48 protein-coding genes (2 of these 48 cut by a window edge) are annotated in these 57,671 nt (G+C 42.9%); 6 read left to right on the forward strand and 42 right to left on the reverse strand.

From position 1 onward, the window contains the following. Positions 1–11: the end of an RNHCP domain-containing protein gene (locus tag ACIPK1_RS02375; RefSeq protein ID WP_301388234.1), read on the forward strand. Its footprint begins 307 nt before the window's first position; 11 of the gene's 318 nt are visible here — the last part of the coding sequence; its start codon lies off the left edge, out of view; the stop codon is at positions 9–11. 209 nt (positions 12–220) lie between these two features. Here the strand turns inward: ACIPK1_RS02375 and ACIPK1_RS02380 are convergent, their stop codons facing one another. The 20 genes from ACIPK1_RS02380 to ACIPK1_RS02475 form a co-directional block, all read right to left on the reverse strand. After that, a complete protein-coding gene (locus ACIPK1_RS02380; protein WP_005234100.1) occupies positions 221–1,990 on the reverse strand; it encodes an ABC transporter ATP-binding protein in 1,770 nt (589 codons plus the stop codon). Positions 1,991–1,992: 2 nt separating this feature from the next. Further along, entirely contained in the window at positions 1,993–3,702 is a 1,710-nt protein-coding gene (locus tag ACIPK1_RS02385; protein WP_005234099.1) for an ABC transporter ATP-binding protein, read from the reverse strand. A 244-nt stretch (positions 3,703–3,946) separates the two neighbouring features. After that, on the reverse strand, positions 3,947–4,333 hold the full coding sequence (locus tag ACIPK1_RS02390; RefSeq protein ID WP_034872119.1) for an MmcQ/YjbR family DNA-binding protein: 387 nt from the start codon (positions 4,331–4,333) through the stop codon (positions 3,947–3,949). Between the two features lie 287 nt (positions 4,334–4,620). Further along, positions 4,621–5,238: a LysM peptidoglycan-binding domain-containing protein gene (locus tag ACIPK1_RS02395; protein ID WP_034878363.1), complete on the reverse strand. Its 618-nt coding sequence runs from the start codon at positions 5,236–5,238 to the stop codon at positions 4,621–4,623. A 328-nt stretch (positions 5,239–5,566) separates the two neighbouring features. Continuing rightward, positions 5,567–6,850: a uracil-xanthine permease family protein gene (locus ACIPK1_RS02400; protein WP_016612741.1), complete on the reverse strand. Its 1,284-nt coding sequence runs from the start codon at positions 6,848–6,850 to the stop codon at positions 5,567–5,569. A 49-nt stretch (positions 6,851–6,899) separates the two neighbouring features. Next, positions 6,900–8,255 carry a guanine deaminase gene (guaD, locus tag ACIPK1_RS02405; protein WP_005234095.1) on the reverse strand — a complete coding sequence of 452 codons (1,356 nt, stop codon included), beginning with the start codon at positions 8,253–8,255 and terminating at the stop codon, positions 6,900–6,902. A gap of 218 nt (positions 8,256–8,473) precedes the next feature. Continuing rightward, positions 8,474–9,814 (reverse strand): hypothetical protein, encoded by a 1,341-nt coding sequence (locus ACIPK1_RS02410; RefSeq protein WP_005234094.1) that lies wholly within the window; start codon positions 9,812–9,814, stop codon positions 8,474–8,476. 156 nt (positions 9,815–9,970) lie between these two features. After that, positions 9,971–10,312, reverse strand: a complete 342-nt coding sequence (locus tag ACIPK1_RS02415) for a PTS lactose/cellobiose transporter subunit IIA (RefSeq protein WP_005234093.1) — start codon at positions 10,310–10,312, stop codon at positions 9,971–9,973. A gap of 1 nt (position 10,313) precedes the next feature. Next, positions 10,314–10,613, reverse strand: a complete 300-nt coding sequence (locus ACIPK1_RS02420) for a PTS sugar transporter subunit IIB (protein WP_008380633.1) — start codon at positions 10,611–10,613, stop codon at positions 10,314–10,316. A gap of 28 nt (positions 10,614–10,641) precedes the next feature. Next, positions 10,642–11,907, reverse strand: coding sequence for a PTS sugar transporter subunit IIC (locus ACIPK1_RS02425; protein WP_008380631.1), 1,266 nt, complete (start codon positions 11,905–11,907; stop codon positions 10,642–10,644). A 15-nt stretch (positions 11,908–11,922) separates the two neighbouring features. Beyond that, positions 11,923–12,708: a tyrosine-protein phosphatase gene (locus ACIPK1_RS02430; protein WP_008380628.1), complete on the reverse strand. Its 786-nt coding sequence runs from the start codon at positions 12,706–12,708 to the stop codon at positions 11,923–11,925. A gap of 3 nt (positions 12,709–12,711) precedes the next feature. Next, positions 12,712–14,592: a BglG family transcription antiterminator gene (locus ACIPK1_RS02435; RefSeq protein ID WP_008380626.1), complete on the reverse strand. Its 1,881-nt coding sequence runs from the start codon at positions 14,590–14,592 to the stop codon at positions 12,712–12,714. A gap of 244 nt (positions 14,593–14,836) precedes the next feature. Continuing rightward, positions 14,837–15,862: a LacI family DNA-binding transcriptional regulator gene (locus ACIPK1_RS02440; RefSeq protein WP_301388227.1), complete on the reverse strand. Its 1,026-nt coding sequence runs from the start codon at positions 15,860–15,862 to the stop codon at positions 14,837–14,839. Positions 15,863–15,865: 3 nt separating this feature from the next. Continuing rightward, positions 15,866–17,992 carry a glycoside hydrolase family 65 protein gene (locus ACIPK1_RS02445; protein ID WP_400449846.1) on the reverse strand — a complete coding sequence of 709 codons (2,127 nt, stop codon included), beginning with the start codon at positions 17,990–17,992 and terminating at the stop codon, positions 15,866–15,868. After that, entirely contained in the window at positions 17,979–18,815 is an 837-nt protein-coding gene (locus ACIPK1_RS02450; RefSeq protein ID WP_016612747.1) for a carbohydrate ABC transporter permease, read from the reverse strand. Before ACIPK1_RS02450 ends, ACIPK1_RS02445 begins: the two co-directional genes overlap by 14 nt. A gap of 5 nt (positions 18,816–18,820) precedes the next feature. After that, positions 18,821–19,729 (reverse strand): carbohydrate ABC transporter permease, encoded by a 909-nt coding sequence (locus ACIPK1_RS02455; RefSeq protein ID WP_008380619.1) that lies wholly within the window; start codon positions 19,727–19,729, stop codon positions 18,821–18,823. Positions 19,730–19,791: 62 nt separating this feature from the next. Further along, positions 19,792–21,069 (reverse strand): extracellular solute-binding protein, encoded by a 1,278-nt coding sequence (locus ACIPK1_RS02460; protein WP_301388222.1) that lies wholly within the window; start codon positions 21,067–21,069, stop codon positions 19,792–19,794. 11 nt (positions 21,070–21,080) lie between these two features. Further along, on the reverse strand, positions 21,081–23,408 hold the full coding sequence (locus ACIPK1_RS02465; protein WP_301388220.1) for a glycoside hydrolase family 65 protein: 2,328 nt from the start codon (positions 23,406–23,408) through the stop codon (positions 21,081–21,083). Between the two features lie 50 nt (positions 23,409–23,458). Beyond that, the gene (locus tag ACIPK1_RS02470) at positions 23,459–23,752 is read right to left on the reverse strand and encodes a hypothetical protein (protein WP_301388218.1); all 294 of its coding nucleotides are present in this window, start codon (positions 23,750–23,752) and stop codon (positions 23,459–23,461) included. Continuing rightward, on the reverse strand, positions 23,730–24,143 hold the full coding sequence (locus ACIPK1_RS02475) for an RDD family protein (RefSeq protein ID WP_400449851.1): 414 nt from the start codon (positions 24,141–24,143) through the stop codon (positions 23,730–23,732). The genes ACIPK1_RS02470 and ACIPK1_RS02475 overlap by 23 nt, the downstream gene beginning before the upstream one ends. 229 nt (positions 24,144–24,372) lie before the next feature. On the opposite strand from ACIPK1_RS02475, the gene ACIPK1_RS02480 reads away from it, so the two are divergent. After that, on the forward strand, positions 24,373–25,587 hold the full coding sequence (locus ACIPK1_RS02480) for an amidohydrolase family protein (RefSeq protein ID WP_301388214.1): 1,215 nt from the start codon (positions 24,373–24,375) through the stop codon (positions 25,585–25,587). Positions 25,588–25,678: 91 nt separating this feature from the next. On the opposite strand, the gene rbsK is transcribed toward ACIPK1_RS02480, so the two are convergent. The 11 genes from rbsK to ACIPK1_RS02535 form a co-directional block, all read right to left on the reverse strand. Then, the gene (gene rbsK / locus ACIPK1_RS02485; RefSeq protein ID WP_081487936.1) at positions 25,679–26,608 is read right to left on the reverse strand and encodes a ribokinase; all 930 of its coding nucleotides are present in this window, start codon (positions 26,606–26,608) and stop codon (positions 25,679–25,681) included. Positions 26,609–26,612: 4 nt separating this feature from the next. Continuing rightward, positions 26,613–27,107, reverse strand: coding sequence for a GNAT family N-acetyltransferase (locus ACIPK1_RS02490; protein WP_086297989.1), 495 nt, complete (start codon positions 27,105–27,107; stop codon positions 26,613–26,615). Positions 27,108–27,111: 4 nt separating this feature from the next. Beyond that, positions 27,112–28,482 (reverse strand): C4-dicarboxylate transporter DcuC, encoded by a 1,371-nt coding sequence (gene dcuC / locus ACIPK1_RS02495; RefSeq protein ID WP_400449853.1) that lies wholly within the window; start codon positions 28,480–28,482, stop codon positions 27,112–27,114. 12 nt (positions 28,483–28,494) lie between these two features. Next, positions 28,495–29,415: a ribonucleoside hydrolase RihC gene (gene rihC / locus ACIPK1_RS02500; RefSeq protein ID WP_301388211.1), complete on the reverse strand. Its 921-nt coding sequence runs from the start codon at positions 29,413–29,415 to the stop codon at positions 28,495–28,497. A gap of 140 nt (positions 29,416–29,555) precedes the next feature. Beyond that, positions 29,556–30,569, reverse strand: a complete 1,014-nt coding sequence (locus ACIPK1_RS02505) for a LacI family DNA-binding transcriptional regulator (protein ID WP_008380606.1) — start codon at positions 30,567–30,569, stop codon at positions 29,556–29,558. A 151-nt stretch (positions 30,570–30,720) separates the two neighbouring features. Beyond that, entirely contained in the window at positions 30,721–31,530 is an 810-nt protein-coding gene (locus tag ACIPK1_RS02510) for an alpha/beta hydrolase (protein ID WP_008380605.1), read from the reverse strand. A gap of 10 nt (positions 31,531–31,540) precedes the next feature. Next, the gene (locus ACIPK1_RS02515; RefSeq protein WP_086372346.1) at positions 31,541–33,007 is read right to left on the reverse strand and encodes an alpha-L-fucosidase; all 1,467 of its coding nucleotides are present in this window, start codon (positions 33,005–33,007) and stop codon (positions 31,541–31,543) included. Continuing rightward, the gene (locus ACIPK1_RS02520) at positions 33,004–33,660 is read right to left on the reverse strand and encodes an SGNH/GDSL hydrolase family protein (protein WP_005234072.1); all 657 of its coding nucleotides are present in this window, start codon (positions 33,658–33,660) and stop codon (positions 33,004–33,006) included. The genes ACIPK1_RS02515 and ACIPK1_RS02520 overlap by 4 nt, the downstream gene beginning before the upstream one ends. A gap of 138 nt (positions 33,661–33,798) precedes the next feature. Next, a complete protein-coding gene (locus ACIPK1_RS02525) occupies positions 33,799–35,547 on the reverse strand; it encodes an ABC transporter substrate-binding protein (protein ID WP_005234070.1) in 1,749 nt (582 codons plus the stop codon). Positions 35,548–35,568: 21 nt separating this feature from the next. Next, entirely contained in the window at positions 35,569–36,501 is a 933-nt protein-coding gene (locus tag ACIPK1_RS02530; protein ID WP_005234069.1) for a carbohydrate ABC transporter permease, read from the reverse strand. Between the two features lie 15 nt (positions 36,502–36,516). After that, positions 36,517–37,458 (reverse strand): sugar ABC transporter permease, encoded by a 942-nt coding sequence (locus ACIPK1_RS02535; protein WP_005228459.1) that lies wholly within the window; start codon positions 37,456–37,458, stop codon positions 36,517–36,519. Positions 37,459–37,692: 234 nt separating this feature from the next. On the opposite strand from ACIPK1_RS02535, the gene ACIPK1_RS02540 reads away from it, so the two are divergent. Together ACIPK1_RS02540 and ACIPK1_RS02545 are read left to right on the forward strand one after the other, a co-directional pair. After that, positions 37,693–38,298, forward strand: coding sequence for a YesL family protein (locus ACIPK1_RS02540; protein WP_005234068.1), 606 nt, complete (start codon positions 37,693–37,695; stop codon positions 38,296–38,298). Further along, positions 38,295–40,091 carry a sensor histidine kinase gene (locus ACIPK1_RS02545; protein WP_400449859.1) on the forward strand — a complete coding sequence of 599 codons (1,797 nt, stop codon included), beginning with the start codon at positions 38,295–38,297 and terminating at the stop codon, positions 40,089–40,091. Before ACIPK1_RS02540 ends, ACIPK1_RS02545 begins: the two co-directional genes overlap by 4 nt. Positions 40,092–40,148: 57 nt before the next feature. Here the strand turns inward: ACIPK1_RS02545 and ACIPK1_RS02550 are convergent, their stop codons facing one another. The 7 genes from ACIPK1_RS02550 to xylB form a co-directional block, all read right to left on the reverse strand. Further along, positions 40,149–41,612, reverse strand: coding sequence for a glycoside hydrolase family 43 protein (locus ACIPK1_RS02550; protein ID WP_301388205.1), 1,464 nt, complete (start codon positions 41,610–41,612; stop codon positions 40,149–40,151). Beyond that, on the reverse strand, positions 41,613–43,883 hold the full coding sequence (gene yicI, locus ACIPK1_RS02555) for an alpha-xylosidase (protein ID WP_016612766.1): 2,271 nt from the start codon (positions 43,881–43,883) through the stop codon (positions 41,613–41,615). It lies immediately after the preceding gene. Next, the gene (locus tag ACIPK1_RS02560; RefSeq protein ID WP_400449860.1) at positions 43,880–44,779 is read right to left on the reverse strand and encodes an ROK family protein; all 900 of its coding nucleotides are present in this window, start codon (positions 44,777–44,779) and stop codon (positions 43,880–43,882) included. Before ACIPK1_RS02560 ends, yicI begins: the two co-directional genes overlap by 4 nt. Before the next feature lie 137 nt (positions 44,780–44,916). Next, positions 44,917–46,326, reverse strand: a complete 1,410-nt coding sequence (locus ACIPK1_RS02565) for a response regulator (protein WP_301388201.1) — start codon at positions 46,324–46,326, stop codon at positions 44,917–44,919. Between the two features lie 36 nt (positions 46,327–46,362). After that, a complete protein-coding gene (locus ACIPK1_RS02570) occupies positions 46,363–47,829 on the reverse strand; it encodes a glycoside hydrolase family 1 protein (protein ID WP_008380598.1) in 1,467 nt (488 codons plus the stop codon). A 141-nt stretch (positions 47,830–47,970) separates the two neighbouring features. Next, on the reverse strand, positions 47,971–49,278 hold the full coding sequence (gene xylA / locus ACIPK1_RS02575; RefSeq protein ID WP_400449862.1) for a xylose isomerase: 1,308 nt from the start codon (positions 49,276–49,278) through the stop codon (positions 47,971–47,973). A 117-nt stretch (positions 49,279–49,395) separates the two neighbouring features. Continuing rightward, positions 49,396–50,892, reverse strand: coding sequence for a xylulokinase (xylB, locus tag ACIPK1_RS02580; protein WP_400449864.1), 1,497 nt, complete (start codon positions 50,890–50,892; stop codon positions 49,396–49,398). A 250-nt stretch (positions 50,893–51,142) separates the two neighbouring features. Here xylB and ACIPK1_RS02585 point away from each other — a divergent pair, with 250 nt between their 5' ends. Continuing rightward, entirely contained in the window at positions 51,143–52,321 is a 1,179-nt protein-coding gene (locus ACIPK1_RS02585; protein WP_005234059.1) for an ROK family transcriptional regulator, read from the forward strand. A gap of 55 nt (positions 52,322–52,376) precedes the next feature. Here ACIPK1_RS02585 and ACIPK1_RS02590 read toward each other — a convergent pair whose 3' ends face one another. From ACIPK1_RS02590 to ACIPK1_RS02605, 4 genes are all read right to left on the reverse strand, one after another. After that, a complete protein-coding gene (locus ACIPK1_RS02590; RefSeq protein WP_196043967.1) occupies positions 52,377–53,210 on the reverse strand; it encodes a carbohydrate ABC transporter permease in 834 nt (277 codons plus the stop codon). Further along, positions 53,211–54,122 (reverse strand): carbohydrate ABC transporter permease, encoded by a 912-nt coding sequence (locus ACIPK1_RS02595; protein WP_015510298.1) that lies wholly within the window; start codon positions 54,120–54,122, stop codon positions 53,211–53,213. It lies immediately after the preceding gene. A gap of 129 nt (positions 54,123–54,251) precedes the next feature. After that, positions 54,252–55,577: an ABC transporter substrate-binding protein gene (locus ACIPK1_RS02600; protein WP_087664632.1), complete on the reverse strand. Its 1,326-nt coding sequence runs from the start codon at positions 55,575–55,577 to the stop codon at positions 54,252–54,254. Further along, positions 55,574–57,190, reverse strand: a complete 1,617-nt coding sequence (locus tag ACIPK1_RS02605; protein ID WP_087664631.1) for a glycoside hydrolase family 43 protein — start codon at positions 57,188–57,190, stop codon at positions 55,574–55,576. Before ACIPK1_RS02605 ends, ACIPK1_RS02600 begins: the two co-directional genes overlap by 4 nt. A 265-nt stretch (positions 57,191–57,455) precedes the next feature. On the opposite strand from ACIPK1_RS02605, the gene ACIPK1_RS02610 reads away from it, so the two are divergent. Continuing rightward, positions 57,456–57,671, forward strand: the 5' end (the start) of a protein-coding gene (locus ACIPK1_RS02610; protein WP_400449867.1) for a helix-turn-helix domain-containing protein. It continues 576 nt past the right edge of the window; 216 of the gene's 792 nt are visible here — the first part of the coding sequence; it begins with the start codon at positions 57,456–57,458; its stop codon lies beyond the right edge, outside the window.

A 57,671-nucleotide genomic window follows, 5' to 3' on the forward strand; every position in this document is an offset into this window, starting at 1 on the left:
CGTATCACTAAAAAACCAAAGAAGACCATGCTTAAGGCTGATCTTTTTTGTTTATCAGATCAACGGATCTCTTATACCACTAACTGCTCATAGACATTGTCGTCATAAGAAGCGCTTGCTTTAACCTAAAAAAAAAACAGCCCGCTGTTTCGTCGATTAGTTGACGAAATTTCGGGCTGTCCTGCTAGTGTCTTCTTGATGATTTTACGTTGGTTTGCGCTTATTCAAAAACGAATTGATTGTGATACAGTTCCGCATAAAAGCCGTCAGCCGCCACCAATTGATGGTGATTGCCTTCTTCAATGACTTCGCCGTCCTTCAAGACAACGATGCGATCGGCATTCAAAATTGTCTTCAAGCGATGGGCGATCACAAAACTGGTTCGTCCTTTGATTGCTTCATCCATTGCTCGTTGAATTTTCGCTTCGGTCACGGTATCGACATTACTGGTGGCTTCATCCAAAATCAACAATTCTGGATTGGTCAGAATCGTTCGGGCAATACTCATCAATTGTTTTTGACCAGTACTGAAAAGGTTGTTCTCTTCGGTGATCTCCGTGTCATAGCCTTTTTCCAACGTCATAACAAACTCATGGATATTGGCTTGTTTCGCTGCTGCAATGACTTCTGCTTCGGTCGCTTCTGGTTTCCCAAAAGCAATGTTTTCACGAATCGTCCCTGAGAACAGCACGGATTCTTGCAAAACGATTCCCACTTGAGAACGCAGCAGATCCAAGTCTAGCTCCCGGATGTCGATGCCGTCAAAGGTCACAGAACCACCATTCACATCATAGAAGCGATTCAACAAGTTCATGATGGTCGTTTTTCCTGAACCAGTCGGTCCGACCAATGCGACCATTTCGCCTTTGTTGACCGTGATCGACACATCTTTTAGGACCAATTTTTGACTGTCATACCCAAAGTCCACATGATTCAAAGCAACCGCCTCTTTGATGCCCTTCACTTTGATCCCGTCTTTTGGTTTGACCTCATCAGGTTCATCAAACATTTCATTGATTCTGCGCGCACCGGTGATCGCCAACTGAATCATGCTGTAACCAGAAGAGATCTGCATCAATGGTTGGTAATACTGCTGCGAATACTGGACAAAGGTCACAACTAATCCTAAAGCAACGGAACGTTCTAAGTCACCGTTCAATGCTAACCAGCCACCAAAGAAAATCACGATTGCCGTGTTCAACAAGGACATCCCTTGCATCAAGGGGAAAAGCAGCCCAGAGTAGACTTGCCCTTTGTAGGTAGCTTCCCGGACTTGTTGGTTGTGGACCAGAAAACCATCGATGGTTTCTTCTTGCAGTCCATTGGTGATGATGATTCGTTGACCACTGATTTTTTCATCGATATAGCCGTTTAATTTTCCGACTTCATCTTGCTGCAGATCGACATATTTGCGGGCTTTTTGGATCACGATCACCGCGATCAACACCGCAATCGGGGTAGAAGCAATCGTTGCCCATGCCAATTCAACGTTTTGACGGAACATCATGATCAAGATCCCCACCATTAAGACTACATTGGTCAGCACTTGCAACAATGCTTGGTTCAGACTGTTTTGGATGTTATCCAAGTCACTGGTGAAACGGCTCAAAATATCACCGTCTTGATGAGAATCAAAGAATTTGATCGTCAATTTTTCCAGTTTATTAAATAAACCGATCCGCATTCTGTTGGTTGATTTCCCCACCACTTGCGTGAACAAGATACTATAGACAAAATTGGCTGCACTGGCTAAGACATAAAAAATCAACAGTTTCCAAATGATCGATAGAAAAGCCGATTTATCATCGACCCCTTGCATCAAACCGCCAACATAATTCGCCAATTCCTGGAACGCTTCTCCGATAAAGACTGGCGCTTGTACTTGCAAATACGTTGCCAGAATCACCGTCACAAAAATGAATAGAAACGACCACTTGTATTGTTTTAAGTAATGGTAGAAAAATTTACTCGCTTTGAACAAATCTGTCATGGTTACTCCTCTCCTTTCTGTGTTGCGAAGATTTCTTGATAGATGGCATTGTTATTGGCTAAAAATTCATGGCTTCCTTCACCAACCAAACGTCCATTATCTAAAACGAAGATGCGGTCGGCTTTCACAACAGAGGCAATCTTTTGCGCGATAATGATTGTTGTCGTGTCTTTTAATTGTTTTTCAAACGCTTCGCGAACCAATTTTTCCGAACGAGCATCTAATGCACTCGTACTATCATCCAAAATCAAAATTTTCGGTTCACCGATCACGCCTCGAGAAATCGATAAGCGTTGCTTTTGTCCTCCAGAAAAATTGCTGCTGCGCTCGGAGACCGGCGCTTCAAAACCCGCTGTCAATTTTTGAATAAATTCGCTGGCTTGAGCGATTTCTGTTGCGCGAGACATCTCAGACTCTGAGGCATCTTTTTTCCCTTGCCGTAAGTTTTGGGCAATCGTTCCTGAAAAGAGGATCGCTTTTTGCAAGACAAAAGCGACCGTTTTACGCAAGCTTTGTTCATTGACTTCTTTCAAGTCAACACCGCCAACCCGCACGACACCTTCTGTTGGGTCAAACAAACGGGGAATCAGTTGCGCCAGTGTTGATTTGCCGGCACCAGTCGCTCCTACGATCCCAATCATTTCGCCAGGTTTGATGGTAAAACTGATAGCCGTTAGGGCATTTTTTTCATCCCCAGGGTAACGGAAGCTGACGTTTTCAAAAGCGACACTTCCAGACAATTCTTGTTCTGGGACATCTTGGTATTGCAGATCCGGTTCGGTATCTAGAATCTCTTTGATCCGTTTTAGCGAAACTGCAGCCCGTGAAGTCATCATCATCATCATGCCGCCGATAATGATCGCCATCATAATTTGCATCAAATAATTCATGAATGAGGCAATTCCCCCAATCAAAGTTGGGTCATCTTTCGCTAGATCACTGACAAAGAAAATCGCGCCGACCACTGCTAAGTTGGCCGCCAGCATAAAGGAGGGGATCATTACAGAGAACAGGGTTCCTACAATAATATTATGCTTCGTTAACGTTTCACTGACTTTAGAAAAGCCTTGCAGTTGGTTGTCTTCTTGAACAAAAGATTTCACCACACGAATCCCCATCAAATTTTCTTTGGCAATCCCATTGATTTTGTCGATCAAGTTCTGGATGATCATAAAGTGTTTGCCCATCCGTGTAAAGGATAGTGCCGTAATCACTAGGACAGCGATAATCAGTAAGACGATGATCCACCACAGTTGCGGCATGGTTGTCATCGCCAAAATGAAGGCACCGATAAATAAGAACGGGATCCGAAACAACGATTGTAGCGAGATCATCACTAAGTTTTGAATTTGCGTGATGTCATTGGTCAAGCGCACCACAAGATTTCCCGCTGAGAAGGTTTCGATATTTCCAAATGAGAATGTCTGGATTTTCCGAAACATCTCTTCCCGAATATCGGCACTAACGCCTTGCGCCACTTTCGCAGAAAAAACCGTGTTGATGATCCCTGCAACAAGGCCTAGCAATGCTAGCCCAATCAACTGCACACCAATTTTTTTCATTTCATCATTGTTTTCGGTAATAATTGATTCTAGCACTTGCTGCAAGAGCTTTGGCTGCCATAATGCAGCAACGACCATTAAAATGACCGATAATAAGGCAATGCTGGTTGCCGCTTTGTACTTTTTGACATGGCGTAAGACCAGATCCATATACGTACCACTCCTTTGTGTTTAGCAGAAAAGACTGCCAAAAAATTTCGGTTGCACAACAATTTACCATGGATCACGACTAGAAACAAGCGAACAAATAAAACAAAAAGAGCTTTCATGAAAGCTCTTTGAAAATATTGCATAAATGTTGGCGAAAATAACGAATAATAAAGGGATTATGATGATCCTCAAGAGGGTCTTCCTTATTTTCTGGCGCTAAATCTTTGACTTACGATTCGCTGTTTTACAGCTCACTTTTTTGTTTTTTTGTCAGTTTTTGTTTGACTAGATCGTAGGAAACCAAAATCATTTGTTCGATGTTTTCTTCCATCAAGGCATCAGATGCCAACTTGATGGTATTCCAATGGGTCTTATTGGCATAATACCCCGGAATGATGACGTCAGGAAATTGCTCTCGCAGCGTTTCGTTGACCTCGGGCAGATTTTTCAAAGTCAAAAATGCTGTTTCTTCTGCTTGCGGACTCATGATCCCAAACTGTTTTCCTACTAAATCAAAGTAGATTGCATCCCAATCTTCGCGGTAATAGACTTTGGCTCCCGGCAAGCCTTCCCCAAATGCTTGAAATCGCTGCATTTTTTGTGCAATTTTTTCTTCAATCGATGTACTCATTGTGTTTCCCTCACTTTCTACTATCAAAACCGTCATTTTCTGTCTCAATTTTGACAGATTGAATCGCTTTCTGCTCTATTTCCTACTATTATACATGGTTGCCGTGTAAAAAGGGATTTTTTATCAATGGCATGTTGCCTGAAAATGACTCTTGAGAGTTGCATGCGGCGTTACATTCATTCATCTCTCTCAGAAGATACAAAAAAACCCTTATCAGCGAGTAAGATGTACTCGCCAATAAGGGCAATTGATTACTAGATGTCATGGACAAGATTCATTTTAGAATCTTAGTACCAACCATTTGCTTCCCAGAATGCTTTGGCAGCAGACCAAGAACCATAACGTGATGCAACATATTCATCGGCAACCTTTTCTTGGTTAGCAGCTGAATAGTCACCATTTAAGTAAGAGTTGGTTAATTGGTAACGGCCGTAGTATTGTCCGTTTGTCGCTGTGTAAGAACCACCAGATTCTTTGTTTGCGATCCATTCTTTTGCTGAAGCTTCTGAGCCGCTAGCTGAAGAGCTGTAGCTTGAGCTGCTTTGTGTGCTTGCAGCAGCAGATTGTGTGTTGCTTGATTGTGAAGCTGCTGGTTCACTTGGTTGTTGTACACTTGCTGCAGCAGTCGTGTTTGCAGATTCTGTATAAGTGGCAGTGCCATCTGTAGGGATGATCAATGCTTCCCCAACAAAAATCAAGTTTTTATCAGCAATCTCGTTTGCTTCAACGATCGCACTGATCGTATCATCAGAGCTATAACCGTAAAAGTTAGTAGCGATTGTTGATAATGTATCACCAGATTGAACAGTGTATTGTTCGTCTGCAAAGGCGTCTTTCCCACCTAAGAAAAGGCCGAAACCGGCAAGGACAGCTGTACTAAGTAAAACAGTTTTTAAAGACTTCATATAATTAAATCTCCTTCTTTGAAACTCATTTTGCGTCATTTGAGATGACTCAAGCGCATAAACAAGTCTAACACCGAAGAATATTTCATAGGTAAAGAAATCATTACAGATGATTACGAAAACGACAGTTACCTTACGTTTCGTAAGAATTGAAAAAGACTATCATATCAAGCTTTTCTCTGCTGTAATTTTTAACATTACAGTTATTTTGTTTTCAGGTAAACCAGTTAACCTTAGAAAACCTTTCCTATATTACAAAAAACCCTCTTTTTACACAGACTTGTAACAAAAGAAGGAACGAGACAAGGTCTCATTCCCCATTTACTTCCTATTTTTTCTTCACTGGGATCAATTTATTCATGACGATCGCCGCAATAGCGCTTAAAGCAATCGGTGAATCTAATAAATATTGTAAGAATTGAGGCGCAGATTCTTTGATTTCTGCTGGCATAAACAACAAGCCGATGGCAATAATCAACGGTACCCCGATAATATACAACTCACGCTCGGAAAACTCTTCATTCTTAATGACCCGAAAGCCGCTCAACAAAATAATGACACAGACGACCGCGAACACGCCGCCGATGACAGCAGAAGGTACTGCGTGAATCAAGGCTGAAAGTTTTCCCATAAAGGACAATAGGATAAACCAGACGGATGCCATCACAAAGACTTTTTTACTAGCAACCCCAGTGATCGAAATGATCCCTGCATTGGTAGAATAACCAGTCACAGGGGTCGTTCCTACTAAGGCGGCAACCAAGCAGCCTAATCCTTCGCCGATCACGCCTTTATTGATCTGTTCATCCGTAACAGGTTCTTCTGTCACGGAACTGACCGCATACCAAGTACCTGTTGTTTCTGCTAGGAGCACCATATAGATCACTAGCATCGTTAAGATCGCTGAAACATCAAAGTGCAGGCCATAGTTTAGAAATACCAGTTTTGGCAGACTAAAGAAAGAAGCATCCGCCACCGACTGAAAATCAACGCCTCCCATAAAGGAAGCAATCACGGTACCGATAACCAAAGCAATAATGACCGAACTGATTCGGAAGTATTTTCCCATTCCTGGAAAATAATCGCCTAACATGGAAAACAAGATCAAAATCGCCGCAGTAATCGCAGCCAACAACATGTTTTGATTGGCACTTAGTGTTTCAGTGGCAGGATAGATATTGCTAGTAAAGGCCGTTGGCAACAGCGTCAAACCAACGATCATGATGATCGTTCCACTGACGATCGTAGGAATAAAATGACGAACGATATACTTATAGATTCCAGTAAAACCTAGTAAAATGACTGCTGCGGCACCAACAATGCTGGCACCTAACACCGTGTCCATGCCGTTGGCACCAAAATAAATACCGATGATCGCTCCAACGGGTACAAAGGATGGTCCTTGACATACGGGTAATTTCAAGAAAAAGAGGACTTGGATCAAAGAAGCGATCCCTGCTCCTAAAAAGGTCGATTGGATCAAACCTGATGCGTCTGAAGAGGACATCGCCACCGCGGTTGCGATAATAAATGGCGGCACATACACGTCCATTGCCAACACATGCTGTAATCCTAAAAGTACTGCTTGACCAAAGGGAATGTCTTCGTTCATTCCGATCGTTAAATGTTTGTTTTTCGTTGATTCCACTGTCTCATTCTCCTCATTTTTCGTGTACTTTTTTTCCTTGGACCCAGACTTGGCGAATATTTTGCATCGTTGCTAAGTACAGGATTTTTTGTAATCTTGCTTCGGGTGAAGTAAACACACCGAAGTCAGGCAAAGGATTTTCTTTTTGTCGCGTATCGATCACTTGCACATCAAACGCATACCCTTCTTTGATGACACCTACTGGTAATCTCAGTGCCTCACCGCCGCCTTTTGTCGCCAATGAGAACGCATCGATCACGGATATACGAGAATCAGCTACTCCTCGTGTGTTTTGAGGAAGCGTGACATCCACGCCATCTTCTAACATTCTCGAAGACATCACAGCTTGTTTGATGTTGTCATACAAACTCGGTGAAAAACCGCCGGAGATATCCGTTCCTAAACCAATCGTGACCCCTTGTTCTTTCAAGCGCTTGATTGGGATCACGCCATTGGCAAAGTAGGCATTTGAGATGGGACAGTGCGCAACTGCGGCGCCGGTTTCGACAAAACGGGCGCCGTCAGCTGGGCTGATGAAATTGCCATGAGCCATCACTGCTTTTTCTCGCAACAAGCCGAAATCTTGCAGCACTTCGGTATCCGTTTTGCCAAATCGCTCTTGAACAAAGTCATGTTCCCATTGCCCTTCACTGCAGTGGGTCTGAACATGGACATCATATTTTTCAGCCAATGCGCCTAACCCTGCCAAGCCTTCATCGGTACAGCTCGGGACAAATCGCGGAGTAACCACAGGATAAACGCCTTGAGGTGCAGTCTTTGCGATTGCTTGTACTTCTTGAATAAAACGTTCTGTATCCGCTAACGCCTCTTCTGTTGACGCGTCCCGATAAAAAGCAGGATTGGCTTGGGGATCGTCCATAACGACTTTTCCGACTAATCCCCGTTGACCAAGAGTGGCACAAGTCTTCGCCAATTGAAGGCTCGCTTCTAGATGGACCGTTGCAAAATAAAGAACCGTTGTCGTTCCTCTTGCCAATAGCTGTGCCACCAAATCTTGATAGACAGCTTTGGCAAATGCTGGATCGGCATATTTTGCTTCCAGCGGAAACGTGCATTCATCTAACCAAACATTTAACGGTTCATCTAACGCGATTCCTGCTTGCGGCCATTGCGGTGCATGGACATGCAGATCAACAAACCCAGGTAAAAAACACTGGCCTGCAGATAATGCCTGCAGATTCTCTGATGCTTTCGCCAGCTCTGACTCATACCCTTGATCTGTTTTAGCAGTCACTTTTACGATGATCCCTGCGTCATCGACTTGAATCAAAGCTTCTTCTATATATTCTAGTTTTCCATCAGTTGGCGTATGGAAAACATCTCCTTTAAAATAGTGAATGGTTGCCATTTGTTTGATTTCCCCCGTTCTCTAAGACATTGTCAGGAAAAAGCCGTTCATTTAATGTTCCTTTTTCACTAACACGATGTTCTTATTTTAACGCTATTCGAAAATAGTGCAATAAAATTCACTATCATAAAGAAAGATAAAACGATAAATGTTCGGTTTTTATGCGATTTCAAAAAAAAGACACCGTCTAGAAATAAGACAGTGTCAGTTAACGACGCTTATACTTTTGTTTTCTTTAGTTGCCGATAAAATACCACCAGTCCACCTACTAGCAAACAGAGTACTCCTGCAATCGAGCCCCATTTTGCTGGCTCTAAAAAGCTTTGGATCCTTGAGGTCTGATTCGTTGCCGTCGTTCCTGATAGCTGAAACAAGAAAGCCAACGGCTGATGTTCAAAACGAAGAATAACAAATAGGAGTGTCATCAAAAGAAATTGATGTACCAGACTCCCTTTGCTTTGTGTGGCATACTTGGCTAAGCTCTGCTGTTCAATTGCTTCCGGTTTTGCCGCCAAATACTGTTTCGTGAGCCATTGATTCAATCCCGCATTAAAGAAACTAATGACAAATAAACTTATTGGGATCAAAAGATCGCTGCTAAATAGAAGAACACCAACCATCAATCCAAGCAAATACGCCGGTACTAACTGTTTTTCTAGCAAGCGTGCGAGTTTTCCTCCGAGAAACATTGCGCCAAAAAGGCCCAGTGCATAAGGCAAGTAAACGTGAGTACTAAGCGCTTGTGCCCCAAATCGACCGGTAACATAGACCGAGCCGAAAAGAAAAAGAAAGTTACCGATCACTCCCCGAATAAAGGTGAGGATGTTCAAGTGAAGCGGCTGTTTCCACGAGCGGCTGCGTTTCGTTAAAGTGATCAGCAGCAAAGCAAAGAGAAACAAGAAGCCAGTAATCGCCCACTCAAACAGGGCATTCGACTTGATCAGCCTGGCTGATCGCAAGCCAAACAGTAAGAGAAAGAAAAAGAAATACAACAAAAACTGCTTGTTGAATAACTGGTTGCGCTGCATCAACGGTCTTTTTGGGAGGTTGTTGAAGGTTTGACTACTCTTAGCTGCCAGCACAAAGAGTGCAAAATAACTGCCAAATAGGCCAACGCCTTGAAGGTCATCAGGCAACCGTAAGGCAAACAGTAAAACAAAAAGAAAGAACAGCGCCTCCTTCCAATCATTTTTCAGCGGCTGTTCAGTGAGCTTGGCTTTTTGTCGTACCATCAGATCAGCTGGCGGCAGCCAAGAAGCACTGATCCCCAACAAACCAGCAGCTGGCAAGAGTGCCACGCTCCACCAGGTGCTCAAGATACCTACCAATGCGCCGGCGCCGCCGATCAAGACACTTGCTGCTAACAATGATGGTGCAAAAAGCGCCGTAAGCGTCTGTAAGAAAAAGACCCCTGTCATGCGAAAGGTATAAAAGAGCGCAAAGGCTAATGCTGCACTTAGCGACTGCTCTTTGCTCAAAGATAAGAAATAAAGATACGGGATGATCGTGATCGTATTGCTGATGATCAAAAGTGCGGTATGGGATTTTAAAACTTTCATCGTCCGACTCCTTGCCTTGATTTAAAGTTCCATCTTTCTTCTATCCTACACTTTCAAGCAATCCTGTCAACTTGCGTGCCAAATTTAAGCAAAAAGAAACCAAGTGTATTGTCAAAAGACTGACACTTCGTTTCTTTTTCTTATTGCGATTTTCGGCTAGAAGCCAGTAGACTGAATCGTTTGCTTAATTGCCTGAATTTCTTCATACAACCCTTGAAACTCTTTTGCAAGCTCACTCATGATGTCTGCGCTCATCAAAAGATCTTCCGCATGACTTAATAGTAAGGACATCCAAACTTTGTCCCCTTGAGCTTCTTGTTGAACTAACTTCCGATGTGCCAAATGGGCTTCATGATAGTGTTCTTTTCCTTTTTCGATTGCTTGCAGTGCAGCCAGATTCTGGGCTTCTCTTCCTTTTTGAATACTTTCAAAAAAGCAACTTCTTGCCATACCCGCTTGCGAGATAATCTGAAAACAAATTTGTTCTTTTTCTTCCATTCTACTCTCCTATTAGTTCAAGTGCTTGTTCCAATGCTTTTTTTCCATCCATCATGCCATAGGTGCGCATGTCGATACTGGCTGCTGGACAAGCAACTAAGCCTTGGACTTCATTTAATCGGTAAGAAACTTGCGGTCCTAACAGTACGCAATCAGCATCTTTTGCTGCAGTCGTGACCGATTCAATGGAGAACGCATCGATCACCACCGCTTCTCCTTTTTCTTGCGCTGCTTTTTTCATATTATTTACTAAGACGCCAGTAGACATGCCGCCAGCGCAAACTAATACTATTTTTTTCATCATTGTTCCTCCATTTTCTCGTTATTTGTTACTCAACGACTGCCGCTTGAGTTTGCAGATTCTTTTCTTCAGCTAGTGCTGCTTTGTCTTGCAGACGCATAAAAGGGATGTAGATGATGACACATAAGACAAATTGGATCAATTGTGCAATGATCCCTTGCCAGCCATTCACTAAGAAGCCACCGAAAATAATCGGAAATCCAGTTGGGATATTGACTCCATTGTGATAAGGCAAAAAGCCGACAATTGTTAAGAGATATGCTGACAACACGGAAACAGCCGGTGTTACCATCAAGGGAAGCAGCATTCTGATATTCATCACCTGAGGAATCCCAAATTTGATTGGCTCAGAAATACCAAACATGGAAGGGATCAATCCAATTTTACCAACAGCTTTTAGCTGCTCTGATTTGCAACCAAAAATAGCCAGTAAAGCGACTGCAAATGAACGAGCCCCGCGATTGTTCAAAATAAACCCAATCGTAAACAAATGTGGTAATGCTTGGCCGGCACTGTACGCCGCCAGATTATCAAGCCCTGGTTGGTAAAAGACCAACATCAAGATCGGATAAACAGCCAACACTCCGTGAATGCCAAAGAACCAAAGAAATTCGATAAACGCCACAATGATCATACAAGCAAAAATATTCGCTCCTAGCAAGGTCAATGGAGCTTGTACCCAAGTATAGATCATATCTGTCAGCGTGCCGTAAGGAGTTGCCGCCATGCCCACATAAATGATGCCCATAATGGCTGAAACAATAATTGCTGGCACGATCGCTGCAAAGGATTTGTTGACGATCGGCGGTACCGAATCCGGCATTTTGATCATCAAATTCTTCTGTACACATAAAATGTAAATTCTGGCACCCAACAAACCGCCAAACATGGCGACAAACATCCCACCGGAGCCAAGGGTCGACAACTCCATCGTACGGGTTTCTTCTAAAGTCGAAATCGGACTCAAGATCAAAAATGATACCAAACTCATGATACCGGCATTTAGTTGATCCGCATTTAAATGCTCGGCTAATTTATAGCCAACTAGAAAGGCGACATAAACGGAAACGACATCGATCGTCATCGCGTTGACTTGGGTTAATAATGCTTTCAAACCAATTTGTTCCATTATCTGTTGCGTTGCCCCAATGTCGATCGCATTGATCAAGGAAGCAATGGAACTGATCATCATGACGGGCATTAAGCCCATCATTGCATTGGCAATGGCTTTCATATAAATATTGTTTTGTACTTGAACGGCTGCAGCTAGTATTTTATCTTTCAGTGTATTCATAAGGTCCTCCTTCACTTAATCCCGCAAGTATTTATCTTTAAGTAGCTGGATTTTCTGCTGTGAAAAACCCAGTTCTTCTTTTACATATGTTTCAATCCCCCCATGAGCCTCAATCAAATCCAAAGCGGTTTGTAAAAAACACCGATCAGCTTCTTTGAAGTATCGCATTGCTGCCACAAAATCGGGGTTGTTCGTTTCTTCTTGTATCTGCTTGAGACTCTTGGTATTTTTCTCCCTTTTGTACTCGTTGGTCAGCAGGTAATCTTCCATGACCTCTTCATAACTGACACCCAACAGTAACTGAATCAGGGCAACGCCATACCCGGTGCGGTCTTTGCCACCACGACAGTGCTGAACCACTGCACCTTCAGCTTCCAAATGAATGGCCAATACTTCTTTGAAAACGGTCTTGCATTGACTGTTTTCAACAAATTCATAATTTTGCCGAATCATCAATTCTTTTGCAACTTCGGCGGTGATTTTTTCTGCAGAAAGCGCCATTGGTTCCCCTTCTTCTGAAGAAGCTAAAGCAGCAATATCAGCAATTGGCGTCAAATAAAGTATCTGAGCATTCCCAATGGGTTTGTCTTCATTGTCTGCTCTTTCTTGGGCATTGCGGTAGTCAATAATTTTCTCAATTCCCAGAGCTGCTAATTTTTTCTGATCGGCTTCTGTCAATTTGCTCAATTCGTCTGAGCGATATAGTTTTCCAGTCACTACGTATTTGCCCTCTTTGGTCCGATAGCCGCCAAAATCGCGAAAATTATACGCACCTTCTAAGGTTACTTTTTCATTTGTCATACACTACTCCTTTAAATAATTAATGAACGTCATAAAGTCCGTTGTCGCAGCTAGTTTGTTTACTTTATCCAACGAAGAACATTGTTTGATCAAATGATCATTCAGCGGTTTCACTTTTAAGTGATCTTGTTCAGCAATCACTAATAAGAAAACGAGACGAACCGTCTGTTTGTACCAGAACACTGGCTTTTTCAAGTTTGCAACGGCAATCACCGTTTCTGCACCAATCAGCGCATTGGGATGAGGGAAAGCGACTGACGGTAAGAAATCGGTTCCAAAAAAGGCTTCTCGTTCAAAAACCAACGTTTCAAAATTCTCAGGCATTGAATACTGTTCTTTGATTTGTTGGCATAAAAAATGCAACACCGCTTCTTTTGTTTCAAATTCTTGTTCACAGATGAATAACGATTCCTTAAAGTAGTTCAAAAGCACTTCTTCTGTGAAGATAGCGGCCAATGCGGCTTCGATCTTTTTGATCATATCCGGTTGCATAAAATAATCAACATTCATAACAGGAATCGTTCCTTCGTAAGGAAGTGGAATCGAAGAAAAGATAAAATCGAACTCCTGCTCTTCGATCATTTGCAAAAATTCATATGGATTGCATACCGTGACTTTCTTGATATAATTGCGAAAATAAAACTCAAATTTCTCTTTAAGGAAGGTATTGGCCGCTCGGCCGAGGTCATTGACCACTAAAATATACTTGCGCTGTGTTTGCGAATTTTTCTTATTTAAAGCCACATCAAAGTGCATCGCCAAATAGCTGAGTTCATGATCACTGATGGTCTTTTCAAATTGCTTTGCAATGACTTGACCGGCAATGATGGCTAAATCATAAGCGACATTACAGTGTACCTTCACCTCATTCAACAAAGGATTTTTCAGCTCGATCCCCAATTCGATCCGATCGATCAGCGGAGCAAAGTGCAACATCAACATCGTTTGCAGATCCAAGTCTTTGCTGAAATCGATTTGGCGGCTTTCCTTGATCGCTTTTAAAATTTTGCTGACCAATTCTGCTGCTTCATCTGAAACAGTCATCTTTTCATTTCTAGGGACTACTCGTTTGCCAACGATTTGCCCTAAAACATAATTTCGCTCGTATTCGGTAAAATGTACAGCACACTCTTTTTCAATTCTGGCGATGATTCGCTCTCCTAGTAATGTCTGCTCATCATTGGTCCTGCCGCTGATCGGTAGGTTTCGATCTAAGTAGCGGCCGCTTTGCATGCGTAAGACAGCGATCGCTAAATGATTCACCAGATTGTTCAAAATAGCCTCCGACATGGGGTAGGCTTTTTGCGAAAACTCCGACGAAACGATCGCTTTTATCTGCTGGTGAAGAAGCGACGGTGTATCTTCGCTGATTGTGCCCTCTTCTAACTGCTTGATATGGGTTCTTTGCAAATAATTACTAGCCATAAACCGTCTCAAGTCAAATTCGCTACCGCTAAGTTTCATTCCGTAATACGGCTTCGTTTGAATGGAGAGCTGGTAATGGCTTAGTATCCGTCGCAGCTTTTTCAATTCTTGAGATAGCTTACTCTGAGAAATGAATAAGCGTTCGCAAAGCATTTCGGATTTAATATACGTTTCTTCTTGAATAAAGAATTCAATAATTCTAGAAACAAAGTCGTCATTGTGGGACGCTTGTTCTTTCCTTCGCTGAAAAGCTTCTTCGTTCGTTATTTGTAAATACAACCCACTCCCTTTTTTCGCTTGAATCATACAACCGTATCGTTCTTGATGCTGGTTGATTTCTTCTGCATAACGGCGAACGGTTTTTCTGCTAACACCCAACTCGGCAGCAGCCGCTTTACTCGTCATAAAACCGTCATGCTCCGAAAGTGTTCTTAACAACAATAGGCTTAATTTTTCCATCTCTCTCTCCCTCGCTTACTAGTTTAGAGTCAAACCCAAGCAACCTCCATAGGTATATCTTCCCTTTCATTAAGGGAAATTTCTACAAGAAGTTGCTTGCCTTGTGCTTTGCTTCTTATCAAAAAAACGAATGGTCGTGACTTTCACTTTGTTGTTGCCACATATGACCGACCAATTTGTTTGAGTTTTCTTCTCCACAAAAAAAGACATGATCTTCACTCAATGAAGGTCATGTCTTTTTTATTTAGCGAACCTCGCTGATTTTCTCTACCGACTGTCGCACTTTTAATTGATGGGGACTAATTTTTCGATGGCTCGTTTCTGCTTGATTGGTGATGATGTCTGCTAGTAATTCAGCTGCATCATAACCGATTCGTTCCATATCTTGGGCAACGGTTGTTAATTCAGGCGTTACGTAGCTAGCCAAAATAATATCATCGAACCCGATGACCGAAATATCTTCAGGAACCCGCAAGCCCATGTCTTTGATTCCTCGTATCGCTCCGATTGCCATAATATCACTAGCACAGAACAGTGCAGTGATTTCTTGATTGTTTTCTAACAGATTTTTACAAATCAAATAGGCAATTTCTTCTTCATAGTTGGCGTACTGGATATACGACTCATTCACTAACAAGCCATGCGCTGCCAAAGAAGCGCGGTAGCCTTTTTCTCTAAGTTCACTGACATTGGCATCACGACTCCCGTTGATCATGCCAATTTGTCGATGATTATTGGCAATCAAAAAATCCACAGCTTCTTGCGCCGCTTTTTCATTGTCAATCGAAACCAAGCCGATCTTAGGATTGTCGATTTCCATATCAATCAGAACTGTCGGCAAAGAGGTTTGCTGTACTTCCTGGTAGTAAGGATCGGTGGTTTTTAACCCTTGAATCACTACACCAGTGATATTGTGCTCATTGCAGAACTGACTAAACGTCTTTTGCTTTTGTTTCTCAGTACTTGTCCCATAAAAGACAAACTCAAAATCTGACTGATCCGTATAACGATAGACCCCATTCAACACTTCCAAAGGCATCGTTGATTTTCGGTTGAAATTCAACTCATTTAAAATCAAGGCGATGGTTTGTTGTTTCTTGGAAGACAGTGTCCTTGCTGCCATGTTTGGGGAATAGTCTAATTCTTTCGCTATTTTTAAAATTTCTTGCTTGGTTTGCTGGTTGATATCACTATACCCGTTAAAAACTTTGGATACAGTCGCTATTGATACACCGGCTGCCTTTGCCACATCGCGAATCGTTGTTCGCATTTGCTATCTCTCCTTTATCCAAATACCACCATCAGTCTTCGTAGCGAGCAATTGGGTTGTCTCCGCTAACTGACAGTCAATATCGCGATCCTTTAAACTGATTTTAACAGGTTCTCCTTGATAAAAGAGCGTAAATTTTAGTTCTTTTATTTTCTGTGGCAAATGATTCGCTAATCGCAGGCCTTGATCGTAATACAACCCTGCAAAACCGTAAATCAAGCTCAGCCAGCTTCCACCCATATTTGCTGCGTGAATGCCATCGACAACGTTTTTTTGGAGATCCGTTAAATCCATCAAAGCCGTATCCATAAAATAACGATAGGCTTTTTCAGAATCCCCAATTCGACTCGCCATCACGCTAAAAATAGAACGAGACAAGGAGGAATCATGCGTCGTCACTTGTTCGTAATAGTCATAATCTTTTTTTAATTGCTCAAGACTGAAGTCTCCTGTATAGAGCATTTGGGCCAAAACCGTATCGGCTTGCTTACAGACTTGATGTTTGTAGATGACCATTGGATGATAATGCAACAGGAGAGGATACTTTTCAGCAGGTGTAGTTTCAAATGGCCAGACTGCTTGTTCTAAGAATCCATCGTCTTGCTTCGTAATCCCTCGCTGTTCATCGTAACCAAAGTACATTAAGTCGGCTGCTTGCTGCCAAGCACTAATTGTTTCTTGGTATTTACCATACCGCTGTGCTAACTCAATGGCATAATATAGATTATTTTGAACCATTTTATTCGTATAAAAATTATTATTAACAAGGGCACTGTACTCATCAGGTCCAGTCACTCCATTGATGCAAAAGGCAAGTTTGCCCTCTTTTTCTACTAGATCGCCATAGCTCAACCAGAATTTCGCCGTTTCAAAAACAACTTCACTGCCAACCGTTTCGATGAATGCCTGGTCGCCAGTCACTCGTTCATACAATTGGAATGCATAAACGATATCCGCATTGATATGGACTTGGGCAGTTCCCGCTGGATAATAAGCACTCGTCTCATTTCCATCAATTGTTCGCCAGGCAAACAAAGCACCCTCTTGGCTTAGCTCCTGCGCCCGTTGTTTGGCTTGCGGCAAGATCTTCCCGCGATAGGAAAGCAATGCCTTGGCTATTTCAGGGTTCGTGAAAATAAAAAATGGCAACAGATACATTTCCGTATCCCAGAAGTAATGCCCTTCATATCCCTCGCCAGTCAATCCTTTGGCTGCGAAATTTGTTCTGCCGTCTCGCCCCGCACCTTGATTCAAATGAAACAAATTGAACCGAATGCCTTTTTGAAGAACTGGATCTCCTTCGATTTGGATATCACTTGCCGCCCAAAATTGCTGATAACTTTGTTGCTGCTCTTGCAAGAGAACTTCAAAATCGGCTAACTCTTGGTTAAAAGGTGTTTCGTGATTTTGATTATCTTCAAGTAGTTTCATTTGGAAAACCGTCGTAAGCGTTTCCTCTGCTTGTAATTGCTTTTCGCCATTGATCACTCGAATTGCTATACTTCGTTGACTATTTTCAGCAGTCCAAATCGCATAATCCTGATAATCAGCTTTTCGTAAGTGATGTGCTTTACTAGCAACCCGAGGATCATCTGTTTGAACAATTGCTGCTTTTTGTTCTAACGGATGTGTTATGGAAATTGGCTCTGAGAAATTGGTGTTCTTAATTTGATACTGACAGACGTAAAGTTCACTTCGTGTCACAGAGGCAAACGACTGCATCACCAATTCAAAAGTTTTACCTAGTGGCGTTACTACTTTATAGGATTCATCCAACACGCCTTTTTCCAAATCCAAAGTCATTTGTATAGGCTTTACTTGCCATTCTGAAGCACTAGAGTCCTCGTCACCAATCTGTAAACGTACACCTCTTAGATTCGGCAGCTTGATGATCGTCTGATGCTCTTTGGCATAGCCGTATGCCCATTCACCATATTGGATCGTCTCACTATCAAAAAAACCATTAACAAAGGAGCCTGGGTTTCCCTTGTAAAGCTCATTGACTTTTAAGGGGTGACCTGCACGCACGCCAATTTGACCATTGCCAACTGCAAACAATGTTTCTAAGTATTCAGGGGTTTGATGAGAAAGTTCCTGTGCTCTTACTTTAAATGAATCATTTTTCGCCATCCATTCGCACTCCTTGTAAGAAATATTTGTTGAACAGCAAGTAAATGATCACAATGGGAATGATCGTGATCACACTTGCCGCCATCGTCTGATCCCATCGTACACCACCATTTCGACTTTGGAAAGTCTGCAACCCTAGAGTCAAAGTATATTTACTTGGTGTGGTCAAATAGAGCATTGGTTTCATGAATTCATTCCAAAAGCCCATAAAAATAAAGACAGCTTGTGTTGCGATGGATGGTTTTGCTAATGGCATCACGATACGAAAGAATGTTTGAAATCTGCCGAGACCATCGATTGCCGCAGCTTCTTCCACATCTTTTGGAAAAGATAAAAAGAATTGACGCATCATAAAGATATTCCCGATGTTGATCGCAGCTGGTAAAATCAACGCTGAAAAACTATCTAACATTCCTAGATTCATCAAGATTAAGTAATTTGGAATCAACAAAACCTGAGCTGGCACCATCATCAATGCCAAAAATCCATAGTAAATTCGTTCACGCCCCGGAAAATTTAATCTTGCTAAGGCATAACCTGCCATCGTATTTAATAAAATATTGATGGTCGTTCCAATAACGGATATAATCACGGAGTTTAGAAACCAGCGCATAAACAAAGAAGAGCGCCCCAAGACATATCGAAAATTGTCTAAAGTAAACTCATTGGGGATCAAACTCATATCCCCAGAAACAATTTCTCTATAGGGTTTGAAAGATGCAGCAATTGCCCAGACAAAAGGATAAAAGGTCAGTACTGCATAAAGAATCAAGATCGTATAAAGCAAAATCTTTAAAATTTTTGTTTTCTCTTTTCCTCTCACGGACGTTACCCTCTTTCTTTGTTCAATTTTTCTGCTAAAAGTGACGTGATAAAGATAATAATTGCTAAAACGATCGCTAATGCTGCCGCATACCCCATCGTGTTCATTTGTCCAAAGGCGTATTGGTAAATCATTAGTGACAAGGTCAGAGTCGAATTGTTGGGTCCCCCTGATCCGTTCGAGAAGATATACGCCTGGTCAAACATCTGAAAGGTACCAATGATCCCCGTCAGCAGTACATAGGTAGTGATTGGGCGTAGATAAGGAATCGTGATATACCGTAATTTATCCACGGTTGTCGCACCATCGATCTCTGCTGCTTCGTACAAAGAATGAGGCAGATCAACTAAAGAAGCCAAATAGATCGTCATATAATAAGGCACGGTCGACCAGATATTCATTACCATAATCACTTTCAACGCATAGGCCGGTTCTTGTAAAAAATTGATTGGTTCTGAGTAAAATCCTAAATTCATAAATAAGTCATTGACTGGACCGTAAATATTAAAAATAAACATAAAGATGATCGTCAATGCTGAACTAGAAGTTAAAGTTGGCAAAAAATAAACCATCCGAAACAGTTTCTTCCCCTTGATTCCTTTGCTGCTTAAAATATACGCGATAATCAAAGCAAAAATCGTTTGTAACGGAACGACGACCAAGGCAAACGTGGCCGTATTTCTAAGAGCGATTCGCGCTTTTTGATCGGTGAAGATACGTAAATAGTTTTCTATCCCTTTAAAAGAAAATGTATTGGTAAACAAATTGACGTCGTTGAAAGATAGATAAAAAGCAAAGAGAACAGCTAAGACGAAAAAGATTCCTACGACAATGATTGCTGGAGCCAGAAAGAGCCACGCTTGTCGGATTTCTTGCCATTGGCTTTTTGTATAGTTAGTTTTTTTTCGTTCCATCATGTTGTCACCTTTCCCAAAAGAAAAGAGAGAGGAGTTCCTCTCCCTCGTTCAAATTCAGACTAGTTTGCTGTAATATCTGCGTTCGCTTGTTCATCAGCAGCTTCCATTGCTTCTTCAAAGGTCATGTTTCCATTTAAAGCATTCGGTAAAAAGTTTTGATAGGCTTTGTTGATCGTATCTAAAGTGGTGCCCTTTTGCCAAATCGTTGCATAATCCCAAGCCTCTAGGTGAACATTCAAGTCACTGTTTTCTGTGATTTTGGCCGCATCTGCTACATCTTGACGACTAGGTAATGTCCCGGTTCCTTCAACCCATGCTTGCATACCGCTTTGACCAGTAGCGTGTTGAATCCATTTATCTGCCAAGGCACTTTTTTCAGTCCCAACATATTTTCCCCAACCGACAGAAAACATCATTGACCCTTCCGTTCCTTTATACGTTGGCATTTCTTTTACAACAAAAGGAATATCAGGAAATTCTGTCTTAAGTGTCTCATACACCCAGTTTCCTTCATCCATGATCGCAATTTTTCCAGAACCAAAAGCTTCGCCGTTCCAACCTGTTCCGATATCTTGCGGTGTAACAGCTGCTTTCGTATCGACCAACTCTTTTAAAATAGAAAGATTATCAACTACTGCTGGATCAGCCAAATTAGCCGTCCCATCTTCATTGATTGGTTGAGCATTTTCCCGCGTTGCAAAATGATAGTTGCGAGCCATATCTTGGTTATAGCTCATGGCAAAAACATTTCCGTCACCATACGCCTCATTGATTTTTTCTTGGAACGACGGCAGCCACTCAACATACGCTTCAAGTGTGTCTGGCACTTCATCGATCGACACACCCGCTTCTTCAAAAATCGCTGTATTGAAATAGAGTGCTAAAGTTGACATATCTTTGGGAACAGCCTGCAGTTGTCCATCCGAAGTCGTAAAAGCATCGATCAAGCTATCATAAAACTGCTCACTTTCAAAATTAGCCGGATCCAGTTCTGCAAGTGTGCCATTCTCTGAGAACCATGGGAACATATAGGCATCCACGTAAAAGACATCTGGTGCCGTTCTACCAGCCATGTCAGCTTGAATTTGGGTATTATAATCGGTATATACTTTCTTTTCAACTGTTGCACCCGTTGCTTCTTCAAAAGATTGGATCATCTCATCCAACGATTTTTCTTCTGCCTCGTTGCCACCCCAAACACCGATCGTTAACGAATCCCCTGTGAAATCCGTCTGATCTGTCGAACTACTGGTGTCTTCGTTTCCCCCACAAGCTGCCAGCACCACTGCTGCAGACAATAGAAGCCCTGTTCCTACTACTTTTTTCCATCCAGTCATTTTATTTCCCCCTAAAAAGTGATTTTGATTTGTTCTTCAAGCAGATAAACCTTATCAAAAGCGATAAACTCAATCGCTTGCTCCCCATGGTTGGTGACCGTAAAACCTTCCTGTGTGACCTCAATCTTTAATGGCTGTTGGTGCCACATAATACCAAATTCAAGTGCTTCCCAAGCCTTTGGTAAATGTGGTTCGATTCTTAACTGGCCGTCTAAACAACGGACACCACCATAGCCGAAGACCGTCATTTGCCAAATACCGCCGAGTGATGCTGCATGAATCCCTTCATTGGAAGACAGCATATTTTCTCCCATATCAATGTTGATTGCTTGTTGAAACAAATCATAAGAAAGTGCTATTTCCCCTAAATCAGCAGCGAGGATGGCATGTGTCGATAAGGATAAGGAAGAATCATGCAACGTTTTCGGCTCATAGTAATCCCAATTCAACCGTTTCTCTTCTTTTGGAAAAAGGTTCTCAAATAAGAACAAGAGCAAAAGAACATCCGCTTGTTTCGAAACTTGCATCTCGTTGACCTGTTCTAAGTTATACTCATGGAACAGTGTGCCTACTTGCGAATCATTTTTATATTTCGTGAGATCGATCTCTTTTTTCGTCAAATAGGTATCGTCTTGCGGGATGATTCCCGCTTCATTCGGTTGCGGTAAATAAATAGCAGCTACTTTTGCTTGCCATTCTTGATAAGCTTCATTTAATGGTAATTTTTCAGCTAGTTTCGTAAATTGTTCTGGCTGGTTCTTTTTCAACTCTTCATACAATGAAATAGCTAATTGAATGTTCCAGTGCGCAGTATGATTCGTGAAAGCATTATTATCGACATGCTCCTTATATTCATCTGGTCCGACAACGTCTAAAATTTCAAAGCGCTGGTTTTCTTCGGACCACTCTAAACGACTCGCCCAGAAGATCGCTGTATCAAAAATCACTTCATAGCCTTTTTCCCATGCAAATTGTTGATCATTCGTTACATCAATAAATTGTTTGATGCCGTAGGTGACATCGCTGGTAATATGCTGTTCAATAAATCCTGACCAAATTTTCGTTGGTAAGCCCGTAAGGATATCCGCAGCGCCCCAAACTGGCGTAGTCTCACCATCTTCAGGCCAAGCAGCTTCCCACGGAAATTGGGCGCCTTGATAGCCGTTATCAGTAGCTTTTTTATGGGCACCAGCCAAACCTAAATAGCGATAAGTCACTAATTTTTTGGCGATTTCTGGGTGTGTGAAGGTAAAATATGGCAGCATAAAAATCTCTGTATCCCAAAAGGTATGTCCTTTGTACCCTTCCCCAGATAGGCCTTTGGCACCTATGTTCATGCGTTCGTCATGGGCTGGTGTCATCACATGTAGATGATATTTTGCAAAATGAATCGCTAATTGATCTAGTGTGTTCTCTGTCTTGATTTTGATTGGAAAGACGGACCAGACTTCTTTGTCCCATGCCGTTGCTGAAGCTTTTGCTAATTCCTGATAGCCGTTTTTGCGAATCTCTTTCAGCTCTTCAAGGGCAATCTTCTTCAAATCTTGTGGTGTCTTTCCTAAATGCTCTTTATCGATCGTGGTATAAACAGAAGAAAACTTCTCAAGCTTCAACGTCTCATTAGGTGCCAAGGTTTGCCAGTAACGATTGTAGATTTTCCGTCTTCCCATCTCGATCCGCTTCTTGGTTCCATCATAGCAATCTTCTGTTTTTTCTAGATTATGTGCTGTCGAAAGAACAAAGGCGATCTTAGATTGAGTGGTCTTTGGCATCATTTGTAAGAAACGATTTTCTGTTAATGATTTGTCACCTTCAGTAAAATGCTGTGAGCCGCTATTTGTCTTTTGTCCGTCAATACCAGAAATAATTTCCAACGTGACTTCTTTTCCTAAATTTTCGACCAGCACTTGTTGCGCAAACACATGCTTTTGGGCAAAGGAAACACATCGCTTAAAGGTCAGTTCGACATTAATCTGACCATGTTTCCATTGAAAGGAGCGCGTGAGTTCCCCAGTTCTCAAATTTAAGACACGTGAATAGTTTGAATATTTGCCTTTTGATAAATCTAATCGTTCGCCATCAAAAAGGAGCTCCATTCCAATCATATCCGGCACATTAGGAAGCTCAGTCACTTCATTTTCGTCGAATTTATTAAAGGTTCCTGCAACAAAAAGATTACGCGTTTCGCCAACATATTTCTCTTCTGTCACAGAGCGCATCCCCAGATACCCGTTGCCCAAACACATGATGGCTTCTGCTTTGCCTAACCATTTTGTATCAAAGGTCTTTTCCGTAATTTTCCAAGGGTCTTCTTTTAAATACTGCATCGCTGTCTCCATTTTTTCCTCCTACTTCTTCAGAAAACGTTTTAGTTTCTTTCAAAAATTTTTTATTTATAAAAATAGTTATTGGACCGAAACAAAAGTACAATCAAGCCCATGAAATAACTACCAATTACTAGGACAATTGCTGCGTTAAGAAACACCCATCCTACGATCAAGTGGAGTGGCGCATAGTAAGCATAATCTCTAATTATTTTTGCGGCTTGGTATTCGTTTCGCCACTTCCAAGCAATAAGACTAGCACTAGCCCAAGCAAAAATAACTAACAAAAGTAGCGCTTGTGTATTGATCTCCAATAAAGGATTCTCTGTTAACAACTCATCGAAGGAGGTTTCGTTCATACTGATTATTCCCCTGTTTCTTATTGAACCCCACTACACTTAGTCCTAAAATGTCGTGTAACGTTTTTTTCGTACCTAGATAGAGGAAGAAAGAACCAGTGAAAAACAACCAACCGATCATTGGTAAAAAGTAGAGCAATTTTGCTACTTCCCTCATTCCTACAGTTAATAAATTACGTTGATTCGTAAAAACAACGAGTTTCGCAAAATGTTTGCCAATCGTTTTCCCCTCAAAACTACTCAAACAAATCATGTTGTAGACCACAAAGAGAAGTTGTGGCAAGACAATCGTTACTCCAGCAGGTACCATTAGGAGATAGCTAAGCATGGTACTTGGTAAAAAAATGATCATGCAATCAATCAAAAATGCTAGCAATCTTAGTAACAGCATATTTGTCCCCCTTTTTTCGAAAACCTTTTCGTTACATCCACATATTACCAGACATCTTTTCTCTATTCAAGCGTTTTCATAAAAAATAATGTTTATTTTTTCCGATTTCCTAATGGAAAATCGCGTAAATACTAAAACGTTTTAGATTGTCTGTTTTTTTGCAAGCGATTTGGTTGGGAACCAGCTTTACTTGTGATACCATGAAGCAAATACGAAAGAAGGCGATTTCTTGGATTTATGGCTTACAAATGTACAACTTGAGACGAGTTATTTAAAAGAAGGCGATTGGTCTTATGGAACCAAAACAGAAAATACAGCAATCGGGATCAATGATGGAAAAATAGCGGAGATCGTGCCGATGACCGAATGGCAGGCATCAAGCGAAGCGACGATCATTGATGGGGGAAATCAGTTATTGTTGCCAGGATTGATCGAAAAACATTGTCATTTGGACAAAAGTAAATTAGGTACTCCTTGGCGTCCAGTAACGCCGGCAGCTAGCTTGGTGGAACGATTTGAAACTGAGATTCCCCAATTAGATGCCTTGCCGTTATCGATCAAAGAACGCGGACAAGCGCTGATCGATTTAGAACTGCCTCATGGTGCGGTGATGTTCCGCTCACATATTGATATTGAACCAATGACTCAGCTGCGTTATTTTGATGCGATTACCGAATTAGTTGCCGAACAACCTTTTGGCTCGGAGTTGGTCTTATTCCCACAACATGGCTTATTGCGCTCAAATGCTGCTTCTTTGATTGAAGAAGCCTTAGCAACGGGCAAAGCATCTTTTATTGGCGGTGTTGATCCTTATATACTCGATCAAGATTACCAGGCTTCCTTACGGACAACTTTTGAACTTGCTCAAAAAGGACATGTCGGGATTGACCTCCATCTTCACGATCGGCAAGAAGCTGGCAGAGCGACCGTCAAAGAAATGATTCGTTTGACGAAGGAATTCAATATGCAAGGAAATGTGGCGATCAGTCACGCCTTTGGTCTAAATGACTTTGAAGGCACAGAACGCAAAGAAGTCTTTCAAGCCTTAGCAGATTTAGAGATCCACATCATTTCAAGTATTCCCATCAGCCCTGGCACGATTCCACCGCTTAAGGAATTGCAAAGCTATGGCGTTGCTGTTCATATTGGTTGCGACAACGTCTATGATTCTTGGTCTTCTCTAGGAGATGGTTCTTTACAAGAAAAACTGGCCCGCTATTTAGAGATTTTTGCCGTCAAAAGTCAGGAAGACTTGACGCAAGCATTAGGTTTAGTCACGGATGGCAAAGTCCCGTTGGATAAAAACGGTGTGCAGCAATGGCCTAAGGTTGGTGATTCGGCTGATTTCTTACTGACACCAGCTACTTGTACGGCAGAATTCGTTGCCCGTAAAGGCTTCGTCAGCAAAAGCTTTTATCAAGGAACAGTTGTTTTCACCGCATAAATCTTACCTATATAAAAGGCATCTGCGCTTCTTTTTAGAGGCGCAGATGCCTTTTTTCAGGAATAGTCGTTTGCTAATTGTACATAGCCTTTCAGGTAAATGAATCAACCTGCTGCTTCATAAACTCTTCTATTTCACTTCTTAGTGGCATTCCTGTTTGAGCCCCCAGCTTTTGAACGGACAGACTAGCTCCATTATTCGCCATAGAAACGGCTTCATAAAAATCGGCTCCTTCCCCTAAAGCTGCTGCCAAGATGCCATTAAAGGTATCCCCTGCACCGGTAGTGTCTACAACTGAAACTTTGTTCGATGGAATCGTCACAACTTGTGACTTTTCTACAAATGTTACCCCTTTGCTTCCTCGTGTGACAACGATTCGCGTGGCATATTTTTTTTGCCAATCAGCAATGACCTGCTCAATTTCGTCTTCCAAAATGGCCTCTTTACCGATCAAAGCGGCAAATTCCGTTTCATTTGGTGTCAAAATATCAATATACGGCAGGAGTTCCGGTACGATTTCATTGTAAGGAGCAGGATTCAAAATCGTTAGAACTCCTTTTTTCTTGGCAAGAATCAATGCTTGTTTGATTGTTTCCACAGGAATTTCCAGTTGAGTAAGTAAGATATCCCCTTGTGAAAGTTCACTGATTGTTTGCTGAACGTAGGCTTCATCGATCAGTCCATTCGCACCGGGGACGACAGTGATACAATTATCCTCTGCTAATTTAAAAATACTCGCAATTCCTGTGAACATATTTTTTTCACGGGAAACAGCCGATAAATCGAGAGCTTCTCTGCTGAGGTGCTGAAGAACCTTTTCCCCAAAAGTATCTTCCCCGATTTTCCCTAAAAATTTTGTTGATGCACCGTAACGAGAAGCTGCCACTGCTTGATTTGCTCCTTTGCCCCCGACAAAATAATCAATTTGCTCCCCAATGATCGTTTCGCCGATCCTCGGCATTCGTGTTGTCGTGATCACGATATCCATGTTCACACTACCTAAAATCGTTATCTTACTCAAAAAATCACCTATTTCTCTTGAATATATAAAAAGGACCAAAGGCTTCCCGACCCTCAATGGTCGTTTCACCAACCTTTAAAAACCCTGTTTTTACAAATAATCGCTGCATGGGCAGATTGGTATGATTTGTGATTGAAAGAAGTGTTTCCCCTTCATCACACTGTTGTTCCAAACAGCTTCTGATCCACTGGCGGCCAAAGCCTTGCCCCGCTTGAGATGGTCTCGCAACGAGTCGCTGAATCGTTCTTATCCCATGATATTCTTTGCTACAATTTGACAATGAGTCAACTGACAAAACACCGACACTTACAATGTTTTTATTTTCATCCTTCAACACCAACAGTTCCTTTTTCTCGATATCCTTCGCTAAGATTTCTAGGGAGGGATAAGTATCAGTCCACTGGTAGATTTTCCTTCTATTCATCTGCTGCTTTGCTTCGATGAACAGTTGAAAAATCTCTGCTAATTCTTGCCGTGACGCCCTTTGTAGTTCATTCATGACTCTAGTAAGGGAGCAATACCAACGACAAAATGACCACTGCTATAATCCCAACGATCGTTGGAACGCTGGTTCGTTTCAGTAACCGAACAGGGCTGACGTCGATTAAAGAAGACACAATCATAATTACAGCGGCAACTGGTGAGATCGTTCTGCCAAGATTGGCGATCATCTGCATTGGCAAGGCGATCAAAATCCCGTCAATTCCCGCTTTAGCGGCAATATCGGGAATCAGTTCAATCACAGCGTAAAACATCGCCAATCCTCCGCCACTCAAAATACCGAACAATGCGGTTGCGCCGCTGAATATCAATGCCGTTAACACGCCAGCAGATTGAGAATTTTCTACCGCACTCATTAGTGAATCAATCACTCCTAAGCTTTGGATAGCTGTGGTAAATAATGATCCACCCACAACCAACATGACTACTTGACTAAACCCTTGTCCCATTCCTTTGAATAGTTCCACTGCACTTTCTTGCGCGATTTTGAAAGATTTCTTTCTCAAACATTCAATCAGTAATGCGACAAAAAAGGAAATCATCGTTAGGACGAAAATATCCATTGTTACACCTTCTTTGAATATACCGATTATACCAACGATAATGATCAACACCAAAGGCAGGAGTGGTAAAATTGCATAAAATCCAGGAACAGCCGTTTCTTCTGACTTACTTTCAATTTCTTTTAGTTCTACAAAGGCATCTTTGCCTTCTTTTTTATCACAATACGTTTGCCAAAAGTAATGAACAATGGCCATGATCAGCAATGTTGGGATGGAAATTTTCGCATGGTACAGAACATAAGTTAAGATGTTGTAATTCAATGTCTGAGCCGCAATCACATTATCCGCACCTAATGGCGTCGGCATGATCGTGGCAGTCATTGCGATAACACCGGCTGCTGTTAAGGAAGAGATACCAATCCCTTGAAGCAGTGGATAAAGGATTGCCATCAAAATTATTGCCAAACTAGATGCACTTGGGACGACTAATGACATCAAATTCCCTAATAAGAAAACGATCGGAATAAATAATGCCTTAGACTTGATTTTGGTCATTGGCTGAACCAGGATATTGACAGCTTTTTGATTGGCACCAATGAGATTCATATAACCTGAATATCCGAATAAGATCATGATCACTAGACCAGCAGAACTTACTTGAGAGATGATCGTATCTTTAAGCTTTAAAAAAATATCGAATAAGGCCAAGCCAGTCCCTTCGCCTTCTGGGTAAAGCGGATTTCCTAAAGCAACGGATGCACAAAGCAAGACAAGTGCCCCAATAATCAAAATCAATGCTGGATTATAACTCTTAATAATAAAATATCCGACGATCCCCAAAACAACGAGTACTAAAATCGCTTCTATCATTTCTTTCCCCTCCTATTTACACTTGCTGATTGCCTGTAAAAACCATTCTTTAAAGAGCGCTTCATCGATATCGACACAAACACGGCAATTGTTTTTCTGCTTCAGACGATTGTTGAGATCGACAATTGTCGCACCTGCTGTGTAGGCTCCTTGTGTTTCGATCGCAACAAAAGTCTCTTGAACAGTGAACATCTCTGGACACAAAAGATAAGCGATCGCACAACTGTCATACATTTTCAGCCCCGTGCCAAAACTGCCACCACGGTATTTTTTGAATAATTGAACCATCATATCTCCGGTTTGATTCATTTCTTTGATTTTTGCGCTGTCTTCTGGGTAAACAAGCGCTTTTGCGCCCACATCTAATGGTGCTACAGAAAGTGGTAAGCCGCTCTCAAAAACAATCGTTGCAGCCTCGGGGTCAATCGCAATATTGAACTCTGACAATACACCAAAGTTTCCTCTGCCTAAGGCTCCGCCCATTAAAACGATCTCATCGATTTTTTCTTTGACTTCTGGATAAATCTTAAGCAAAAGAGCAATATTCGTTAGAGGACCTAATGCGACAATTGTGATTTTTTCTTTATTCTTTTTGATCGTTTGATACATCGTTTCCACAGCTGAAGTTTCCAGCAGCAATGAACGATCTGGTTCTGGAAATGAATAGCCGGCCATTCCTGTGACCCCATGAACATCGCTGGCATCTTTGACTGCTCGCGTTAGTGGCTGAGATGCACCTTGTGCTGCTGGAATCGACAAATCCCAAAAGGAAAGCAGTTTCAGTAAATTATTGGTGACATGTTCAATACCGACATTTCCGGCCACTGTCGTGATCAACTTGACCTCCAAGCCTTCACTAAATAGAGCAATTCCCAACGCAACTGCATCATCGATCCCCGGATCCGTATCAATAATGACTTCTTTTTTTGACATACGTATTCTCCTCTCACCTTTGATAAAACGTTTTATCATTTTTCTAAAAAAAGCGAACATCTGATAAAGCGTTTTATCTAATGTTCACACAAAGAATAGCATCGTTTTAAAGCGCTGTCAATAGTAAAAAAAGAGTTTCGCTAGGAAACTCTTTCAGTCACACTGTTCTTTTTTATCAATCTAGGTGTCAATTGGACGTAACGTGGCTTCTGTCCGCTGATTGCATTCATCAAGGCAAGAACCGTTTTTTCACCTAAATCATTTACATCTTGTTCCACAGACGTTAGAGATACTTCTAAAAGATCATTCAAAACAAGATTGTCGTATCCTACGATCGAAACATCCTCTGGAACCTTGATTCCTAGTTCTTTGGCACGCTTCATAATTCCCAATGCAATCAAGTCGTTGCCAGCAACAATGCCGGTTACATCTCGGTTTTTTAAGAGAATGTCTGCTTTTTCATAGGCGTCTTCAAATTGGAACTTTGTTACCACATGCCAACTGTCTTTTCGTTGGAGATTGAATTCCTTCAGCGCATCTAAATAGCCTTGGTATCGATACACACAATTGATATTTTTATCAGGGTTCATCATCGTACCAATCTTTTTGTGTCCTTTTTTTATTAGCTCACTGGTAGCAATGTATCCCCCATGCCGATTATTATAAAAGACTTGATCGACCTCAAAGTTATCTATTCCTCTATCAACCAAAACGATTGGAACCGAAAGATTCTTCAATCGTTCTTTGGTTTGTACCTCATCCGCGTAGGATTCGGTTGAAAGGGCGATGATCAACGCATCAACGTTGCGGTCAATCAGGAGCTGAATCAATTCCTTCTCAACGTCAACTTTATCATCTGAGTTGACCAAAATCAGCAGATACCCCTGTTTTCGCAGCAAATCTTCTAAGACCTTGGCCAAGTTGGCAAAAAAAGGATTGTTGATATCTGGGATGATCAGTCCGATCGTATTGGTTTTTTTCAAAACCAGGCTTTTAGCCGCAGCATTCGGCGTATAATTGTTTTCTGCCGCCAAGCGCTTGATTTGCTGTTTTTTTTCTTCTGTGATCCGAATCGGTTTGTCATTTAACACTTGAGAAACGGCTGCGATCGATACACCTACTTCTTTTGCAATGTCTTTTAATCTGACTTTCACTGAATACCCCTTTCGCTTTCCTAATTTTGTAAATGAACCAAGCACTCAATCTTATGTTTTCAGTAAATCCTTTTTATACTGCTGAAAAAACGGATTTGAGAATTAGACAAAGATGATTGATTAAAGATTATACTGTTTTTTTGAATTCCTCTTAGATGTTCCACCTCACCCAATCAGCAAACAATTCTGGCCAACGGACAACCGATGCTTCGATCCCGTGTTGATTGCCGTTGGCGGTTTCCGGTGTTCCTAAACTTAGTCCATGACCACCGCGAGGGAAAATGTGCAGCTCATAAGGTATATTAAATTTGCGCAGCTGTTCGGCAAAAAGGAGGCTGTTTTCCGCCAAGACTAATCCATCTTCTAACGTATGCCAAAGAAACGTCGGCGGTGTCTGTTCATTGACTAAAGTCTCTAAAGACAAAGCGGCTTTTTCTGTTTCATAGCGATCTGCTAATAATGAACGGAAGGAATCTTGGTGCCCAAGTTCACCACTAGATAAGACCGGATAACTCAACAGTAACCCGTTAGGTCGCCATTCTTCATTGGCTCCTTGTAAAGCCTCTGCTAGAAAAGGTTGCTGCCAAGACACACCCAGATTAGCAGCTAAGTGACCACCAGCTGAAAAACCGGCAACAATGATTTTTTCAGGATCGACGTGCCAGACCTCATGATTGGTGCGCACAAGACGAACGGCAGCCGCCAATTCCTTTAAGGCTAACGGATAGACAGCCGGTTTGATACTATAATGCAACACAAAGGCTTGGAAACCAAAGCTCATCATTTTGATGGCGATGGGTTCCGCTTCGCGATCAGACAACATTTCATAGCCGCCGCCAGGACAGATGATGACCGCTGGTCGAACACGATCTGGTTCCATTTCAGGAGAATTTTCCATGACATACGTGGTTAAACTGGCTTGGCTTTCTGGTAAAAGTGCGGTTCTTTTTTCATGTATCACGGATTGCGCCTCATTTCATTGTAATTTTATAGACGATTGGTTGGTCGGTTTCAATTGGTTCAAAAGTTAGTTGCAAGCCTTCATCGGTCACTTGCCAATCAATAGGCTGTTCTTCGTGTCCTAGAATCGTCACGGTTTGGATGATGCCGTGAAATTCTGGCAAATTTTGATCTTTAGACTGGGCCAGTGCTTGGATCCTTGCGTGTCCATTCTCAGGACTTGCCATGCCAATAGCATACAACGAATCCCCCTGAACCGTAAAGCGGAAATCCTGGCTCGTGTATGTCGTCGCCTGTGCCTCTTGAAATTGGCCTGAGACAACGGTCGTGGGTCCTTCCCCGGCTTTGCGCCATGGTTTCGCTTCATAAATGGCTTCACCGTTTACATCCAGCCACGCACCGATTTCTTTTAAGATCGTTTGATCTTTTTCTGGGATCGAACCATTCCCTTTCGGCCCGATATTCAAAAGAAGATTGCCATTTTTACTGACGACTTCGATCAAATCCTGTAAAATCTCACGCGTTGTTTTGTAATCCAACGTTGTGGTATAACACCATGAATTGCGAGCGATCGCTGTATCTGTTTGCCAGTAAAAAGGTTGTGGTTCGGCAAATTTTCCCCGTTCGATCTCCACAATACCACTACCAAACATCATGGCATCGTGTTTGTAGCAGATACCAACTTGTTTGCCCCATTCAGCCCCACGATTGTAATAGTAAGCAGCGAAAACTTGCAGGTGCTCCTTGAAGGCTTCGTGTTGGATCCACCAATCAAAATACAGCAGCTCTGGTTGATAGTTGTCGACGAGTTCACAGGTTCGCAGTAGCCAATCATCTAAAAACTCTTTTGAGGGATATGGCTCGCTATACAAATCTTGATTATCAGGTTCTGGCATAGCAGGCCAATAAAAGTCGCCTTTTGCTAACGGTTCCTTGATGTCGCTGTCAAATTCCTTACCATGTCCCATGAAAAACCAATGTTCGGCACGATGAGATGAGGTGCAAAAATGCAGGCCTTGTTCCTCAGCTGCTTCTTTTAATTCCGCAAGAATATCTTTTTTCGGTCCCATAACTGCCGCATTCCATTCAGAAAGCTCGCTTTTGTACATCTGAAACCCATCGTGATGTTCTGCAACGGGAAAAAGATAATTGGCACCGGCTTGTTTGATCAGTCGAATCCACTCATTTGCATCGAATTTTTCTGCAGTAAATATGGGAATAAAGTCTTTGTAGCCGAAGTTTTTTTGCGGACCGTAGGTGTTGATATGGTGATCGTATTCCGGATGGTCTTTGATGTACATATTTCTGGAGTACCACTCGTTATTAAATGCAGGAACACTATACAATCCCCAATGAATGAAGACCCCAAATTTTGCTTTGGGGAACCATTCCGGTAGAACAAAAGCGCCCAAAGATTGCCAATTTGGGAAAAAGGGGCCTTGATGCGCGACTTGGTGGATCGTTTCTACTGTGATCATGGTCTTTCCTCCAAAATACCGACTGTTTCCAGCCATGTTTTTGCAATCAACACATGTCCTGCAGTCGATGGATGCACACGATCACTGCTTAAGACATAGGATGACTGATAAAGCAAAAAATCATCAAACTTTTCCTGCGTATCTCCTAAAAGGATACCATACTCTTGCGCTACTTTAGCAAGCACGTGTTGGTAGTTGGTAAGCATTTCTCTTAGTGGATCTTCTTTGTTGGCTTCAACCATAAACGGGGTCAAGAGAATCATTCCTTTGACACTCGGTAATGTCTGAGCGATCAAATCACGCAACTCTGATTCAAATCTTTCAATCCCCACCAGTTCCGTTTGAGCAAATGTGCCATCAAAATGCCGCCACACATCATTTACACCGATCATGATCGTTACCCAATCTGGTTGAAATGCCAATACATCATCCTTCCAACGCTTCTTCAAATCGACGACTGTATCTCCACTGATGCCTCGGTTAACGATCATTAATTCCATTTGTGGGAGTAATGCTGTGGTATAGGCGTTGATCAGATGAACATAGCCGTCCCCCCATGACGACCATCCCGCAGGTATCGCTTGATAATTTCGATTACTATCTGTGATCGAATCCCCCATAAAAAGCAGACGATCTTTTTTATCCACTATCATTGTTTTCCTCCTTAAAGAAAGAAGACTGATCCGCTGGTGCTGGATCAATCTTCTTAAGTGATTGCTTAACCAAACGCTGTTTACTCACTTTTGTCAAGGAACCGTTGACCAACCATTTTTATGATTCTTTGTTTTTGATTAGTCCCCAAATTCTTTCGCTACTTCTACCCGTTTTTCGTTTTGATCTTTCGCATTATTCATGTCAAATTCTAGCACTGTTTGATAGCCTAAGCCGTCTGCTGTTTCTTGCATTTCTTTTAGCAATTGGTCAAATTCTGCTTCATCTTTGGCAAAAACCATTCGCCAAGAGTACTCGATGATTGTCGCTTTGGCTTGGTTCCGCAACGTAGAGATCTCTGAACTATCTTCTGGCGCTACATAGCTGGCACCAGGGGCAACTAACAATTGGTCGTTCTCCTCTAAATAGCCAATGGTCGATTCTGCACCACCCATATTTTTTGACCAATCTTCTTTTACAGGATCGGTTGTTTCATTTTGATAGCTTTCCCACATCGTATAAGCATATGGGAAGCCGGTATCAGGATTGATATCGATCGGTAATACCGTATTGACGTTTAGCGCGGATACACCATCTTTGTAACTTCCGCCACCATATTCTTCTGGCACATCCCCATCGCCATCTAGCAACGCTTGTTTCCCAAACTCAGTTAAGACAGGCTCGCCATCTTTCATTTCCCAAGTTAAGCCTTCAGGGCCACTACTACCGCTTGTTTGAGAAGAATTTGCTAACACGCCTTCTGAAGAGTAGAGCCAGTCAATAAAGGCTGCGATTCGCTCTGGGTCTTCGGCATTTGAACCGATCCCGATAAATTGTTTGCCACCGTAAACTTCCGCACCATAAGAGAAGATTTTTTGGTCTTGAATCGGTGCCAACATAAAGCCTTTTCCTTCATTCAAGTTCGTAGTCGTATTAAAAGCCGCTTGACCTAACCAAGGCCACCATGAGAATAAGACTTGTCCTTCTTGGAATTTGGCAAAAAGTGTATCGTAATTTTGCGTCGTTGATTCTGGATCCACTAAGCCCATTTGATTGGCTTGGAAATAAAACTTAAGTGCGCGAATATATTCAGAATCACTATCGAGAATGCTTTGATAATCAGAACCATCCGCTTTTGCCAAGACAAAACCTGATTCATCGTACCCATAGTAGGTGACCAGCTGTTTGCCTGCATTCATCATGTTGCCGTCCCAATCGCTGAATAGAGAAAACCCATAAACTTTTTTCCCAGAATCTGTTGTTGGATTGTCTTCTTGCATTTTTTGAATCACAGGAAGCAGGTCTTCCAATGTACCGATTTCTGGATATCCTTGATCCCCATAAAGATCCCAACGCACATAAGCACCAAATGTAGGATCTAATCCTTCTGAAGGATCGGTGGCTTTTAATGTAGAAACGGAAGTTGGAAAGCCATATAGACCATCGGCATCTTTGTTTAGATTTTGAACAGCCGCATCGAAGCGCTGAACATTTTCCATAGTTTCATAATACTCGCTCGCATCGGTCAACAAACCAGCTTCAACCAATTCGTTGTATTGTTGGCCATTATCAACAATGATCAAATCGCCCAAATCACCTGCTGCCGTCCTCGTTTGATAAAGAGTGTCTCCGTTGCCAGCAACGTTTGGTGCGATGATGTTCAATTCCATATTGAATTTATCCCGCACGATTTTGGCAAACCAACCTTCTTGCATCCCCATATAGTTGGCTAGCCCATTATAGACATCGATCGTGATCGTTTCATCGTAGCCACTTTCGCTGGAAGCAGCGTCTGTGTCAGAGTCAGCCGCTCCTCCACAGCCGGCTAAACTACCTAGCAATGTCATGCCTAACAAACCTGTTGTTACATATTTCGACATTTTTTTCATTTTCTTCCCTCTTTCTTTTTATTAACCTTTCACCGCACCCAACATAATTCCTTTGACAAAATATTTCTGGAAAAGCGGATAAATAAACATGATTGGTAAAACAACAATGACTGAAACGGTCATGCGAATCGAAGTCGGTGTCTGCGTTGTTGCAGCTGAAGCGATACTGGAAAGTGATCCCGATGTATTTTTGACCATTTGTGCCAACGAATTGGCTTGATTGATATACGTATAAAGAAGGTATTGCAAGGAGTAGAGACTTTGATCCGTAATGTAAATCAGTGTATCTTGGAAAGAATTCCATTGACCAACTGCCGAGAAGATCGCGACTGTTGCTAAAATCGGCGTACAGTTGGGTAAAATTACCCGAAAGAATACTTGAATGATGCCAGCTCCATCCATTTCAGCTGCTTCTTGCAACGATTTGGGGATTGACTCAATATAGGTTTTCACTAAGATGATGTTAAAAGGCTGAACGACAGCCGGCAAAATATAGACCCAAAAATTATTCGTTAAACCTAATGTCTTCATCGTGATGAATAATGGAATCAGCCCTGCATTGAAATACATTGTAATCACGACAAAGCGATACCAAAATTTTCGTTTCCACATTTTTTCTTGGGTAAACATAAAGCCTAAGAAGGCTGAAGCTAAGACGGTTGCTGCTGTTCCAATCACCGTTCTAGCCACCGAAACGGTTGCGGCTAATGGCAACCCTTTTAGTTGTAACACTTGACTGTAGTTTTCAAAATGGATCTCTTGTGGAAAAAAGCGAATTTGTCCTAACGCACTCAACTCATTATTACTGATTGAATTAATAATCAAGTAATAAAAAGGATACGCACAAATCAACGTAATCAGAAAGAAAAAGGTATAATTGAGGATACTAAACGTCAGGTTTTCACGTTTGGGTACTTTTTTCGCCTTTTTCTTTTCACTAATCGATAGTTCCATAGATATCCTCCTCTCCTAAATAATGGAAGTCCCCCGAATTTTTTTCGACGCAATATTGACGATGGCTAACAAGGCAACAGAAATGACACTTTTTAGCATACTGATCGCGGTAGCCAGAGATAGACTATTTCCACCCATCCCTAAATTGTAGACATACAAATCGAGGACTTGGATCGTATTTCGATTGAATGCATTTTGGAAAACAAAGTACTGATCCATCCCGTTGTTCAACAAGTTGGCGATAGACAGCATCAGCATCACAAGAAACGTCGGCATCAAGGCAGGTAGTGTGATATGACGCATCAGGTGGAAACGATTCGCCCCATCGATTCGCGCCGATTCATACAATTCGGGGTCAATTCCTGAAATGCCTGCAAGATACATGATGGCACCCCAGCCCAAGCCTTTCCAAATATTCCAAAGACACATCATTAGCCACGTATGATTGCCGCTATCCAAAAATTTGACTGGATCTGTAACGAAGCCCCATTCTTGCAGCAACGTGTTTACCAGCCCTGTTGAAGAAAACAAGCTAAAGGCGATCGTATACACCAAAACCCAACTGATAAAATTCGGCAGCGTGGTCAGCGTTTGGACCAAGTTTTTAAACCATTTGCACTTGATTTCGTTCAATAAAATGGCGAAGCCTACTGGTAGGATCGAAGTGGCGATCCCTAAAAAACTCATGGCAAAGGTGTTTTTCATTACTTGTACGATCTGATCCACTTGTGTTGGACTAGAGACAAGAAGTCGAAACCATTTGAAGCCTACAAACTCGCTGCGCGCTAAACCTAATGCTGGTTTGTAATCATAAAGTGAATAAATCCATCCGTGCAAAGGAAAATAAGAGAACAAAAACACGAGAATCAGAAAGGGAACGATACATAGAAACAAAATCTTCCCTTCTCGTGTCACCCGCTTATTTTTTCTTGGGACACTGCTTAGTTTACTTTCCATTTTCCTCCCCCTTTTTTGTAACCGCTTTTACATTTTTAATACTAGCACCTGAAATCTCATTTGCCACCTGTTAAAAATAGAGGTCAATCCGTACATTTTAGACTTTATTTTTCTTTTATTTATAAAGAATGCTGATACATCAAGGTTTCAGATAAAAGACACCTAAATGGCAAGGCTTTCAAAATTTGTTTTTTGCGAGTACTATAGGAATATATCAATTTTGGAGGGATAAAAATGAAGTACAATCCTGATGGTCAACTGTACAAAATAACCACCGTTTTTTCACAATTCACATTGTTAAATTTACTATATATCATTAGCTGTTTGCCAATTATTACGATTGGAGCTGCGACAGCTGCCCTTTATGAAGTGACGATTCGTTATGCGGATGAAGAGCGTGGTGAATTGATCGTGGGCTATGTCCGAGCGCTACGAGCAAACTTTATGAAAGCCACCGGTAGTTTTCTCCTTCTTGGATTGCCCATGGTAGCACTACTGTATAGTAGCTTGTTTTGGTTTTCCTCAAAAACCATTCTTGCCAGTATTTTTGCCTTCGTTCTAATTGTTACAGCTATTTATCTGTTTATTGTGTTAGTCTATTGCCTCGCGTTAATTGGACGTTATGAAAACAGCTTTAGGCAAACATTAAAAAACGCGTTTCTGTTACCGATTGCGGACCCTATCCGTTCGTTAGCCCTCGCGCTTATTCCTATCGCTGCGTTTTGTTTTGTTGTTTTATTTCCATTGTTTAAATTCCTCTTGTTGATTTTTGGTTTTTCTTTCGTTATTTATTGTAGTTCGTTCCTGTTGCTTTCTATCTTTCGTAATCAACAAGCATGAAAAAAATCAGTCATCTCTCACTTTTTCGTCGTCTGAGTCAGTTTTCCATTCGGCGACAATTATTCATTCTTTATCTGCCTGTTGTTTTTTTATCCACAGTGACTATAGGTCTCTTATTGGTCTACGATTCAACCAAACAGCTGACAGGCAATTACCAACACTTGGCAGAGTTGAATGCTCAGCGTGTCAAATCTGTTCTTTTTGATACAACAAACACGCTGACCAACACGGCGAGTTCCTTATCAAACGATACTCATCTACGTCAGCTTTTAACTGCAAATTACCTTGACGACCAAGAAGCGATCGTGGACATCAATAGCTATGATCAGCTAGATGAGATCAGAAATCTTCAAACCTCGATTGCGAAATTAACTATCTATACGACGAATCAAACCATTCCGAACTATAAATATTTTCAACAGGCAGATGACACAATTCAAGCGACCGCCTGGTACCAACGAGCCCTCAAGCAACCCGATGCTTTTTTGATGACGATGCCAGAGGATTACAAAGCAAATCGTTTGAGTCTTTATAAAACGTTGCCTTTGCCTTTATCAAAAGAAACTGCCGTTTTGGAGATCCAAGTCGATTATAATTATCTCAGCAACCGACTTCGTAATTCATCCTATGAATTGGAATTACAGTTAAATGATGATGTCATCTTTTATAGCGACAAAATCAATCAAGTCGGTGAACCGGGACAGCTTACGACTCTTTCTGAGCCGCAAACGAGTGCTGCCTTTTTAAAAGATGATGGTACCAAGGTGATGCTCACCAAAAGCACCTTACCCATGAGTAACAAAGAAGACATCATCACAATTTATAGTGCGGATACAAATGCCTATAGCAATCTACGCGCCAATCTGATCCGTTGGAGCACGATCGTTTTGGTGATTTTGATCACTACTTTCATCATCGTCTTTCTCTTTGCTCGATTCTTTACCAAACGAATCTCTCAACTGCAGCAGGCGGTCTACTTTGCCTCGATCGAGGATTATGATTTCTTTCAAAATATCAGCGGCGAAGACGAGATTTCACAGATCTCTCTTGATTTCCATAAGATCATTCAACGAATCAAGAAAAAAGAAGAAGAGATCTACCGTTCACGTTTGGCACAGCAAGAGCTATTGACTCAGCAGCAGCAAATGGAATTTAATATCTTAGCGGGGCAGATCAACCCCCACTTCTTGTTCAACACGTTAGAAACGATTCGCATGATGGCGCTGACTTCCGGCAATTCTGACGTCGTTTACGCCATCAAATTACTGGCAAAATCGATGCGCTATACGCTAGAAGCCCACGGAACCAAGCGAACGAGTTTAGAAGAGTCCTTAGATGCCGTTCACGTATATGTCAAGATCCAGCGGATGCGCTTTGGCGATCGAGTCAACTTTTCCTATTCAGTCTCCAATGAGATCGACCAAAAAGAAGTCCAAATATTGCCCCTCCTGATTCAACCATTGGTGGAAAACGCCATCTCCCATGGCTTGGAAGGCATCACCTATCCAGGGTTTGTCCGTTTGACGATCACCAAAGACGGCCATGATCTGGTGATCGTGGTACAAGACAACGGCAGCGGGATACCGCCAGAAAAACTCGAACACTTGCAGCAAAAAATCAAGACGCCCTCCACCCATGCCAAAAAGAACATTGGGCTAGCCAATGTCAATCATCGGGTCAAAATGTTTTATGGACCTGAATACGGCTTGACGATCGAGAGTGTGCTGGGTAGCGGCACACAAGTCATCTTGCGCATCCATGATCTAAGCCAAGATTCATTTTCTCTTCACTAAAACAGTAAAGCCCCCTTCGATTCCTGTTTCAGAAATCGAAAGGGGGCTTTTGATTGATTAGAAATCCCGCACACGAACGGTTTGTTGTGGTGAAGAAGCACTGGCGTAACAGCCCACCATGATCCCAGTAAAGACACCACCGACTTCAGTGGTCAGATATTTTGTTTCTCCACTGCCTAAAAGCTGTGCTTGTCCTTGTTCATCAAGAACAGAAAAACGATAGGTTTCTTTATCGGCGCTCAGCTGCAAGGTGACCATATCTGCTGCATAAGGCAGTTTCTTTTCCACTTTCCATAAGGAACCGATTTGTCGGCGGAAAACTAGCTGCTGACTGGACGCCGTTTTTTCTAGGTATCCCTCATAGTGATGGGTGGCATTTAAGAAAACCGTCACTCCTGCTTGCCCATCCGTTAGTTGCCGACAATCAAAGGTTGCCTGAAATTGTTGCTCAAAGGCGGTTTGCCGTTGGAACACAGCGGCGAGTTTGCCTTGATCAGATAGACCCGTCTGATTAGGATGCAGCAAGAAGCCATGCGGCTCTTCTTCAATCAATGTCGGGGCCCATTCGAATAAAGTCACGTAATCAGGCTTGCTGCTCTTCTTTTGTGTTTCCTTTGGTGCCGCCGCTGTGTCTACCTGAATGATTTCTGGCAAGTGACCTTCCTCGCCAAACACCGGCCATGGGTTTGACCAGTCCACCGGTAGCAGGCATGTTTCCCGACCTAGCAAATGCCTCAAAGGATAGCTGATGGGGCGTACTGCCAGACAAACTGCCCACCAGTTGCCTTGGGTATCTTGCACGAGGTCCGCATGCCCTGTAGCTTGCAGCGGCAGATTCGTGCTGCGATTGGTCATCACTGGATTGTTGGGGCATGCTTCATAGGGTCCCGTCAAGGAACGACTGCGGGCCATGGTCAGCATATGACCATAGGACGTTCCACCTTCGGAGATCAACAGGTAGTAATAGCCGTCTTTTTTATACAAGTGGGGGCCTTCTGGATCAGCCGATCCGCTGCCTGTCCAAATGTTTTGGCGCGGACCTAATTCTCCAGAAGCCAAATTGATCGTCCGCAGATAGATCTCCTTATGGGTGCCTAAGTAATAGGTCTGCCCATCGTCATCTGCGAAAATCGTCGGATCGATCCCAGGGGTGTCCAGCCAAATCGGGTCAGACCATTCACCGGCGATGTCATCTGTCCAGATCAGAAAGTTGCCTTCTCTTCCTTCGTTTGCCCCAACGTTGGTACAAACGAGGTAAAAGCGGTCCTTGATAAAACGCAAGGTTGGGGCATACAGACCAAAAGCATTGGGATTTTTCGTCGATAACTGCAGCTGCTCAGGTCGCGAAAGTCCATGACCAATCAGCTGCCAGTCTGCCAAGTTTTTACTGTGATAAATTGGTAATCCAGGAAAATATTCAAAAGTACTCGTCACCAGATAAAAGTCTTCACCGACACGGCAAATACTGGGATCTGGATGAAATCCAGGTAAAATTGGATTCGTGATGGTTCGCATCGGCATCTAGAACTCCTTTATCGTGGTTTGGTCAGCCGTCAGCTTATGGCTCGTTTTTCCAGCAGTCGTGTGAATCTGCAAGGATGCTTGCTGGATCCCTGTCAGCTTGACGATCAGTTCTTGATCGACTCTTTCAACAGCCACCTCGCCAATCCACTCACCGTGGTGATCATAGATAGCCGCAGCGGTCTTGTCTTGCGGATCAAAGAGATGGATCGTTGGATGTTCGGCATAGTCATAGACTGCTTTGGTTTGTTCATGGCCTTCGATAATCAGTTGATTTGGTCGGACTAACAGTGGCAAGTGGAAATAATCATAGGTTTCTTGGTACCAACGTCCGCCCTCGTAAGCTTTGCCAGATAAATAGTCGATCCAATGCCCCTTCGTCTTCGGTACGTAAAAGGAGACCGTTCCTTGATCATTAAAAATGGGCGCAACTAAAAGGTGTTCCCCCAGCATGTATTGGCGATCCAAATGATGGGTCATCTCGTCTTCAGGAAACTCTAAGACCATCGCCCGCATCATCGGAATCCCCGTTTGGGCGGTTAGCACCGATTGAGCTTGCAAGTAAGGCATCAAGGACAATTTTAACTTGGTAAAGGCTTTGGCTACCGCCACGGCTTCGTCGTCATAAACCCAAGGCACTTTGTATTCCCAGCTGCCATGGTAACGGCTATGGGAAGACAGCAGACCAAATTGTGTCCAGCGCTTGTAAAGGTCTGGGGTTGAGCCAGCTTCAAACCCTGAGATATCGTGGCTCCAATACCCAAAGCCGCCTAACCCAAAGGACAGACCTGCCCGCAGTGACTCTGCCATTGATGGATAATCTGAGGTACTGTCGCCACCCCAGTGTACAGGCAAGCGTTGCGAACCAACCGAAGCTGCCCGCGCAAAAACGATGGCTTCTTCTGCTCCCTTGACTTCTTTCAGCAAGTCAAAGACGACTTTATTGTATAGGTAGGCGTAATAATTGTGCATTTTTTCTGGATCAGAGCCGTCATAGTACACCGCATCGGTGGGAATCCGTTCACCAAAATCCGTTTTGAAGCAATCCACACCCATGTCTAATAAGGCACGCAGCTTGCTATTGTACCAAGCGACCGCTTCAGGGTTGGTGAAGTCGACGATCGCCAAACCTGCTTGCCATTTGTCCCATTGCCAGACATCTCCATTGGCGCGTTTCAAAAAGTAGCCATTGGCCATCCCTTCGTCAAACAAGGGTGATTTTTGCCCAATGTAAGGATTGATCCAGACACAGATTTTCAATCCTTTGGCTTTCAAGCGCTGCAGCATTTTTTCCGGTTCTGGGAAAGTTCGTTCGTCCCACGTGAAGTTGCACCACTCGTATTCCTTCATCCATAAGCAGTCAAAATGAAAGACCTCAAGGGGAATCTCACGTTCTGCCATACCGTCTACAAAAGATGTTACGGTTTGTTCATCATAATCCGTCAAGAACGAGGTACTTAGCCACAACCCAAAGGACCACGCAGGTGGCAGCGACGGTTTCCCCGTCAAATCAGTGTAGCGCTGGATCACTTGTTTTAACTCATCACCGGCGATCACAAAGTACTGCAGCGTTTGTCCTGGATTGCTGAATTGAACACGAGAAACTTTTTCACTCCCCACTTCAAATTGCACCCGGTCGGGTGAATTGACAAAGACGCCATACCCTTTATTACTTACATAAAACGGAATATTTTTGTAAGCTTGCTCCGTACCAGTGCCCCCGTCGGCATTCCAAATATCAACACTTTGGCCATTTTTCACGAAATTAGTAAAGCGTTCCCCTAAACCATAGATCGTTTCTCCCACATCCAGGGTCAACTGTTCGCTGATATGGGTATTTGCTTGCGGATCAATCACTAAGGCTTTGCTGCGAGGTTTGCTTTGGGTAATCAGCTGTTCTTTGTAATAAAACGAAGCTGTCACATTTTCCTCTTTGCTGATCACGACTTGCAAGTCTCCCGAGCGAAAAACATATGATTGCTCATCCTCTGAAATATCAGGAGTGATCTCTTCTGTCATCAATTCAAAGTTGGGGGCTTTGGCTTGGACCCCTTTATAATTGTAGAGGGTGATCCCAATGATATTGGTTCTAGGGGTAGTGACTTCCATCGTTAACAATCCGCCATCCAGCGTTGCCCCTTTATGTCCGACATAGCTATAAGGCAGATATAAAACCAATTTGTTTTCTTCTTTACGGGCATCGTAGACATGCACCGCAAATTTCACATCAAATCCTTCACGAAATAACCAACCGCCATCTGAAAATTTCATTTTTTTCCTCCTTGTTGGATCAATGTCAACGCCCCTAACAGACCAGAATCATTATAGTAACGACAAGTCTCGATCGGCACTTGGAAATCTGGCCAATGGGGGTTCTCATTGATTGCTTGTTTGATTATAGCTAATAGATCAGGGTGTTGGCTGATGCCGCCGCCGATCAGTATTTTTTCGGGATTCATCGTGACAGCTAGGTTGTAAATCGCAAGTGCGACATAACGTGCCCACTGTTTCAGAATCTCCTGCGTTTCAGAATCACTCGACCGCTGCTGCATGATGGTTTCGCCTAAAATCTCCTCTGATTCAGGAATCGCTTTTGCTCGTCGATAGGCAGCAATCAGCCCTCTCGTTGAAGCTAGGTCATGGAGGGTCGCAAAAGAAGATGCTTGAAAATCAGTGATCATCATTCCGAATTCTCCTGCCCGAAACCCATTTCCGTGAATCAACTGGCGCTGATGAACAAGCGCGCCACCAATACCGGTGCCTAATGTGATTATGACAAAATCTTGTACGTCAGCAGCATTGCCGGTAGAAAGTTCTGCTAAAGCAGCACATTTCGCATCATTTTCGATCCAGATCGGATAGGACTTGGTTAAACGCTGCTGTAGCTCTTGTACGACAGCACAGCCGTGTAAAGGAGCCAACGCCCCCGCCATGATCGCTCGGCCATTGACTGAATCAATGAAACCAGGAAAACTCAGCCCGATCCCTTCGATAACATGCGCTTGCTCGACTTCTTGTATTTTGGCAGCTAAGGCAGCAAAAAATTCATCCCGCGTATTACTCGGGGTTTTGATTTTGCCTCGGTCCAGCCATTGATTCTTCTCGGTAAAAACCCCGAATTTGATATAGGTCCCGCCTACATCAAAGCACAGGCGTACATCTGTCATTTCTCCTCCTCCGTTCAAAAAGCGCTTACAGTTTCATCTAAATTATATAAAAGAAAAAAAAGAAAGCCTACCAAGCAATTTAGTCATCGTTACCCTAAAAAATAGATGTCCGTAGAAAATCACGGACATCTTTGTGGTTATTCATTTTTCCGAAACTCATTCGGCGAAACCTGATGGTATTGTTTGAACTTTTTGTAGAAATAATCAACATTGCTGTAGCCTACCAATTCAGCGACTTCGTAGACCATTAGATTGGAATGACGTAAGATTTCCACCGCCTTTTCCATTCGCACTTCATCCAAGAACGCCAAATAATTTTTACCGGTTTCTTTGCGAAACTTCTTGCCTAGATAGGCACTATTGTAATTGAAACGTTCCCCGATTTTTTTCAAGGTCAAATCTTCTTGATAATGCTTTTTCGTGTATTGGATCAATTCCGCAATGATATCGATTTGGTTCAAACTGCTGGCGACTGTTGCTTGCAAGTCTGCTAGTTTTGCGGTGATCACCTCTTGTAGCATCGGAAACGTTTGGGCGAGAAAAATCTGCTGATGCACTTCGTCTGTCGACCATTCGATCGCTAATGCTACTTTTTCACTGATTTGATGCTGCAGCCATTCGATGTCGCCATTGATTTGCCATTTGATCTCTTCTTCCAATGCCAATGAATGATAAAAGGTTTGATAATAGCGGGATAACGGCTGTTCCAATGGATCGTTTGCCAAAATCGCTTTTACTAATTCTTCACGCAAATCGCTTCGTTCTTCTGCTTCTTGGGTCGTATCCAAAACATGGTGAGAAATGACTTGATTGGGAAATAAGAAAATCAATTTACTCAATGTCTGGATGTCGATCATCAATGGCTTCAAGTTCTCTTGCGCCGCAAACCAGCGGGAGATCAAGATTTCTTGATGAGCCATTTTTTTGCGGCACCACGTATCGATCGCCTCGTCGGGAAAGCGTTCCTCGTTTAACAAAACCAAATACCGATGATGCCGATGGATCAAGGTGATGACTTGCGCCACTTGCTCCTGCAATTTCTCAACCAGCTTTTGGGCATCTGCCTCCTCGGGAAGTCGCAATAGCTTGATGGCTTGTGCGTCTTTGATCCCCGTTTGATCCCCGCCAAACAATTTCTCCATCAACTGACTCTTCTGATTTTTCTGCTGATCGGTCTTGGCTTTTTGATCGATTTTCGTCAAAATACCGATCAGCTCTTCTTCATCAACTGGTTTCAGCAAATAGGTCACAGCGCCCAGTTGCAACGCTTGCTTGGCATAGTCAAAATCTGAGTAGCCGGACAAAATAATGGCAAAAAACAAAAGACCTTCCTCCGATGCTGCTTGCACCATCTCAAGACCATTTTTTCCCGGCATACGGATATCAGCGATCACAACGTCTGGCTTCAATTCGCGGATCATTGCCAAGCCAGCTTCGCCGTTTTCCGCCGACCCGACGATTTGATACCCCAGACGTTCCCAATCGATGATCAGAGGCAGTCCATTTCGGATCGATGCTTCATCATCAACGATCAACACTTTACGCATTTTCCAACCTCCATTTTCAGCTACTCCTTCGTTACATCATGTTTCACTTGTCAAACTTGCCCCATTGGTGCGAATCACCTCTTGATACCAATAAAAACTATCCTTCGGGATGCGCGCCAACTGACGTTCGTTTTGATTGTCGCGATCGACATAAACAAACCCATAGCGTTTTTGGTATCCATTCAACCAACTTAGTAGATCTGTAAAGGACCAAGCACAATAGCCGATCAGCTCAACCCCATCCGTGATAGCCTTTTGCAGTTCCACCAGATGTTCCTGCAAATAGGTAATGCGGTATGGATCATGGATCTGTTTGTCTTCTGTCAATTGATCGATGGCGCCTAACCCATTTTCAGTAATAAAAATCGGCAAGTCATAATTGGCTTGGATACGTCGCAAGGCTACACGGAAACCAACGGGATCGATCTCCCAGCCCCAATCTGTTTTTTTCAAGTGGGGATTTTCCGCCGTCGCAAACATGGTTTCTTCTGGTGAGAACTCGCCAGCTGCCGCTTGCATCAAATACGGATCGACTTTAGAAAATTCTTTCTTTTCAGCTGACTGCTTTTGCAAATTGTTTTGTTGGGCCGTTCCACCGTGATAGTAATTGATCCCTAAGAAGTCAGGTTTTGCCTGTTTTAATAGTGCTTGATCTTCTGGAGTGACTTCAGGAGCCAGACCGACTTTGGCTAATTGCTTGTAGACAAATTTCGGGTATTCGCCTTTGCAATAGACATCTAAAAACCACGCGTTGTTGAAGGCTTCGCCATTTTCTGCAGCCAGCACATCTTCTGGGTCACAGCTAAACGGATACATCGGACCATAGCCAAAACTTGGACCAATCTTGCCCTGTGGAACCAGCTCATGGAACAAATTAATTGCCTTTGCATTGGCAAGGTTGATGATATGATTGGCTGCATACATCCGTTTTAAGTCCTTCAAGCCCGGTGGATGTGCCGCCCAACGGTACCCAAGAGAAGTGAAGACATTTTGTTCATTCATGGTGACCCAATAGGTGACTTTCTTTCCTAAGCGTTCAAAAAGGATTCGGCAATACCGTTCAAATGCCGCTGCTGTTTCTCGTCCCTCCCATCCTTGGTATTTGTCTTGCAAAGCCTGAGGAAGATCCCAATGATACAGCGTCAAAATCGGTTCTACTCCTTGCCGAAGCAATTCGTCCACCAGCTTTTCGTAAAACGCCACACCAGCTTCATTGACCGCACCTTCGCCATCAGGCACGATTCGCGACCACGCCACGCTGAAGCGATAGGCTTTCAAGCCCATTTGCTTCATCAAGGCAACATCTTCTTTGTATCGATGGTAGTGATCGATCGCCACTTTGCCGTTGGTTTCCTCAAAGGTATTGCCGGGAATTTGGGCATAGGTATCCCAAATCGACGGACCTTTGCCGTCTTCTGCCCATGCACCTTCAATTTGATAGGCCGCCGAAGCCGCCCCCCATAAGAAGTTTTCTGGGAAAGGATCTAAGTTTGTGTGAAACATCAAGTTGCCTCCTTCAATTCCTAAACCGAGTTAAATCGGTTACATTTTATCGTATCATAATTTGGTTGATTCGTAACAATTGCCAAAAGATATTTTTTAGGTGAAAAAACTGTCGCTCCTCAGAACGACAGTCGTTTCTTATTAAAACAGGTAATCATTCAAACGCGATTTCACATATTCAATGTGGCTGGATTCTAATTCGATTTGATCATGCGCCAATGCGTAATCTGTCAGTGTTTCTAAGTTTTCCTCATCAGCAACGATCTTCGCTCCGATGCCTTCTTGGAACGAGGCGTACCGTTTTTCCTTCAACTCGTCTAAGAAGCGGTCTTCTTTCAGTTTCGCTGCTGCTTTCAACGCTCGGGCATATGTATCCATACCAGCGATGTGGGCTAACAGCAGATCTTCCATTTCAAATGACGAACGACGGACTTTAGAATCGAAGTTGATTCCTCCCGGTGCGATGCCGCCGTTTTCTAAGACTTCGTATAAAGCGAGTGTCGAGTCAAAAACGTTGGTTGGAAATTCATCCGTATCCCATCCTAACAGCATATCTCCTTGGTTGGCATCCAGTGAGCCTAATGCGTTATAGCTACGGGCAACGGCGATTTCATGTTCAAAGGTATGGCCAGCTAATGTTGCATGATTGGCTTCTAGGTTTAATTTGAAATCTCCTTCTAAGCCGTAGTGCTGAATGAAGGCCATCGTTGTCGCTGCATCAAAATCATATTGGTGCTTCGATGGTTCTTTTGGTTTCGGCTCTAATAAGAACTGCGGTTTATGACCGATTTTTTCGCCATAAGCGATCGCCATTTTGAATAGACGGGCGATGTTGTCTTGTTCAAATTTCATGTCTGTATTCAACAAGGTTTCATAGCCTTCACGGCCGCCCCAGAAGACATAGTTTTCACCGCCTAATTTTTTCGAGATATCTAAGCCTTTTTTAACTTGGGCTGCTGCATACGCGTAAACTTCCGCATTATTGGTGGAAGCAGCGCCGTTATTGAAACGAGGATGTGAGAACATATTTGCTGTATTCCATAATAGTTTGATCCCCGTTTGTTCCATTTTTTCTTTGATCAAATCGGTGATTTCGTCTAAGTTTTGGAAAAATTCTTCTAACGTTTCTCCCGCAGGTGCCACGTCAACATCATGGAAACAGAAGAATTCTGCTCCTAGTTTTTCACAAATCTCGAAGAAGGCTTCTACTCGATTTTTCGCTGTTTCCATTTCGGTGTCACCGATCCACGTCCGTTTGTTGACGGGTGCGCCGAAAGGATCAGAGCCGTCTTGCGTCATCGTATGCCAATAGGCGATTGCAAAACGTAGATGATCTTTCATTTTCTTGCCTAAAACAACTTCATCGGCATCGTAGTGGCGAAATGCAAACATATTGTCTGTTTTAGGACCTTCGTAGCGGATTTTTTCGATTTCTGGGAAATAAGTCATTGTTGTTGCCTCCATTTTATGTTTTTTAGTGTAATAAACTAACTTACTTGGTTCCAATCATTTAGAACCAAAAACGATTCCTCGCTTTAATCAAGCAGATTTTCTGCTGCCATTATGCTATTCGATTTGCGCCAACGCATGGCAGATAGGCGCGGTTTGCTGGTAGACGGTCCGGTAGATCGCATAGATTTCTTGGTATTTGGCGACATTTTCAGGAATCGGTGCAATGGCCTTGCTGTATTTGACAAAGGCGTTAACACAAGCGGCCGCATCTGGATAAATGCCGCTGCCGATTGCTGCCAGCATTGCTGCGCCCATACCTGGACCTTGTTCAGTAGATAAAGTCAGCATTTCTGCATTAAAAATATCGGCTTGCATTTGCAGCCATTCGGCATTTTTCGCACCGCCCCCCACAGAAACGATCTGGGTGAATTTCCGCTGTGCTCGTTCTTCCATGATCATTTGGGAATCTTTCAGAGAGAAGGTGATCCCTTCTAAGACGGCACGACTGAAATGCTTTTCGCGATGCCGTGTGTCAATGCCAATAAAACTTCCCCTGATTTGGCTGTCGGTATGTGGTGTGCGTTCGCCCACGATATAAGGCGTAAACAGCAGGCCTTCTGCCCCCGGTTTTACCTCACTGATTGCTGAAAGCAATTCCTGAAACGATTGGTTTTGGGCAAACGTATCACGATACCAGCTTAAGGAATTTCCAGCGGCTAACGTGACCCCCATTGAATACAACTTGTCTTTGATCGCATGACGGAAAAGGTGTAGATCGCCTTGATAATCAACCTCTTGCGCTTCTTCAAAGGATAAGAACACACCGCTAGTGCCAATCGACACCATGCCGACACCTTCGGCGATGATCCCTGAACCTAATGCAGCACAGGCATTGTCTGCGCCACCTGCATAGATCGTCACCTCTTGTTCAAAGCCAAAGGCTTCTTGCAGTTCTTTTCGCATTTTCCCTACAGGCGCTGCTGATTCAAAAAGCGGCGGCAGTAAATCCGATGCGATTGCGAATTTTTCTAGAATGGCTTCAGACCAGCACTTCTTTTCGATATCCAGCAGTAACGTACCCGCCGCATCAGAATAATCCATCGAATAGTTACCAGTCAGCCAAAAAGCCAAGTAGTCTTTTGGCAACATCATGTGACGAACTTGTTGCCAATGTTCAGGCTCGTGTTCTTGGACCCATAAAATTTTGGGTAAGGTGAACCCTTCCAAAGCAATATTCTTGGTGATTGCTTTTATTTCCTCTCCAAAGGATGCCATGATCGCTTGACATTGTTTGGTGGTTCGAACGTCATTCCATAATATTGCCGGACGAATGACTCGGTTTTCTTCATCCAATAAAACAAGACTATGCATTTGCCCGGAAAAGCTGATGCCGATCAATTCTTTCTGCAACGTTGGAAGCTGCTGGATCAAGGTTTTGATTACCTTATCTGCCGCCTCTTGCCAATGCACAGGCTCTTGCTCACTGAACCCCGGTCTAGGGGATGACAATGGATAGTCAACACTTGCTGTTTCTTGGAGTTCCCCGGTTTGATCAAAAACTAAGCCTTTTAACGCACTTGTTCCTAGATCCAACCCTAAAAAATAAGCCATCTCTTCTCTCCTTCCTCTGTTTGAAGCAGTTAACCATTGCCTCTCAATCGGTTAATTAGCATTCAAAACTAACTAATTGGATAGTAAACGATTCTCGTATTTCTGTCAAGCGCTTTCAACGATTCTTTCTTTGATTTTCGTTCTCAAACTGCTGCTCCTACATTCTTCCTCTTTTCTTTATTCTTCAGCTTGCACAATATTAATTTGCACGGTAAACTAACACTAATCACATCTATGAAGAGGAGAACACATGATTATCAATAAAATGGGCATACGCGAACAAAATGAAGCGGCTGTATTGAAGACGATCATTGACAATGAAAATGTGTCACGAGCGGAAGTATCAAATTTGACCCATCTCAATAAAGCGTCTGTTTCTCAAATAACCAAAAAACTGATCGACACGGACTTCGTTCGCGAAGTCGGCATTGGGGATTCCACTTCGATCGGTGGTCGCAAACCGATTCAATTGCAATTCAATCACCGCAGCAGCTTAGCTGTTACCTTTGACATCGGCTATAACTATGTTCGTGGAATGCTTTCTTATATCAATGGCGAGATGATCGCCTCCGCCGATCATTCCCATGAATTGATCACCAAAGAAAATGTACTGGCGACGATCGATTCCATGATGAAAGAATTTTGGCCGCAAATGCCGCAAACCACTCATGGATTAGTAGGAATCTGTTTGGCGATCCACGGCATCGTTCACAATCAGACGATCACCTTTGCCCCCTACTACGACTTGGAACACTTTGATTTGATCGCCCCTTTGAGCCAAAAATACAATACGGCGGTCTATATAGAGAACGAAGCCAATCTGACGGCTTTAGGCGAGTACTGTTTTTCTTCTGATTCCACGAATTTACTGAGCGTCAGCGTCCATAGCGGGATCGGTGTCGGAATCATCGTTGATGGGCAGCTGCAAACCGGTACTCACGGCATGGCGGGGGAAGTTGGCCATTCTACGCTCTTTCCTCACGGCAACTTGTGTCCTTGCGGCAATCGAGGTTGCTTAGAGCAATATGCCTCGAACAAAGTCTTGTTTGATACCTATAGCCACTATACAAAAACTGCGTTCGTTAATTCGGATACCTTCGCACAAGCCTACCATGCCGGAGAAAAATCAGCAGTCGAATTGGCGCAACAAAATGTTGAGTTTCTTAGTATTGGGCTGAATAATGTCATCACTTTTTCTGATCCCGAAGAAGTCTATATCAACAGCTCGATCTATCGCAAAATTCCTGATTTATTGCTGGCGCTGCAGCAAAAATTGACCAGCCAGTTCACCAAAAACACGAAGATCAAAAACAGTCGATTAGGCGATCAAGCCCCGTTATTTGGCGGCAACGTTTTAGTGGCAAAACATTTCTTAAATATCAACGATTTGCGCTTTGCGGCACTTGATCTCTCCCGTGCGATCCGTTAAATGAATGCTGGACTGAAAACTCAGTCCAGCGTTTTCTTTTGGTAAAAGGGTCTCGCTATCCTTTGATTCCGCCAGCCGTCACACCGCCCACGATGTATTTCGATAGAAACAGGTAAATCAGCAGTAAAGGAATAATACTTAATGAGATCCCTAGATACATACTGCCAAATTCAGTACGGTAAACATCAGTTTTCAACAATTGGACCAGCATCGGCAACGTATACTTTTCCGTATCGTTGATCAAGATCAAGGGCATCAAGAAATTATTCCACGAGGTCACGAACGAGAAAATCGCCATGGTAGCTAAGCCCGGTTTCATCAAGGGCAACATGATGCGATGGAAAATTTTGATTTCGCCGGCTCCGTCTAGACGAGCAGAATCTGCCAAATCAGGATGATAGATCGTTTCTAAGTATTGCTTTAAGAAAAAAACGGTCGCGGGTGATGCGATCGCTGGTAAAATCAATGGCAGAAAATTATTTAAGAGCCCTAAGCGATTCATAAATTGATAAAAACCGATCATGCTGATTTGCTGAGGAATCATGATCAGCCCAAGAATGACAGCAAACAGGACTTTCTTGCCACGAAATTCATAGGCGATCACGCCATAAGCCGTCAGCGCCGAAAAATACACATTGAGAACGGTAGCACCAGCAGCAATCAGGAAACTATTTTTAAACCCATTGAAAACATTGAAGCCTCTGCCCATTAAGACGGACCAGTTGTATTGGAGATTACCGCCGGGCCACAAGGACAGCCCTTGCTGGATCTGTTCCGCTGAACGGGTTGCATTGACTAAGACGACCCAAAACGGCAATATACTTAGGATGGTCAGCAATACCAAAAAGACATAGATCAACAATCGTTTTGCTCGATAGTTATTTTCCATTTATTTTCGCCCCACTTTGCTGTTTTCTTTGAAAAATTGAAACAATAACGTGCTTAATACGATTGAAAGTACCAATAATAGTACCGACGCGGTTGCGGCAACGTTGAAATTCCGACTCCCGGTAAAGGCCTGGTTGTAGATGAACATCGTGATCGTTAAGACACTATTGTTGGGATTACCGTTTGTCAGCAAAAAAGGAATGTCGAACATTTGCAAGCCGCCAATCAAGGACGTCACCAATGTATAAAGCAAGATTGGTTTTAACAAAGGCAGCGTGATCTTGCGGAAAATTTGACCATCATTGGCTCCATCGACCATTGCTGATTCAAAAAGAGCATCATCAATGCTCAAAATGCCCGAAACCAAAACGATCGTTGTCTGACCATACCACATCCAAAATTGGATGAAGGAAACGATCAGCCGAGTGCCCGTTTCACTACGGAAAAAGTCATAAGGCTGGTCCAAAACACCGAAATGCTGCAAGACTAGGTTGATCGGACCTAACGGAAAACTGAACAAAACAAAAAATAAGATTGCTACTGAAGCCGCAGTAATGATGTTGGGTAAGTAAAAAGCGACTTTGAAGAAGCCTTTCCCTCGCAAGCGCAGCTTGATATTGGTAAACCATGCCGCCAACAACAAAGCCAAGCCAATTTGAGGGACAAAGTTTACGCCCCACAAAATAAAAGTATTGCTGATCGATTTTAAAAATAACGGGTTGCGAAAAATCGCAAAATAGTTATCCAGTCCGACAAGATTGGCAGCTGGATTCCACCCTTTTAGATCTGTAAAGCTCAGGTAAATCGTATAGAGAATTGGATAAAGCTGAAAAACCAAGAATGCTAGAAAAAATGGTGCGATAAATAATAGCCCATAGCGATGATACTGTTCAAATCTTCTCTTATTCTGCATCGTAATCCCCCTGATATTTTTTTCTTCCACTGTCAACTTCTGCCTGTAAAGACAAGCCATTTAAGCAGCGCCATCGTACCTAGAAAAGGTTGAAACCGACCCCGTCTTCGGTGCCGGTTTCAACAACACCTAATCTACTTGAACATCTGGATAAGCATTGACAACCGCATCTTTAAAGTTTTGGATCGCCGTTTCCTGATCCACTTCACCTTTTGAATATGGTGTCAAACAACTATCCGTAAAGAGGGTTTCAATCGTCTGGTCATACTCGGTCAGAATTTTCGCGTTGATGTCTTGAACCATATCGGCAAATTCTGCATAGTGGTTTTGACCGCCTAAAAATTCCTCTTGGTATTCGCTTTTAATTTCTTCAACGACTCGCTCATTCGATACAAAATCACCGGTATCTTCGGCCCATTGTTTTAAAAATGCTTGATCTGTGGTCAAGTAAGCCACCAATTGCGCCGCTTCTTCTTGCATCTCAGAATTTGCCGTAGCACCGATCCATGTGCCGCCCCAGAACCACGACGACGGTCCTTGGATCATGCGCCAGTCCCCTTCTGTTGAGCTGGAGTTATCGGCAGCTGTCGCATTTGGTTTTAACCAATAGTGCAGTCCCCATGTCGGCAAACTATAACCGAATACATTGTCGCTATTCATTCCAGCAAACCAAGCTTCTGATTGTCCTTCTGTATCTTGTGTCAGGCCTTCTTCTACAAATTTTCGTGATATATCCAACAAATCATACAAACTGTCGTCGATCACTAATTTACCGTCTTCAACCCAGCCATGTTCGCGTTGACCATAAAAAGGCTTCGCCAAATCTTGGACACTAGAGATCATATAGGTGGTTCCACCACTTTTTTCTTTGACTGCTTTGGCTTCCTCATAGAACTTGTCGTAGTCTGACAAGGCCGCTTGCGCAGCCGCTGGATCATCGATCCCTAGCAGCTCTTCTGCCATCGACGCCCGGTAATAAAACCCGCCAGGAGCAGCTTGCCAAGCCAAGGCATGAAGAACCCCGTCTTTTGAAGTTCCTACGTCTTTGACATATTGATACGTATCTGCCGCGGCTTCATCAAGTCCCAGTGAACCAAGGTCTGCCATCATCCCTGATTCCACATATTTTTTGACAAAGGCAGATTCTAAAGCAATCACATCTGGTGCATCTTTGGAACCGAGAATCGGATCGAGCTTGGTCTCGAATTGGTCAGAAGGAATCTCCACGATCCGAATGTCATAGGCCAAATCGTCATGCGCCGGCAAATAGTAATCATTGATCATCGTTGATAATTCTGAAGTAAAGGTCCAAACCACGAGTTCATCCTTGCCACTGCTTCCCGTTGCGCTGTTATCCGAGCCACTGTTTCCTGAACCATTCCCGCAGCCACTAAGCATAAAAGCCGCTAAGCCCGCCACTGACGCTGTTTGTAAGACCCGTTTCCAATTTTTCATCTTTCTTCCTCCTCGATTTTTTGATAGTCAAATGAATCAAAATCAGCCGCCAAACGATTGCCAGTCGTATCGATCGCAAACATCCCCACAAAAGCCCCCGTAAAGAACCCACCGTAATGTTCTGCCACATAGTCGTCAGACAATTGCAAGCTGTCAAATAGCTGATCGATGACCTGCCACTCTTTTTGATCAAAGGAGTACGCGTATTGATAGTGGGCATAATTGACGATCGTTTTGAAGTAGACCGTTTGTACATCGGCTGGTATCACAACTTTTGATACTTTTTGGCTCTTCAGTTGGCCCTTTTCGCTTGCCAATACAGTGATGATTTTTCCTTTCCTCTCATCATGAGTGATGTAGATCGCCGACCAATTTTGTGTATTGTAGTAATTCGTCATGCCTGCCAACTGTAGAAACGAGGTCGGCGAAAATTCGACGGCAGTCGTTGCTTCGAAACGAAAATCGCTCCATCTTCTTGCCACCAGTGCTTGATGGAACAAGGAATTGAACGACTCTCGCCCATACAAGCGCAAATACCCTGGTCGTGCGGTCAAACTACCGATTTCCTCAGAAAAAGGAATCCGCAAGGTTTGAAACATTGGTGCCAACGACGCATCTTCAAAATCATCAAAGCCTGATTCTGTTTCCCACGGATGTTCGGGCAGCTGTGGCTGTGGGACCTCCGCTTTTGGAAAGTTCCCGCCTGTGATATACGGCCAATCATTTTCCCAGTAAACAGACTGGATCGCTGTTTCTCGTCCGAGCGGGCAATAGCCGCGATTTTCTAAGAGGGGTGTTTCTGGATACTTCAGCGCTCGTCCTGTTAAGTGAACAAAATACCATTCATCGGTCTGCGTTTTCACAAATGAACCATGACCGGCTTTTTGTAGCGGGATCTCTGGCTGTCCCCATGAACTAATTAGAGGGTTTTGAGGATGAACTTCATAGGGGCCTTCAATGTGTGTTCCACGAGCGATGGTACTTGCATGTTCAAATTGGGTGCCGCCTTCTGCCGTCAATAAATAATAATAGCCGTTCACTTTATACATGACCGGTGCTTCAGTCAATTTGCGCTCTGTTCCGTTGAAGATAATTTTGGGCTGCCCCACCAATTTCTTGGCTTGCCAATCAAACTCTTGGAGAGCGATCCCATAAAAGGAATGGTTTGTCGGGCGATAATCCCAGACCATGTTCAGAAAATATTTTTTGCCGTCATCGTCATGAAATAAAGAGGGATCGAAACCAGAAGAATTCATATAGATTGGTTCTGACCAATCCCCATCAATGGTTTCACAGGTGATCAAATAATTGTTCACATCTTTCCAGCTATTGGATTGTGTTTTGACATCTGAATAAATCAACCAAAAACGACCATCACTGTAACTTAAGTTTGGCGCCCAAACGCCCCCAGAATCAGGATTTCCCAGCATATTCAACTGACTGACACGATTGACTGGTGTACTGATCAAGCGCCAGTTCTTCAAATCCTTCGAATGGAAGATGCGCACACCTGGAAACCATTCAAAGGTCGACGTAGCAATGTAATAATCTTCTCCTGCACGACAAATACTCGGGTCTGGATGAAAGCCTGTTAGTATCGGATTGGTAATCAAAAAATTTCCTCCTCTTTCCCTTTTTGGCATTTTGTGATTCAACTGAGAGTCAGTAGGAATGAGCTTCTTTCAGTTAGTAAGTTTTCTTTACTAATATACCTAACTAAAAAAAGAAACTTGTTACTGCAGTCCATTTTAAAAATATTCACTAATCATTGTTCTATTTACTTTCTTCAGCTGAACTGTCATAATTATAAAATGAAATCGCTATCATTCACAGGACGATTTCCACACATCGATAGACAAAAAATGGAGGAAAGATTGCGTGACCATTTTAGAAGAATATCATTTTGGCGAATACCTAGGCGTTTCCAGTTACCATCCCTACTCGCTTAATTACATGGAACATTTTCATCGTTCCTTTGAATTGCTTTTTTGTAGTGAAGGCGAAGCGGTTGTCAAAATCGAAGAAAGTCCCTATGTCCTTACAACTGGCCAAGTGTTATTAGTCATGCCTTACCAGACCCATGCCATCGAAACC

This window comes from Enterococcus sp. NPDC086594 (assembly GCF_044746145.1).
GTDB lineage: Bacteria > Bacillota > Bacilli > Lactobacillales > Enterococcaceae > Enterococcus_D > Enterococcus_D entomosocium.

What these genes read in the sequence shown, in the direction of transcription:
- ACIPK1_RS02380 (WP_005234100.1), bottom strand. Translation starts at nt 1,990, where the DNA reads ATGACAGATTTGTTCAAAGCGAGTAAATTTTTCTACCATTACTTAAAA.
- ACIPK1_RS02385 (WP_005234099.1), bottom strand. Translation starts at nt 3,702, where the DNA reads ATGGATCTGGTCTTACGCCATGTCAAAAAGTACAAAGCGGCAACCAGC.
- ACIPK1_RS02390 (WP_034872119.1), bottom strand. Translation starts at nt 4,333, where the DNA reads ATGAGTACATCGATTGAAGAAAAAATTGCACAAAAAATGCAGCGATTT.
- ACIPK1_RS02395 (WP_034878363.1), bottom strand. Translation starts at nt 5,238, where the DNA reads ATGAAGTCTTTAAAAACTGTTTTACTTAGTACAGCTGTCCTTGCCGGT.
- ACIPK1_RS02400 (WP_016612741.1), bottom strand. Translation starts at nt 6,850, where the DNA reads ATGAACGAAGACATTCCCTTTGGTCAAGCAGTACTTTTAGGATTACAG.
- guaD (WP_005234095.1), bottom strand. Translation starts at nt 8,255, where the DNA reads ATGGCAACCATTCACTATTTTAAAGGAGATGTTTTCCATACGCCAACT.
- ACIPK1_RS02410 (WP_005234094.1), bottom strand. Translation starts at nt 9,814, where the DNA reads ATGAAAGTTTTAAAATCCCATACCGCACTTTTGATCATCAGCAATACG.
- ACIPK1_RS02415 (WP_005234093.1), bottom strand. Translation starts at nt 10,312, where the DNA reads ATGGAAGAAAAAGAACAAATTTGTTTTCAGATTATCTCGCAAGCGGGT.
- ACIPK1_RS02420 (WP_008380633.1), bottom strand. Translation starts at nt 10,613, where the DNA reads ATGAAAAAAATAGTATTAGTTTGCGCTGGCGGCATGTCTACTGGCGTC.
- ACIPK1_RS02425 (WP_008380631.1), bottom strand. Translation starts at nt 11,907, where the DNA reads ATGAATACACTGAAAGATAAAATACTAGCTGCAGCCGTTCAAGTACAA.
- ACIPK1_RS02430 (WP_008380628.1), bottom strand. Translation starts at nt 12,708, where the DNA reads ATGACAAATGAAAAAGTAACCTTAGAAGGTGCGTATAATTTTCGCGAT.
- ACIPK1_RS02435 (WP_008380626.1), bottom strand. Translation starts at nt 14,592, where the DNA reads ATGGAAAAATTAAGCCTATTGTTGTTAAGAACACTTTCGGAGCATGAC.
- ACIPK1_RS02440 (WP_301388227.1), bottom strand. Translation starts at nt 15,862, where the DNA reads ATGCGAACAACGATTCGCGATGTGGCAAAGGCAGCCGGTGTATCAATA.
- ACIPK1_RS02445 (WP_400449846.1), bottom strand. Translation starts at nt 17,992, where the DNA reads ATGGCGAAAAATGATTCATTTAAAGTAAGAGCACAGGAACTTTCTCAT.
- ACIPK1_RS02455 (WP_008380619.1), bottom strand. Translation starts at nt 19,729, where the DNA reads ATGGAACGAAAAAAAACTAACTATACAAAAAGCCAATGGCAAGAAATC.
- ACIPK1_RS02460 (WP_301388222.1), bottom strand. Translation starts at nt 21,069, where the DNA reads ATGACTGGATGGAAAAAAGTAGTAGGAACAGGGCTTCTATTGTCTGCA.
- ACIPK1_RS02465 (WP_301388220.1), bottom strand. Translation starts at nt 23,408, where the DNA reads ATGGAGACAGCGATGCAGTATTTAAAAGAAGACCCTTGGAAAATTACG.
- ACIPK1_RS02470 (WP_301388218.1), bottom strand. Translation starts at nt 23,752, where the DNA reads ATGAACGAAACCTCCTTCGATGAGTTGTTAACAGAGAATCCTTTATTG.
- ACIPK1_RS02475 (WP_400449851.1), bottom strand. Translation starts at nt 24,143, where the DNA reads ATGCTGTTACTAAGATTGCTAGCATTTTTGATTGATTGCATGATCATT.
- ACIPK1_RS02490 (WP_086297989.1), bottom strand. Translation starts at nt 27,107, where the DNA reads ATGAATGAACTACAAAGGGCGTCACGGCAAGAATTAGCAGAGATTTTT.
- dcuC (WP_400449853.1), bottom strand. Translation starts at nt 28,482, where the DNA reads ATGATAGAAGCGATTTTAGTACTCGTTGTTTTGGGGATCGTCGGATAT.
- rihC (WP_301388211.1), bottom strand. Translation starts at nt 29,415, where the DNA reads ATGTCAAAAAAAGAAGTCATTATTGATACGGATCCGGGGATCGATGAT.
- ACIPK1_RS02515 (WP_086372346.1), bottom strand. Translation starts at nt 33,007, where the DNA reads ATGATCACAGTAGAAACGATCCACCAAGTCGCGCATCAAGGCCCCTTT.
- ACIPK1_RS02520 (WP_005234072.1), bottom strand. Translation starts at nt 33,660, where the DNA reads ATGATAGTGGATAAAAAAGATCGTCTGCTTTTTATGGGGGATTCGATC.
- ACIPK1_RS02525 (WP_005234070.1), bottom strand. Translation starts at nt 35,547, where the DNA reads ATGAAAAAAATGTCGAAATATGTAACAACAGGTTTGTTAGGCATGACA.
- ACIPK1_RS02530 (WP_005234069.1), bottom strand. Translation starts at nt 36,501, where the DNA reads ATGGAACTATCGATTAGTGAAAAGAAAAAGGCGAAAAAAGTACCCAAA.
- ACIPK1_RS02535 (WP_005228459.1), bottom strand. Translation starts at nt 37,458, where the DNA reads ATGGAAAGTAAACTAAGCAGTGTCCCAAGAAAAAATAAGCGGGTGACA.
- ACIPK1_RS02540 (WP_005234068.1), top strand. Translation starts at nt 37,693, where the DNA reads ATGAAGTACAATCCTGATGGTCAACTGTACAAAATAACCACCGTTTTT.
- ACIPK1_RS02545 (WP_400449859.1), top strand. Translation starts at nt 38,295, where the DNA reads ATGAAAAAAATCAGTCATCTCTCACTTTTTCGTCGTCTGAGTCAGTTT.
- ACIPK1_RS02550 (WP_301388205.1), bottom strand. Translation starts at nt 41,612, where the DNA reads ATGCCGATGCGAACCATCACGAATCCAATTTTACCTGGATTTCATCCA.
- yicI (WP_016612766.1), bottom strand. Translation starts at nt 43,883, where the DNA reads ATGAAATTTTCAGATGGCGGTTGGTTATTTCGTGAAGGATTTGATGTG.
- ACIPK1_RS02560 (WP_400449860.1), bottom strand. Translation starts at nt 44,779, where the DNA reads ATGACAGATGTACGCCTGTGCTTTGATGTAGGCGGGACCTATATCAAA.
- ACIPK1_RS02565 (WP_301388201.1), bottom strand. Translation starts at nt 46,326, where the DNA reads ATGCGTAAAGTGTTGATCGTTGATGATGAAGCATCGATCCGAAATGGA.
- ACIPK1_RS02570 (WP_008380598.1), bottom strand. Translation starts at nt 47,829, where the DNA reads ATGTTTCACACAAACTTAGATCCTTTCCCAGAAAACTTCTTATGGGGG.
- xylA (WP_400449862.1), bottom strand. Translation starts at nt 49,278, where the DNA reads ATGACTTATTTCCCAGAAATCGAAAAAATCCGCTACGAAGGTCCTAAA.
- xylB (WP_400449864.1), bottom strand. Translation starts at nt 50,892, where the DNA reads ATGGCTTATTTTTTAGGGTTGGATCTAGGAACAAGTGCGTTAAAAGGC.
- ACIPK1_RS02585 (WP_005234059.1), top strand. Translation starts at nt 51,143, where the DNA reads ATGATTATCAATAAAATGGGCATACGCGAACAAAATGAAGCGGCTGTA.
- ACIPK1_RS02590 (WP_196043967.1), bottom strand. Translation starts at nt 53,210, where the DNA reads ATGGAAAATAACTATCGAGCAAAACGATTGTTGATCTATGTCTTTTTG.
- ACIPK1_RS02595 (WP_015510298.1), bottom strand. Translation starts at nt 54,122, where the DNA reads ATGCAGAATAAGAGAAGATTTGAACAGTATCATCGCTATGGGCTATTA.
- ACIPK1_RS02600 (WP_087664632.1), bottom strand. Translation starts at nt 55,577, where the DNA reads ATGAAAAATTGGAAACGGGTCTTACAAACAGCGTCAGTGGCGGGCTTA.